This window comes from Streptomyces sp. NPDC042638 (genome assembly GCF_040647235.1).
Taxonomy (GTDB): Bacteria; Actinomycetota; Actinomycetes; order Streptomycetales; family Streptomycetaceae; genus Streptomyces; species Streptomyces rameus.
This window is the reverse complement of the sequence record NZ_JBEZBT010000060.1, coordinates 1-46,982: the sequence shown is the minus strand read 5'-3', so window position 1 is coordinate 46,982 and position 46,982 is coordinate 1. Positions and strand designations below refer to the sequence as shown.

The following is a 46,982-nucleotide window of genomic DNA, read 5'->3' as shown; positions in this document are numbered from 1 at the left end:
GAAGACGCCAGTGGCCAGCAGGTAGACGCCGAAGAGCACGCCGACGACGCGGAGCCGCGAACCGGTGCCCGGGGGCGGCCTCGGGCCGGCGGTCAGGCGGGACGCCGTACAGCGCTGCGGAAGCCGGTGTTGACGGCGGTGAGGCCGCCGTCGACGACCAGGGCGGTCCCGGTGATCCAGGCGGCGTCGCGGGAGGCGAGGAAGGCGACGGCGGCGGCGATGTCGTCCGGTTCACCGACCCGGCCGAGCGGGTAGAGGGCGCGGACGGCGTCGAGATCGTCGTCCCGCCCCTCCCATGCCGAGGTGCGGACCGTGCCCGGCACCACGAGGTTGACGCGGACGCCGCGGGCCGCCGCGTGCCCGGCGAGGGTCCGGGTGAGTGAGCCGAGGCCGGCCTTGGCGGCGCTGTAGGCGTGGTTGCCGAAGTCCTGAAGGCCGTTGACGGAGCCGATGCTGACGATCGCCCCGCGGCCGGAGGCGGCGAGGTGGGGCAGGGCGGCCCGGCAGCAGCGGTGGGCGCCGGTGAGGGTGACGTCCAGGTCGCGCGCCCACCCCTCGTCGGGGTCGTCCTCGAAGAGCGGGACGTCGGGGCTGCAGTGGGCGGCGCTGTTGACCAGCACGTCCAGCGCGCCGAAGGCGGTGACGGCGTGGTCGACGGCCGCCTCGACGGCGGCGCGGTCGGTCACGTCACAGGCGAGGGCCTCGGCGGTGAGGCCGTGTCGGCGCAGGGCGGAGGCGGTCAGCTCGGCCGCCGGCAGGTCCCGGTCGGTCACCAGGACCCGCCCGCCCTCCTCGGCGAGCCGCCGGGCGACGGCGGCGCCGATTCCGCGGGCGGCGCCGGTGACGAGTACCGCGTGTCCTGCGAAGCGCTTGAGATCGGTCATGGGAAGACGGTACGGGGGGCGATCGACATCCTGGGTAACGTGCTTCCATGACGGCGTTCCTGCAGCAACTCCCGGCACTGATAGGCGTGGTGATCGGCGCGGTCGGCTCGTATCTGGCGGTGGTGCGGAGCGACCGGGCGAGGTTCCGGCGTGAGCAGGCGGCCCGTTGGGAGGAACGGCGGCTGGCCGTCTACTCCGAGTACGCGCGCACGCTGAAGCGGGCGGTGACGCTGACGTACCGGGTCGCCGCCCATCTCGGCAACGACCCGCATCCGCATCCGCTGACGCCCGAGCAGGCCGCACCGCTGCTGGCGCAGGCGGCCCACGACCGGGACCCGGCCGGGGAGGCGCTGCTCCTGCTGGGCAGCACGGCGGTGGTGGAACGGGCCCGTGTCTGGGTCGTGACGCTGATGGACATGGAGCGGTTCCTGCGGGAGGAGACCCGCGATCCGCGGGCGTGGCAGAGCTGCTGGAGCGGCAGCGGAACGGCCGTGCGGGCTATTACACGGCCGTGCGCCAGGACCTGGAGCTGCCGCCGGGCCATCCGGCCCGGTGGCCGCTGCCGTCTTCCGCCGACGGTCAGCGGTAGCCCGTGGTGTCCGCCGGCTTCCCCGCGTCCTGCACCTCGACCAGGTACCGCCAGGCGTCGGGCCGGCTGCCGTCGAGGTCGGTGAAGCCGTACACCGGGGCGAGGCCGCCGCTGGAGAGCGACTGCCCGTTGAACCGGGCCACGTCGGGGTCTGCGGCCAGGGCGGCGACGGCACGGCCGGTGAAGCGCGGGGTCTCGGAGATGGCGAAGTGCGGTTCCCGCACCAGCGCGTCGCGCCAGTCGTCCTCGCGGACGCCGAACGCCTCCAGCATGATCTCCGAGCGCATCCAGCCGGGCGTCAGGGCCACGGCCGTCGCCCCGCGCGGGCCCAGTTCGTGGGCGAGAGCGAAGGCCATGCGCAGCACGGACGCCTTGGCGAGGTCGTAGAAGAAGTTCACGCGGTACGTGTCGCGGTTGTAGTCGGCGGTGCCGTCGGTGACCTCCACGACCAGGCCGCCGGGCCGGCGGAGCAGGAGCGGCAGCGCGTGGTGGCTGGTGACGGCGTGCGTCTCGACGGCGAGGCGGAGGAGCCGGAGTCCGTTGTCGAGGTCGTGCTCCCAGACGGGCGTGTTCCACTCGAAGAGCTTCTCGCCGCCCCAGATGTCGTTGACGAGGACGTCGAGGCGGCCCTGCTCGGCCGCGATCCGGGCCACCAGAGCGCGGACGGCGGACGGGTCCAGGTGGTCGACGGCTACGGCGATGCCCCGGCCGCCGGCCGCGGTGCCGAGGTCGGCGGTGTCCTCGACCGTCTCGGGGCGGTCGTACTCGGAGCGCTGGGCGCGGGTGCTGCGGCCGGTGACGTAGACGGTGGCGCCGGCCGCGCCGAGTTCGACGGCGATGCCCCGGCCGGCGCCCCGTGTCGCCCCGGCGACCAGCGCCACCTTGCCTTCGAGCGGTCCTGCCATGTCCTGCCTCCCGTGGGGTGCGACGGTTCGTCGTCCCCCACTGTCACCGGGAAGCCGGACATCTCCTGTCGGGATTCGCATCCGGCTTCGGGCGCCGGCGTCGTGTTCCCGGTCCCGGTCCGGCGGGCGGAGCGGGGGTCAGTGGCCGCGGTCGATCCACTCCTGCAGATGGGGTGCCTCGGCGCCGATGGTCGTGCTGTCCCCGTGGCCGGTGAGGACCTTCGTCTGCGGTGGGAGGGTGAGGAGCCGGTCGCGGATGGAGTCGATGATCGTCGGGAAGTGGGAGTAGGAGCGTCCCGTGGCGCCCGGGCCGCCCTGGAAGAGGGTGTCGCCCGTGAAGACGGTGGCGAGGCCGGGCTCGTACAGGCAGACGGCGCCCGGGGCGTGTCCGGGGGTGTGCAGGACGGTGAGGTCGGCGCCGGCCGCCTCGATGACCTGGCCGTCCTGGAGGTGCCGGTCCGGCTCGCGGTCGGGGTGGGTCTGCCGCCACAGGGTCAGGTCGTCGGGGTGCAGCCAGATGGTGGCGCCGGTGCGGGCGGCGAGTTCCGGTGCCGCGTTGACGTGGTCGTTGTGGGCGTGCGTGCACACGATCGCGGTGAGGCGCCGGTCGTCGACGGCGCGGAGGATGGCCTCGGCGTCGTGGGCGGCGTCGATCACGATCACCTCCCGCTCGTCGCCGACGATCCACACGTTGTTGTCGACGTCCCAGGTGCCGCCGTCGAGGGTGAACTGACCCGAGGTGACGAGGCGTTCGATGCGTACGGTCATCACAGCACCACCACCGAACGCAGGACGTCGCCCTGGTGCATCCGCTCGAACGCCTGCTCCACCTCGTCGAGTCGGACGGTCTCGGTGACGAACGCGTCGAGCGGCAGGCGGCCCTGGAGATGCAGGTCGATCAGCATGGGGAAGTCCCGGGAGGGCAGACAGTCGCCGTACCAGCTGGACTTCAGGGCGCCACCGCGTCCGAAGACGTCCAGCAGGGGCAGTTCGAGCTTCATCTCGGGGGTGGGGACTCCGACGAGGACGACGGTGCCGGCGAGGTCGCGGGCGTAGAACGCCTGCTGGTAGGTCTCGGGGCGGCCGACGGCATCGATGACGACGTCGGCGCCGAAGCCGCCGGTCAGCTCGCGGACCGCCTCGACCGGGTCGGTCTCCTTGGAGTTGACGGTGTGGGTGGCGCCCAGGCCGCGGGCCTTGTCCAGTTTGCGGTCGTCGATGTCCACCGCGATGATCTTCGCGGCGCCCGCGAGGTTCGCCCCGGCGACGGCCGCGCCGCCGACGCCGCCGCAGCCGATGACGGCGACCGAGTCACCCCGGCCGACGCTGCCGGTGTTGATCGCGGCGCCGAGGCCGGCCATGACCCCGCAGCCGAGGAGGCCCGCGACCGCTGGGGAGACGGCCGGGTCGACCTTGGTGCACTGGCCGGCCGCCACCAGCGTCTTCTCGGCGAAGGCGCCGATGCCGAGGGCCGGCGAGAGCTCCTGCCCGGTGGCGGCGAGGGTCATCTTCTGCCGGGCGTTGTGGGTGTCGAAGCAGTACCAGGGCCGCCCGCGCAGACAGGCCCGGCACTGTCCGCACACCGCACGCCAGTTGAGGACGACGAAGTCACCGGGGACGACGTCGGTGACGCCCTCGCCGACGGACTCCACGACACCGGCGGCCTCGTGGCCGAGCAGGAACGGGAAGTCGTCCGAGATGCCGCCCTGCTTGTAGTGCAGATCGGTATGGCAGACCCCGCAGGCCTGGACGCGTACGACGGCTTCGCCGGGACCGGGGTCCGGTACCACGATCGTCTCGACCCGTACGGGCTCGCCCTTGCCCGGTGCGATCACGCCGCGTACTTCCTGCGCCATGGTCTGGTCCCTTCTTCGGTTGCCTTCGCCGCCGACCCTACGCGCGACCGCTCGCCGGCGGGGACGGACCACGACGGTGATCGTGGATCTTTCCGCCACCCCCGACGGGAGTTGAGGCCGGTCACCGGGCCGCCCGCGAGGGGGCCGACTCCCCCTCCGCCCCCGCACAGCGGTGAGGGCCGCCCCCTGCCGGGACGGCCCTCGGTGCGGCGGACGGTCAGGACTCGACGGCCGGCACCAGGCCCAGGGCGGGCGTCACGAGTCCGGCGACCTGCCACAGTTCGCCCAGCCGGTTCAGCTCGCTGAGCTGGTTCAGCCCCCTCGCCTGCTCGGAGACCCGCGGGACCCCGGCCTTGTACTCGGCCGGGATGTCGCTGACGGTGAGCGAGTCGAGCACGGCCATGGGACTGATCTGCCCGGTGGCCGGTGCGCTCGCGTCGGCCGCGTTCGCCAGCGGCGCGGCAAGACCGGTGACCCCCGCGGCGAGACCGAGGGCGGCGACGATACGTCGTGTTGAGATCATGTCCTCAGCAACGGCCCCGGGCCCCGGCCGGACACGGGCGGCGGGACGCGCTCACCCGTGAGGCGGAGCGCGGCGGCTGCGCTTGCCGAGGCCGCCGCGGCGGAGGAGTCTCGAAGAGGGGCCCGTGCGGCTCGCTCCCGGACGGGCCGCGGGCGCCTGAAGGAGGTCATCATGGGTACCGCGACGGGGTCCGCTTTCGACACCGAGACACTACGCCGGGGCATCGAGGGGAACACCGGCAACACCCTTCTGTCGCTCTACAGCGACGACGCGGAGATCCGCATCGTCGACCGCAACAACCAGCCGAGCCACCCCACCGTTCTGCACGGCCGGGGCCAGATCGCCGAGTTGCTGGACGACATCTACAGCCGTGACATGACGCACAAGCTGGACAGGTGCGTGGTCCAGGGCGACCAGGTCGCCTACAGCGAGTCCTGCGAGTACGGGGACGGCACGCGGGTGCTCGCGGAGTCGATGGTCACCCTGCGGGACGGCAAGATCGCCGATCAGCTCATCATCCAGGCCTGGGACGAGTAGGACACCCGGCACGGCATCGGCGGGAAGGAGCGCGGGTCCAGGTCACCTCACGGCTGACCTGGGCCTTCTCGATGCGGGGCGGCAGGGGCCCAAGAGCGTACGAGCTCTCGGCTACGCTGTACGCGGGCCGTGACTGGCGCTGAGGTGGGGCACCACCGGGGAGCGGCCCGTGGTGTCTGCCGCGCGCCTGGGCGAGGAGAATCGATCCAGCTCAGGAGTGTGCAGCATGACCCAGGCCCGTCTGATGGACGGTACCGCGCTCGCCCGTCGCATCGTCGAGAACACCGCGCGACAGGCCGCCGGTCTCACCGAGCGGACCGGTACGGCACCGTGTCTGGCGACCGTGCTGGTCGGCGAGGACCCGGCGTCCGTGACGTACGTCCGCATGAAGCAGAACCGCTGCCGCAAGGCCGGCGTCGACTCGCGTCACGTGGCTCTGCCCGCGGCCACGACCACCGACGAACTCGTCGGCACACTGCGGGAGTTGTCGGACGATCCGGGTGTGCACGGCATTCTGCTGCAGCACCCGGTGGGCGACCACGTCGACGAGCGGGCCGCGTTCGAGGCGATCACGCCGGAGAAGGACGTGGACGGCGTCACCTTCGCCTCGTTCGCCACGATGAGTTTCGGACTGCCGGGCTTCGTCTCCTGCACGCCGGGCGGCATCCTGCGGCTGCTGGACGAGTACGGCGTCGACCCGGCCGGGAAGCGGGCCGTGGTGGTGGGCCGCAGCGCGATCCTCGGCAAGCCGGTGGGCATGCTGCTGCTGGCCCGGGACGCGACCGTGACGTACTGCCACTCACGCACCCGGGACCTGTCGGCGGCGGTCCGCGAGGCCGACATCGTCGTCGCGGCGGTCGGCCGGCCGGGGCTGATCGGCGGGCAGGACATCAAGCCGGGCGCGGTCGTGATCGACGCGGGCTACAACGCGGGGAACGTCGGCGACGTCGACTTCGACTCCGCCGTGGAGCGGGCCGCGCTGATCACTCCGGTGCCGGGCGGGGTGGGGCCGATGACGATCGCCACGCTGCTGGAACAGACCGTCGAGGCCGCCGCCCGGCAGCTCGGCGCCTAGGGCCTGTCTGACAACCGGCTGCCCGACCGACCCCGCCCCCGGCACGCTCCCCCGCCGCCCAGTCCGGCCCGGCCACGCGGAAGCGGAGTCAGGGGTCAGGGGTCAGGGGTTCCCGGGCCGCCGGGCGTCCGGCCGGAGCATCCCCAGCAGCAGCCGGACCAGCTCGTCCACCACCTCGTCCAGCGTGGCGTCCACCCAGCCGGCGGTCCAGTCGTGCAGCAGACCGTTGACGCTGCCGATGAAGGCCGTGGCGGCGAGGCGGTAGTCGCGCGGTGCCGCCTCGCCGCGCGCCACGGCCGCGTCCGCCTCGGCGCGGATGAGGTCGACCCACCGGGCCCGCCGGGCGAGGCGCTGCTCCTCCAGCCGGGGGCTGACGCCGATGATCTCCACGAAGGCGATGCGGCTGCGGCGCGGGTCGGAGGTGACCTCGCGGGCGTAGGCCCCGAAGAGCACGGTGACGCGGTCGGCCAGCGGCAGGCCGTCCGCGTCGGCCAGCGCGGCCACGACGGCCCGTTCCGCCCAGCCGTTGACCTGGAGGTGGAGCGCGGCGAGGAGGTCCTCCAGGGTACGGAACTCCTCGTAGAACTGGCGCGTGGACAGGCCGGCGGCCTGGCTCAGCGCGGCGACCGTGGTGCACCGGTAGCCGGGGGTGTCGCCGAACAGCTGCAGTGCCGCGTCCAGGAAGCGGCGGCGCCGCTCGGCCTGCCGTTCCGCCGCGGACCGGCCGCCGTAGCGTCCTGTCGGCGCTCTGAGCCTGCCCCCCACGCATCCCCCTCCGTCACCCCACCGGTCACCAATCTTGTCGTGCACACATCTTGCCGAGAAGACCACCTGCTCCTTACTTTTCAGTAAGTTCACTGTGAATGCGCCCGTGTTCAGATTCCCCCCGAGGAAAGAGAGCCGTCATGGCTGTCTCCAGAACCAGGCACCTTTGCTCCGTGGCCGCCGCCCTCGTCCTGACCGCCGCCGGTCCGGCGACCGCCGCCTCAGCGGCGTCCGACGCTTCCGACGGCCTGCGCGAGGTGCTGTTCGTCGGCAACAACTGGGACGGCACCGCCGATGTCATCAGGTCCTCCGGCGACTTCGCGAAGGTCGGCCGGATCAACGTCATCCCGGACAGGGACACGCGGATGGCGGAGATCAACGCGGACCCGATCAGGTGGATCTACTTCCAGGCCATCCGCAACAGCGTCGGCGAGGGCCACGACCAGTTCGCCGACGACATGTACTCGACACCGGACGGCCGGTCGGTGGTGGTGTCCCGGCCGAGCTTCGCCGATGTCGTCTCCATCGACCTGGCCACCGGGAAGCTCAACTGGCGTTTCCCGGTCGCCGGATACCGCGCCGACCACATGGCGGTCTCCCCGGACGGCACCCGCGTGGCGGTCTCCGCCTCGACCGCCAACACCGTGCACGTCCTGGACATCGGCACCGGCAAGCAGCTCGGGTCGTTCGCGACCGGTGACAAGCCGCACGAGAACATCTTCACCAGGGACGGCAAGTACATCTGGAACATGTCCATCGGTGACGTCAACACCGCCCTGGACGACCCCGGCTGGGACTGGACCAAGGGCGACCGGCACATCACCGTCGTGGACGCGACGACGTACAAGCAGGTCAAGGTCGTCGACATGCGGCAGCGGCTGGACGCGTTCGGGCTGAAGGACTTCTCCGACGCGGTCCGCCCGGCGGTGTTCTCCCCGGACGAGTCCAAGCTGTACTTCCAGGTGTCGTTCTTCAACGGCTTCCTGGAGTACGACGTCGCCACCGACAAGATCACCCGGATGAAGACCCTGCCGAAGAACCCGGCGACCAGCGAGGACCGCACGACCTGGGTCAACGACTCGCGCCACCACGGCATTTCGATGAACCCCGAGGGCACCAAGCTCTGCGTCGCGGGCACCATGGACGACTACGCGACCGTGGTCGACCGCGCCTCGCTCCAGGAGGGACCGCTGGTCACGGCGTCCAAGCCGTACTGGGCGACGGTCAGCGGGGACGGCAAGGACTGCATCATCTCCGAGAGCGGCGCCGACCAGGTGACCGCCATCGACTTCGCCACGGGCCGGAAGGTGGCGTCGGTCCCCGTCGGCGACCACCCGCAGCGCGTCCGGCTGGGACACGTGCGGGACGGCTGGACCGGCCCGAGCGGCGGTTGAGGGACCCCCGAGTCGTGGTCTCCGGGGTGCCCCCACTCGCTCCGGAGGCCACATAGCGGTCAGCACCGCGCCACCGCCCACGCCGCCGGTTCGGCCTTCGCCGGGGTCGGCAGGAGGCGTCGATCGCCTCAAGAGGCGTCGAGCCGCGAGCACCAGGTACGACGAACCGGCGGCCCGCCACGAGGCTACCGTCGCCGTTGCGGCGATCGGCGTGCGGTCGCGACGTACTGGTCCGACGACAACGCGAACACCCGTACTCGCCGACCGCAGGTGGGATTGACGGTCTCACGGACCGGATGCATGCCCAGTTTGCCCGTGATCCGCTCGGAGGCGTCGTTGCCCACCTGAACGACGCTGACGAGCCGCTCCAGTCCTCGCTCCTCGAACCCGAACCGTACAGCGGCCGCAGCGGCCTCGGTGGCCAAGCCCTGCCCCCAGTGAGAACGTCCCAGCCGCCAGCCGACCTCGACCGCCGGCAGTACCTCCGGCAAGAAGTGGGGCACCGAAAGGCCGGTGAACCCGGCCAGCTCGCCAGTGGACCGGATCTCCACGGCGAACAGGCCGAAGCCCTCCGACTCCCACTCGCTCTCCCACGCCTGCACCCCGCAGCGAGTCTGCTGTTCGTCACGGACGCTGCCGTCACGGATCCACCGCATGACCTCGGGGTCGGCATTGACGGCAGCCATGGGGGCGACGTCTTCCTCGCGCCAGCGACGCAGGATCAAACGGGGAGTCTCAAGTGTGACCATCCCATCATTGTGGATCACACGCCCCGGCGTATTCACGTCCCGGCCGGCGCGCGCTACTGCTGCCAGGCCGCGGCGCTCTGGTCGAAGTCCTCCTTGTAGGCGCGGCGCTGGGTGAGGTGGGACTCGGTCAGCCGCGGGTGTACCGGCGGCTGCCGGGCGGCGGCCCAGAGTTGGATCAGGTGGCGTTCGCCGCGGTCGCCGACGCCGGGCTCCGGGTCAGGGGTGTGGCAGTACAGGCGCATCCGGACCGACGCCGGCAAGTGGTCGACGGGCAGTTGGAGCGGACCGTCTTCGGGTTCGGCCTCTTCGAAGTCTCCGCTGCCCAGGATGTGGATGACGGGGGCGCCCTCGGTGGCGCGCAGGCTCATCTCCTCCGCGGATCCCCAGGCCGGGTCGGTCCAGGGTGGGGGCGGCTCGTCGTGGATCTGGAGGGTGATGGTGATGGTGCCCGTGTCGGTGTCGGTGAGGATGTGCACCGTGTCCGTGCCGATGGGTCCGCACCGCCAGCCGTACGGCCACTCGGGCGGCCATGGGCAGTCCTCGCCGAGTGTGAGGAGGTAGCCGTATGCGCCGGTCTCCGGCGTCAGGGTGGTCTCAGCGATGATCATCCTGGTCTCCTCGCACGGGAGGGGCGCCCCCCGGCTCGCGGGATGCCCCATGTCGTCGTTCCTGCTGACGTCCGATCAGGTTGCCGGAGCGGTCGGCCCCCGCGTGTGGCGGAGGTGTGTTGACTCCCGATTGAGGTTCCGTTCCCTGAGCGTTCAACCGGTGAGTCCTGTCAGTGTCGTGTGTGCTTCCTAGGGTCCATGAGGCTTTCCGAAAGAAGGGGCTCATGGACTCACACCTGGCGATCCGGGCTCGCGGCATCACCAAGTGCTTCGGCGACGTCGTCGCGCTCGACGGCGTCGACCTGGATGTGGCACAGGGACAGATCCACGGTCTGGTCGGTCCGAACGGCGCCGGCAAGACGACGCTGCTCGGCCTCCTCCTCGGCCTGGCCGTGGCCGACAGCGGAACCCTGGAGGTCTTCGGCACGCCGGTGCGCAGGGCGTTCGAAGCGCCCGGCGGTGTCGCCGGGTTCGTGGACGGTCCGGGGCTGTACCCCTCGCTCACCGCGCGGCAGAACCTCGCCGCGCTGGCGGCTCTGCGGGGCGACGACACGCGGTCGGCCGGGATCGACGACGCACTCGGACAGGTGGGGCTCACCGACGTCGCCGACGACCGCACCCGCGGCTTCTCCCTGGGCATGCGCCAACGGCTCGGCCTCGCCGCGGCCCTGCTCGGCAAGCCGCGGCTGCTCGTCCTGGACGAGCCCTCCAACGGCCTGGACCCGGCCGGGAAGAAGCACGTCCACGGTGTTCTCACCCGGCTCGCGCGGGAGGGAACGAGCGTCGTGCTCTCCAGCCACCGCATGGACGACCTGGAGGCCCTGTGTTCCGAGGTCACCATCCTCGCGACGGGGCGGATCGTCTTCTCCGGGCCGCTGGGCAAGCTGGCCACCGACAACCGTGAACTCGACTACCGGCTCCTGACGTCCGACCCGGAGCGCGCACGCCGGCTGGCCGCCGACGCGCCGGGAATCCGCCTGGCCGACGACACCGCGGGACGCCAGGGCGGGGAGGTGCTCGTGGTGCGCGCGCTGGTGGCCGCCCTCGACGACTTGGTGGCGCGGCTCGTCCACGAGGGCATCGCACTGCGCGAACTCTCCCCGCTCGTCTCCCCGTTGGAGGCGGCGTTCCTGGCCCTGACCGAGCAGCGGATGACCGACGCCCGGCAGCAGATGACCGACGCCCAGCAGCAGATGACCGACGCCCAGCAGCAGGAGACCGGTCGATGACCGCAACCGCGAGCCCCACGCCGACCGCCGTACCGCGGGGACAAGCGCACACCACCGCACACGGCCCTGTCACAGTTGCCCGGAGCTACCGCTTCGAAGTCGTCAAGCTGCTCTCCCAGTGGCGGATCCGCCTCCTGCTCCTCGCCTGCTGGATCGCGCCGGCGCTCTTCGTGGCCGGGGTGAGCGCGCAGAGCACGCTGCCCACGGACACCCTCTTCGGCCGCTGGATGCACGCCACCGGGTGGGCGGGGCCGCTGGTGACGCTGGGTTTCGCCGGCACCTGGGCGCTGCCGCTGCTCACCTCCGTCGTCGCCGGCGACGTGTTCGCCTCCGAGGACCGGCTCGGCACCTGGCGCCACCTCCTCGTCGCCGTCCGCTCACCCCGGCGGATCTTCGCGGCGAAGGCACTGGCCGGTCTCACCGTCATCCTGCTGCTCGTGGCCGGCCTGGCCGTCTCCAGCACGGCCGGAGGGCTGGTGACCGTCGGGAACCACCCGCTGGCCGGCCTCGACGGCCACCCGCTCGCGCCGGGGGACGCCGCCGGCACGGTCCTGCTCGCCTGGGCGTGTGTGCTCGCCCCGACCCTGGCCCTCGCCGGAATCGGGCTCCTCGGGTCGGTCGTGCTCGGGCGCTCCCCGATGGGTCTGCTGCTGCCCGCGGTCGTCGCGCCGGCGATGCAGCTCGCCCAGATGCTGCCGCTCCCCGTCGCCGTACGCCTCGCCCTGCCCGGCGGCGCCTTCCTCACCTGGGACGGCCTGTTCACCAGCCCGGCGCAGCTCGCTCCGCTCCTCATCGGCATCGTCGTCAGTCTCCTGTGGGCCGTGACGGCGACGGCGCTGGCCTGTGTCCTCTTCCTGCGGCGCGACTTCACCAACCCCACCGACGACGGCTCCTCACGCCACGCGGTCGTCACGGCCGCCCTGCCGCTGGCGGGACTGCTCGGTGTGACGGTCGCGGTCGTGGCGGCGACGACCACGGCCACCGGCTCCGGGATCGAGCAGGCCAAGGTGCAGCACGCGCTCGCCACCGAGTTCGCCCACCTGTACCGCACACAGACCGCCCAGCTCCGCCGGCCCGCCGTCACCGAAGGCCAGTTGAAGACCGCGGCGGCGTGCACCAAGGCCGGTGTCCGGGACGGCGCCCACGGCGCCGGCAACGACTGGCGGTGCGTCGTCTCCTGGCATCTGCCGGGCGTCGCGGCCACCGGGTCGGCCGTCTACCAGCTCGACATCACGCCGGACGGACGGTTCGTCGCCGACGGCGACGGACCGAAGGAAGTGAACGGCTACTTCCTGGTGCGGACTTCGACCGGAGACGCACCGAACCCGCTGTGGCAGTTCGACGGCAACGTCGACCTGCTCGCCGCCTCACCGGACTCCCCGGACTCCCCGACTCCCTGAACTCCTTCTCTCCGGCCACCCCCCGAAGTCCCCGAATTCCCGAAGGGAATGACGTCATGCAGATAGCACGCCGCCGCAGGCAGGCCGAGACGAAGTACTACGACCTGCTGGGCAGACGTGTCAGCCGCCGGGCCGCGCTCATCACGGCATGCATCACCACGGCCGCCCTGGCCACCGGCACCGCCGTCGCCGAGACCCGCCAGTTCGGCACCGACCAGGTCGGCCAGGTCACCGACAGGGGGCAGGTCGTCTCCGCCGACCAGTACATCGCCCCGTACGGCGACCGCCTCGTCATCGACGACGGCAAGATCATGTCGTCGACGGTCAGCCCGGACGGCGGCCACCTCGCCGCCGCGGTCACCGACGGCGACGCCGCGCTGGTCGTCGTGGACCTCGCGACCGGGCGGATCAAGCAGCGCGTCGGCACCAACGCCGCCGACGACCTGCGCATCGGCAGCGGCTCCGTCGGCCAGGAAGGCCCGGCGTACTCCCCCGACGGCAAGCAGCTGTGGCTGGGCCAGGCCGACGGCTACACCAAGTTCACCGTGAACGCGGACGGCACGCTCGCCAGCCCGGCGACCGTCAAGATACCGGCCGACGGCGGCAAGCACGCCCTGGTCGCCGCGGCGGTGTTCTCCGCCGACGGCTCCACCGTGTACGCCGCGGTCAACGGCCAGAACCGGGTGGTGGCGATCGACGCGGCGACCGGGACGGTCACACGGAGCTGGGCGGTGGGCAACGCCCCGCGCGGCATGGCCCGGGCCGGCGACAAGCTCTACGTCAGCAACGAGGGCGGGCGCCCCGCGAAGGCCGGGGACTCCACGCTCAACTCCTACGGCACCCAGGTGCCGGCCGACCCGAGGACCGGCGCCACCACCACCGGCACGGTCAGTGTCATCGACCTGGCCGACGCGTCCGCCGCGGTCGGCACCATCGAGGTCGGACTGCACCCGACCGCCGTGTACGCCCAGCGCGGCGCGGTGTTCGTCACCAACACCGCCGACAACAACGTGTCGGTCATCGACACCGCCGACGACCACGTCGTACAGACCATCTCCACCCAGCCGTGGCCGGAGTCCTCGGTCGGGTACGAGCCCGACGCCGTGACCCTCACCGATGACGGCCACCTCCTGGTGACGCTCGGCCGGGCCAACGCCGTCGCCGTCTACCGTTACGTCTCCCCGCAGGAGCCGGTCAGCTACGTCGGCCTCCTCCCGACGGACTACTTCCCCGCCGAGATCACCACCGTGGGCAAGAAGGTCGTCGTCTCCAACACCCGCGGCATCGACGCGCGCCGCCCCGACAGCGCCGGCCACGCCACCCACGACACGACCTCCAGCCTGACGCAGTTCACCCTGCCCAGCGACCGTGTCATCCGCTCCCAGACCGCCAAGGTCTTCCGGCAGAACGGCTGGAGCGCCGGCTCCGTCGCGCTCGCCAAGGGCCACCGCCATGCCAAGCCGCAGCCGGTCCCGGCGCGGATCGGCGACCCGTCGACGATCAAGCACGTCTTCCTGATCGTCAAGGAGAACCGCACCTACGACCAGGTCCTCGGTGACGTCCCCGAGGGCGACGGCGACCCGTCGCTGACGCAGTTCGGCGCGAACGTGACGCCGAACCAGCACGCGCTGGCCGAGCAGTTCGGGCTGTACGACAACACCTACGACATCGGCACCAACTCCGCCGAGGGCCACAACTGGCTCATGCAGGCCGACAACCCCGAGTACACCGAGTCCTCGGCCGGCGAGTACGCGCGCAGCTACGACACCGAGGACGACGCCCTCGGCCACCAGAAGACCGGCTTCCTGTGGACGGGCGCACAGGCGGCCGGCAAGAGCGTGCGGGACTTCGGCGAGTTCCAGCAGTTCCTGACCAAGCCGTCGGGCGCCAGCTGGCAGAACCTGTACTGCGACGCCAAGAACATGGACGCGACCGGCCAGGCCACCGCCTACCCCCTGAACTCCTCCTCACCGATCCCGTCGCTCAACAGCGTGTCGGTGCCGGGGTTCCCGAAGTTCGACACCAGCGTCCCGGACCTGTACCGGTACGAGATCTGGAACCAGGACTTCGAGAAGAACGGCCCGGCGAACCTGAACATGTTCTGGCTCTCCAGCGACCACACCGGTGGCCCGGCCGGCCCGGCCGCCCAGGTCGCCGACAACGACCTCGCCACCGGCAAGATCATCGACAAGATCTCGCACAGCAAGTACTGGAAGGACTCGGCGGTCTTCGTCGTCGAGGACGACTCCCAGGCCGGCCTGGACCACGTCGACGGCCACCGCGCCCCGGTCCAGATCATCAGCCCCTGGTCCCAGCACGGCACCGTCGACAGCCACTACTACTCGCAGATCACGATGATCCGCACCATCGAGCAGATCCTCGGGATCCACCCGATGAACCAGAAGGACAGCGCGGCCACCCCCATGCGGGGCGCGTTCACCCGGCACCCCGACTACACGCCGTTCACCGCGCTGCCCAACCGCACCTCGCTGACCGACGGCCTGAAGACCCCGCCGGCCTGCGGCGTGGACACCCCCGCCGCCCAGGACCCCAAGGCGGCGGCCGTCCCGTCGGCGAAGGTACCGGCGGACAAGGCGCCGCTCGCCGCCGCCTGGGACGCCTGGAAGTCCAAGCAGCACCTGACCGGCCCCCACGCCGTCCCCGACTACGCCAACCCGGCCCAGATGAACCACCTCACCTGGTACCAGACCCACGACTGGACGCGTCCCTACCCCGGTGAGAAGAAGATCTACGCACCGAACGACGTACCCGGCGCCTACATCCCGTCGCCGGAGTCCGACGGCTGACCCGTCACCGTGGTCCGCCGGCTGACAGCCCCCGGACCGGGACGGACCCCTGCCAGGCCGGCCGCCTGCCAGGGGTCCGTCCCGGTCCGGTTCCCGCCCAGGCGGATCCGGATGCCCACCGCCGGCGGCATACGGTCGGCCCCGAACCCGCTGGCGCCGCCACCGCCCCTGCTCGCCGTGCTGCCGACGGGCGTGGATCCCTCAGCACTCGCCGCCGCCGAAGGGCGGACTTAGAGTGACGTACATCACGCCACCCTGGCTGATTCCCGCTCCTGCCTCGCGCGGCCTGGAGGGCGCATGACCCACATCAAGGTGAACGTGGACGGCACGACGTACGAGGACGATGTGGAACCCCGTCTCCTCCTCGCCCACTACCTGCGCGACCGCCTCGGCCTCACCGGCACCCCCATCGGCTGCGACACCTCGAACTGCGGGGCGTGCACCGTCGACCTGGACGGGGCGACCGTCAAGAGCTGCTCGGTGCTGGCCGTGCAGGCGGACGGCGGCGAGGTGACCACGGTCCAGGGGCTGGCTCGCGACGGCGAGTGGACACCGCTGCAACGCGCCTTCCACGAACAGCACGGCCTGCAGTGCGGCTACTGCACCCCCGGGATGATCATGGCGGCGCGTGATCTGCTCCGGGAGAACCCGCACCCCACCTCCGAGGAGGTGCGGCAGGCGCTGGAGGGCAACCTCTGCCGCTGCACCGGCTACCAGAACATCGTCCGCGCGGTACTCGCCGCGGCCGGGCAGGAGACCGGCTCCGGGCACCAGGTCGGCGAGGAGGCCACGGCATGACCGACCAGGCCGTAGCACACGAGATCGGCCGCTCCCGGCTGCGCAAGGAGGACGCGCGGCTGATCACCGGCCAGACCAACTGGACCGACAACATCCAGGTCGCGGGCCTGCTGCACCTGGCCGTCCTGCGCAGCCCCATGGCCCACGCCCGCATCACCCGCGTCGACGTCTCCCCCGCCCTGGAACGGCCCGGGGTCGTCGCCGCGTTCAGTGGCGCCGACCTCGCCGAGGGGCTCGGTTCGCTGCCCTGCGCCTGGCCGGTGACCGAGGACATGGTGCTGCCCGACCACCCGCCGGTCGCCGTGGACGAGGTGCGCCACGCCGGTGACCCGGTCGCCGTCGTGGTGGCCCGCGACCGGTACGCGGCGGCCGACGCGCTGGAAGCGGTCGAGGTCGACTACGACCCGCTGCCCCCGGTCCTCGACCTGGAGGCCGCACTCGCCGAGGGCGCCCCGCTGGTCCACGCCGACAAGGGCACCAACCGCTGCTACACCTGGCCCCTGGCCACCGGCGAGAGCTTCGAGTCGGTCCGGGACCGCGCCGAGGTGACGCTGAAGCGCCGCTACCACCAGCAGCGGCTGATCCCCAACGCCATGGAACCGCGCGCGGTCGTCGTCACGCCGATCGCCGCCTCCGGCGAGTACACGGTCTACTCCGCGACGCAGATCCCGCACATCCTGCGGATCATGCTCGCGACCGTCACCGGCATCCCCGAGCACAAGCTCCGGGTGGTCGCCCCCGACGTGGGCGGCGGCTTCGGCTCCAAGCTCCAGGTGTACGGCGAGGAGGCCGTCGCGCTCGCGGTCGCCCGCAGGCTGGGCCGCCCCGTGAAGTGGACCGAGTCCCGCTCCGAGGGCTACCTCGCGACCCACCACGGCCGCGGCATGATCCAGGACATCGAGGTCGCCGCCACCCGCGAGGGCAGGCTGCTCGGCCTGAAGGTGGACCTCGTCGCCGACATGGGTGCCTATCTGATGCTCGTCACCCCGGGCATCCCGCTCCTCGGCGCCTTCATGTACCCGGCGATCTACAAGATGGACGCCTACGACTTCACCTGCACGGGCGTGTTCACCACCCGCACCCCCACCGACGCCTACCGCGGCGCCGGCCGCCCCGAGGCCACGTACGCCATCGAGCGGATCATGGACGAGCTGGCCGTGGAACTCGGACTCGACCCGGTGGAGTTGCGGCGCCGGAACTGGATCCGGCACGAGGAGTTCCCCTACACCACGATCGCCGGGCTGACCTACGACAGCGGCAACTACGAGGCCGCGACCGACAAGGCGCTGGCCCTGTTCGGCTACGACGGCCTGCGCGCCGAGCAGCGCGAACGCAACGAGCGCGGCGACACCGTGCGCCTCGGCATCGGCGTGTCGACCTTCACGGAGATGTGCGGCCTCGCGCCGAGCCGGGTGCTGCGCGACCTCAGGTACGGGGCCGGCGGCTGGGAGGCGGCGGGCATCCGCATGCTGCCGACCGGCAAGGTCGAGGTCGTCACCGGCACCAGCCCGCACGGGCAGGGCCACGAGACCTGCTGGAGCCAGATCGCCGCCGACGTGCTGGGCGTGCCGTTCGACGACGTCGAGGTGGTGCACGGCGACACCCGGACGGCCCCGCAGGGCATGGACACCTACGGCTCGCGGTCGCTGGCGGTCGGCGGCGAGGCCGTGCACCGGGCGGCGGTGAAGGTGGTGGAGAAGGCGCGCAAGGTCGCCGCGCACCTGCTGGAAGCGAGCGAACAGGACCTGGAGTTCAGTGCCGGGGTGTTCTCGGTGAAGGGCTCCCCGGAGGCGCGCAGGACCATCCAGGAGGTCGCCTTCGAGACGTTCACCTCGCACGACCTGCCCGAGGGTGTCGAGCCCTCCATCAACGCCGAGACGGTGCTCGACCCGGAGAACTTCTCCTTCCCGCACGGCACCCACCTGTGCGCGGTCGAGGTCGACACGGAGACCGGCAAGATCCGGATCCGCTCGTACGTCTGCGTGGACGACGTGGGTACGGTCGTCAACCCGATGATCGTCGAGGGGCAGGTGCACGGCGGGCTCGCCCAGGGCATCGCCCAGGCGCTGTTCGAGGAGGCCGTCTACGACGACCAGGGCAACCTCGTCTCCGGCACCATGGCCGACTATCTCGTGCCGTCGGCGGCGGACCTGCCGGACTTCGTCACCGACCGGACCCAGACCCCGGCGGTCGACAATGCCATGGGCGTCAAGGGCGTCGGCGAGGCGGGGACGATCGCCTCGACACCCGCCGTCGTGAACGCCGTGGTGGACGCCCTGCGGCCGCTGGGCGTGCGGGACGTGCGGATGCCGTGCTCCCCGCACCGCGTGTGGCAGGCCCTCCAGGCGGCGCGGTCCGGTGGCGCCGGCCCGGCGGACGGGACCGGCGGGACGGGGCCCGCGCAGTCCGGCCAGTCCGGGCAGGCGGCCCAGTCCGGTGACATCGGCCAGTACGACCCGTCCGGGAAGGAGGGTCCGGCATGATTCCTCCCGCGTTCGAGTACACCCGTCCGGGCAGCGTGGACGAGGCGGTACGCGCGCTCGCCGACGCCGGCGAGGAGGGCAAGGTGCTGGCCGGCGGCCAGAGCCTGCTGCCGCTGCTGCGCCTGCGGCTGGCCTTCCCCGAGCTCGTCGTGGACGTCGGCCGGATCCCCGAGCTGCGCGGCGTCCGCGAGGACGGCGACACGCTCGTCATCGGCGCCATGACCACGCACCACGAGGTGGTCCACGACCCGCTGGTACGCCGGCACGCCGGCCTGCTCGCCGAGACGACGGCCACGGTCGCCGACCCCGCCGTACGGCACCGGGGCACCCTCGGCGGCTCCCTGGCACACGCCGACCCGGCCGGCGACCTGCCCGCCGTCGCCCTCGCCCTGGACGCGGAACTCGTCGTCGCCGGACCGGGCGGCCGGCGTACGGCCGCGGTGCGGGACTTCTTCGTCGACTACCTGCAACCGGCCCTCGCACCCGACGAACTGCTGCTGGAAGTGCGGATCCCGAAGACGGACGGCTGGAGCTACCACTACGAGAAGTTCCACCCGGTCGCCCAGTCCTGGGCCATCGTCGGCGTCGCCGCACTGGTGCGGCGCGACGACGGGCACATCGCCGAGGCGCGCATCGGTCTGACCAACATGGGCTCGACCCCGCTGCGCGCCCCGGCGGCCGAGGAGGCGCTGTCCGGCGCCGACGGCCCCGATGCCGTGGCACGGGCGGCGCAGGCGGCGGCCGAGGGCACCCGGCCGGCCCAGGACCTGTCCGCCTCGCCCGAGTACCGCCGGCACCTGGCGCGCGTGCTGACCCGGCGGGCGGTGCTGACCGCCACGGGCTGGGGGTGAGCGCCGATCACCGCCATGGACGACCCGGAGCGGGTGCGGGCCCGCCTGGAGGAGACGGGGTATCTCGTCGACGAGGGCCTGGCGATCACCTGCTTCCTGGCCCTGAGGCTGCACCGGCCGCTGTTCTGCGAGGGCGACGCGGGCGTGGGCAAGACCGCGCTCGCCACCGCCCTCGCCGAGGCGCTCGGCGCGCCGTTGATCCGGCTGCAGTGCCACGAGGGCATCGACGCCTCCCAGGCCCTGTACGACTGGGACTTCCCACGCCAGCTGCTGCACCTGCGGGCCGCCGAGGCGGCCGGGGTGACGGACGCCGACCGTCTGGAGGGCGAGCTGTACGGCCGGCGGTTCCTCATCGCCCGGCCGCTCCTGCGAGCCCTGCAGACCCAGCCGTCGGTACTGCTGGTGGACGAGATCGACCGGGCCGACGACGAGTTCGAGGCGTTCCTGCTGGAGCTGCTCTCGGAGTACTCCGTCACCATCCCGGAACTGGGCACGCTGCGGGCCGAGGAGCCGCCGGTGGTCGTGCTGACCTCGAACCGGACCCGGGAGGTGCACGACGCGCTGAAACGCCGGTGCCTCTACCACTGGTTCGACCATCCCTCCTTCGCCCGCGAACTGGCCATCGTGCGGCGCCGGCTGCCCCGGGTCTCGGCTCGGCTGGCCGAGCAGGTCACCGCGCTGGTTCAGGCGCTGCGGGGCGCGGACCTGCTCAAACCGCCCGGTGTGGCCGAGACGATCGACTGGGCCGAGGCCCTGGACGCGCTCGGGGCGAGCGAGGTGGACGCGGAGCTGGCCACGGCGACGCTGGGATCGGTGCTGAAGTACCGGGAGGACGCCGACCGCGCCCGGGGCCTCGATCTCGCCGCGGTCCTGGCACCCCGGGGGGCGTGACGGCTGTGGGTACACCGGGCGGCGCGGCGGACCGGGGGCCGGGAGCGGATGCGGTACGGCCCGGGCCGCCCGGCGTGCCGGGGAGCGTGCCGCTCGCGGCGGACGCCGTGCTGCTGGGCTTCGTGCGGGCCTTGCGGGCGGCCGGTCTGGACGCCGGCAGCGAGCGGCTGCACGCGTTCCTGCGTGCCGTGGAGGCGCTGCGGCCCGGGACGCGCGGCGACGTGTACTGGGCCGGGCGGGCGACGCTGTGCGGAGGGCACGACGACCTGGAGCGCTACGAGCGGGTGTTCGCCGCCTACTTCGGTGTGCCCGGCGCGTCCGCTCGACGCCCGGCGCGCGCCGCTCCCCCGCCGCGGCCCCGGCTCGTCGCACGAGCGGCCGCCGCCGCTCCCCGCGGGCCCGGGGAGGGCCGGCCCACCGGTCCGCCGACGGCCGCCCTCGCCAGTTCCGCCGAGGTGCTGCGGCACCGCGACGTCGCCGCGCTGGACGCCGCCGAGCGCGCCCAGGTGCGCCGCCTGCTCGCCGCGTTCACGCTGCGCGGGCAGGCCCGCCGCTCGGCGCGCCGGCGGCCCGCCCGGCGCGGGCAGGTCGACCCGCGCCGCACCGTACGCGAGTTGCTGCGGCGCGGCGGGGAACCGGCCCGGCTGCGGCGCCACGCGCGCGTGCAACGGCCCCGACGGGTCGTGCTGCTGGTCGACGTGAGCGGGTCGATGGCGCCGTACGCCGACGCGCTGCTGCGGTTCGCGCACGCGGCGGTGCGCGCAGGCCGCACGGAGGTGTTCACCATCGGCACCCGGCTGACCCGGGCCACCCGCGAGCTCTCGCACCGCGACCCGGACCTGGCCATGGCCGCCCTCGCCGCCGCCGTACCGGACTGGCGCGGCGGCACGCGGCTCGGCGAGCTGCTGCGCGAGTTCCTGAACCGCTGGGGGCAGCGCGGGATGGCGCGCGGCGCGGTGGTCGTCCTGCTCTCGGACGGCTGGGAGCGCGGTGATCCGGAGCTGCTGGGCGCCCAGATGCGCCGTCTGCACGGCCTGGCCCATCAGGTGATCTGGGCGAACCCGCGCAAGGCGCGCCCCGGTTACGCGCCGCTGGCCGCCGGGATGGCGGCGGCCCTGCCCAGTGTGGACGCCTTCGTCGAGGGGCACAGTCTCGCGGCGCTGGAGCGGCTGGCGGCGGTGGTGCGCGGTGCATCGGCCGGAGAAGCGGTGGGGAGAGGAGCCGAAGGTGCGTGAGATCCTGCCGGCGCTGGAGCGCTGGTACGCGGCCCGGATCCCGTTCGGGCTCGCCACGGTCGTCGCGGTCAGCCGCAGTGCGCCGCGCGGGCCCGGCGCCGCCATGGCGGTGGGGCCCGACGACGAGGTCCTGGGCAGCGTCTCCGGGGGCTGTGTGGAAGGGGCGGTGTTCGAGCTGGCTCAGGAGGTGGTGGCGAGCGGAGCGGCCCGGCTCGCGACCTTCGGCTACAGCGACGAGGACGCCTTCGCGGTCGGGCTGACCTGCGGCGGCGAGATCACCGTGCTGGTCCGGCCGGTCACCTCCGGGTCGGACCCGGCGTTCGGGGCGGTCGCCGCGTCGGTCGCCGCGGGTGAGCCGGTGACCGTGGCGACGGTGGTCGACGGGCCCGCCCCGCGCGGGGCCTGCCTCGCGGTCTGGCCGGACACCGTGGCGGGCACGCTCGGCACGGTGGGGCTCGATGCCGCGGTCACCGCCGACGCGCGCGGCGAACTCGCCCTCGGCGCCTCGCTCCTCAGGCACTACGGCCCGCACGGGGAGCGGCGTGAGGACACCGTCACGCTGTTCCTGCAGTCGTTCGCGCCGCCGCCGCGGATGCTGGTCTTCGGCGCGATCGACTACGCGGCCGCGGTGGCCCGCATCGGCGGCTTCCTCGGCTACCGGGTCACCGTCTGCGACGCCCGCCCGGTCTTCGCGACACCCAAGCGCTTCCCGGGGGCGGTCGAGGTCGTGGTGGACTGGCCGCACCGCTATCTCCGGCACACCGGCACCGACGAGCGCACGGTGATCTGCGTCCTGACCCACGACCCGAAGTTCGACGTGCCGCTGCTGGAGGAGGCGTTGCGCCGGCCGGCCGCCTACATCGGAGCCATGGGCAGCCGCCGTACGCACGACGAGCGGCGCGAGAGGCTCACCGAGGCCGGTCTGACCGAGGCCGAGCTGGCCCGGCTGCGGTCACCGCTCGGGCTCGATCTGGGTGCCCGCACGCCGGAGGAGGTCGCCGTGTCCGTCGCCGCCGAGATCGTCGCCCTGCGCTGGGGCGGCAGCGGGGCACCGCTCACCGCGACCGCGGGTGCCATCCACCCGCCCGCCGCGGCCCCGTGAGTGCGAGGAGGAAGCCATGGAACTGGAGCACGAGTTCACCGTCCCCGTCCCGGTCGACGACGCCTGGCGGGCGCTGGTCGACATCGACCGGGTCGCCCCGTGCCTGCCCGGCGCGACGGTGGAGGAGTACGACGGCAGGACGGTGACCGGCTCGGTGAAGGTCAAGGTGGGCCCGGTCACGGTGACCTACCGGGGCACCGCCGTCTTCGAGCAGCAGGACGAGGCGGCGCACCGGATGGTGCTCGTGGCGAGCGGCCGGGAGACCCGGGGGCAGGGCACGGCCAGGGCGACCGTCACCGGCACGCTCACCGAGGGCGACGGCGGTACGGCGGTGACGGTGCGGACCGATCTGACGGTGACGGGACGCCCCGCGCAGTTCGGGCGCGGAGTGCTGGCGGAGGTGGGCGACCGGCTGGTGGGACAGTTCGCGGCCTGTCTGGCGGAACGGCTGGGCGAACGGCCGCCGCGGCCCTCCGGTGAGGACCCGGCACCGTCCGTCCGGCAGGAGCCCTCCGGCGCCCGGGAGGAGCCGGAGCCGCTGGACCTGCTGCGTGCGGCCGGACTTCCGGTGGCCAAGCGGGCCGCCGGCGCGGTGGCGGCGGCCGCGGTACTCGCGCTGCTGGCCACGCGCGTACGGCACCGCGTACGAACCCGGCCGGCCCGGACCCGGGGCCGCCGGCGGACCTGCCGGACGGCCCGCCGCCGCTAGGGCCTGCTGGACAATTCCCCTCGTCGCCCGGAGGGCGGCCTCGCGGCGTCAGGTGCGTGCTCCCGGCGCGCCGGGCGTAGGCCCTCGTAGTGGGCGTACTCGGATCTGCGCCCGGGAGTGCCCTCGGCGGCGCTACTCGGGGTCTCCGGCGACGCGCGCGTGCACGTGCAGGTCGTGCCAGCCGTCGGCGTGCAGCAGGGCGCCGCGCCGGGTGCCCTCGGCGGTGAATCCGGCCTTCTCCGCCACCCGGCAGGAGGCGGGGTTGGCCGTCGAGTGGCAGAGGGCCAGCCGGTGCAGGCCCAGGTCGTCCAGGGCCCAACGACTGAGGCGCCGGGTCGCCGCGACCGCGATGCCGCCGCCGCGTGCCTCGGGCAGCACCCAGTAGACGACCTCGGCGGTGCCGCCCGCCAGATCGACGTCGTTGAGACCGGCGAGCCCGAGGGCCGCCCCGCCGATCGGGGCGACGGCCCAGATCACCCCCGTCTCGGCCCGCCGGCGCGCGTGCAGGCGCTCGATCCGGGCACGGGCCTCGTCACGGCCGGCGACGGAGAACAGGTTCCAGTGGCTGATCGCCGGGTCCTGCCCGGCGGTGTGCAGGGCGTCGGCGTCGGCGTCGTCGAGGCGCCAGGGCCGCAGTTCCAGGCCGCCGGGCAGCGGGAGCACGGGCTGCGCGCCGGCGGCGAGACGGCCGGCGGGTACGACGGCGGGTATGCCGGAGCTGTTGATCATCCGGGGATGATGCCACGGCCCGCTACCGCCGCGGCAGGCGGTGCAGGGTGACGTCGGTCAGCGCTCCGTCGGCGACCGTCGCCGTGAGGTAGGTGCAGTGGGGCTGGCGGCGCCGGTCGGTCGGGGAGCCGGGGTTCAGCAGGCGCAGGCCACCGGGGGCGGTGGTGTCCCAGGGGATGTGGCTGTGCCCGAAGACCAGCACGTCGAGGTCGGGGAAGCGGGCGGCGCACCGGGCCTCGCGGCCCTGGGCGGGGCCGGTCTCGTGGACGACGCCGAAGCGCAGGCCGCCCAGTTCGGCCCGGGCCACCTCCGGGAGCCGGGCGCGCAGCTCCGGGCCGTCGTTGTTGCCGTGGACCCCGACCAGCCGGCGGCTGCGGCTCTCCAGCAGGTCGAGGGTGGCGGTGTCGACCCAGTCCCCGGCGTGGAACACGACGTCGGCGTGCGGGAGTTCGGCGAGCAGCTGCTCCGGCAGCCGCTTGGCGCGCTTGGGCAGGTGCGTGTCGGACATGAGCAGGAGGCGCACCCTGTCAGCCTATGCTTTGCGGGCGGTCAGCCGGTTCAGGCCGCGCGCGACGCCGAGTGCCGCGACGCCCGTGCCGAGGGCGGTGGCCACGGGGTGCCGGACAAGGGTCTCCTGCCAGGACCTGGAGTGGGCGCTGTCGTCGAAGACGCCGTGCGCGCCCTGGTCGTCGGCGGGGGTGCGGTCGACCGGTTCGAAGAGGTTGTCGAGCCCGGCCGGCGGGATGCGGTCGGTCTGCTGGGAGTCGAAGCCGGTCCGGGCGAGGTAGCGGTCGAGCAGTGCCGGGACGAGCCGGTTGGCCCAGACGGTGGCCACGGTGGTGGCGCCGACGTAGTACTGCTTACGGCGTGGGTGGTCGGCCGCGTACACCACGCCCCGCGCGGCGACCTCCGGCTGGTAGATCGGCGGTACCGGCATCGGGTGCTTGGCGAGGCGGGAGCGGACCCACTCGAACTGGGGTGTGTTGACCGCGGGCATCTGGGCCACGGTGACGTGCACGTTGCTGCCCCGGTGCAGCAGTTCCGTGCGCAGGGAGGAGGTGAAGCCGTTGATGGCGTGCTTGGCGCCGCAGTACGCCGACTGCAGCGGGATGGACCGCTCGCCCAGCGCCGAGCCGACCTGCACGATCGTGCCGCGGTCGCGGGGAAGCATGCGGGTGAGGGCGGTGCGGGTGCCGTTGACGAAGCCGAGGTAGGTCACCTCGGTGACCCGTTGGAACTCCTCGGCGGTGATCTCCTCGAACGGCGCGAACACGGTGGAGAACGCGCAGTTGATCCAGACGTCGATCGGGCCGAACTCCTTCTCCGCGGCCTCGGCGACGGCTTCCACCCGGGCCGCGTCGGCCATGTCGGCCGCCTGGACGAGCGGGCGCCCGCCGAGGACCGCGACCTCGTCGGCCACCGCCTCCAGGCCGCCCTCGCCGCGCGCGACCAGGACGACGTTCGCGCCGCGCCGGGCGTAGAGGCGGGCGGTGGCGCGGCCGATGCCGGCGCTGGCTCCGGTGATGACGACGGTGGTGGACATGGTCCCCTCTCCTCCTGAACATCCTGAACATCTCGAACGCCTCGAACGCCTCGAACGTCTTGGCCCCTCGGCCCCTCGGCAGCCTGGGCTGTCTCACTCCACCCGGTACGGTGCCGCACGCTCCGCCGCGAGGATCAGCCCCAGGCCCGGTGCCCCGTCGGCGCCCGGTGCGATGCTCCCGCCGCCGGGGTCGAGGACGCCGTCGAACAGGATCCGTTCGATGCGGGCGTGGTCGTGGAACCACTCCAGGTGGCGCAGGTTGGGCACGGCGGCGGCCACGTGGGCGTGGGCGTGGGGTGCGCAGTGCCCGGAGATGTCGAGCCCGCGCGCGTGGGCGAGCGCGGCGGCACGCAGCCAGACGGTGATGCCGCCGCACCGGGTGACGTCGGCCTGGAGGCAGTCGACGGCCCCGGCGCCCAGCATGTGCGCGAAGTACGGCAGGGTGTAGCCGTACTCACCGGCGGTGACGTCGATCGGGGTACGGCCGCGGATGTCCGCGAGGGTCGTGAGGTGGTCGGAGGAGACGGGTTCCTCGAACCAGGTCACGCCGTGGTCGGCGAGGCGGGCCGCGACGCGTAGCGCCTGGCCGCCGGTGTAGGCGCCGTTGGCGTCCACGTACAGTTCGGCCGTGTCGCCGACGGCGGCCCGCGCGCGGGCGACGCGTTCCAGGTCGCGGTCCTCCCGGCCGCCCCACGACTCCCCGATCTTGATCTTGACGCGTGGGATGCCCTGTTCCTCGGCCCAGCCGCGCAGCTGGCGTTCCTGCTGGGCGCTGTCGTAGGTGGTGAAGCCGCCGCTGCCGTAGACGGGCACGTCGTCGCGGGCGGCGCCCAGCAGGTGGACGAGGGGCAGGCCGAGCAGACGTGCCTTCAGGTCCCACAGGGCGATGTCGACGGCGGCGATCGCCTGGGCGGCCACACCGGGCAGTCCGGCGTTGCGCGCGGCCCTGCACATGCGTTCGTTGGCGCGCGGCACGTCGTAGGCGCTCAGGCCGGTGACGGTGCCGGCGAGCAGTTCGCGGACGACGTGGGCGGTGGCGGCGGGCGCGTAGGTGTAGCCGAGCCCGGTGGTGGTGCCGGAGCGGACGGTGACCAGGACGATGGTGGTCCTGTCCCAGGCGAGGGTGCCGTCCGCCTCGGGGGCGTCGGTGGGCACGGTGTACACGGCGGTGTCGACCGCGTCGACACCCGGCTGGTCGCTCATGGTCACCTCCTCAGCCGCCGCAGCCCGCCCACGGCGCCCGCGGCGACGGCGGCCACGGCGGCGGTCGCCGCCCAGCGGGTCGTACGGGACGGCTCCGCCGGCCGGTCGGCCAGGCGTTCCGGGTGGTCGCCGGGCAGGTTGCCGTCGAGGGCGAGGGCCAGGACCTCGGCGAGATGCAGCGCGCGGCGGCCGGTACCGCCCTGTTCGATCTGGGTGCGGCAGCTGAAGCCGTCGGCGAGGACGAGGCTGCCCGGAGCGGCTCCGCGGACGGCGGGCAGGACGCCCTGTTCGGCGACGGCCATGGAGACCTCGTGATGGCCGCGTTCGAAGCCGAAGTTGCCGGCCAGGCCGCAGCAGCCCTCGTCGAGCACCTCGGCGTCGAGCTGCGCGCGGCGCATCAGTTCACGGTCGGCGTCGAACTTCATGACGGCGTGCTGGTGGCAGTGGGTCTGGACGGTCGCCCGGCGGGCGAGCCGCGGCGGCCGCCAGTCGTCGGGGGCGTGGTGGACGAGCTGTTCGGCGAAGGTGCGCGTCTGCGCGGCGAGCCGGGACACGTCCTGGTCGCCGGGCATCAGCTCCGGGGCGTCGGAGCGGAAGACGGCCGTGCAGGAGGGTTCCAGTCCGATGATCGGCGTGCCGGCCTCCAGGTAGGGCCGCAGCACCCCGAGGGTGCGGGTCAGCACCTTCTTGGCGGCGGGGAGCTGCCCGGTGGAGATCCAGGTCAGGCCGCAGCACAGCGGCTCGGTGGGGACGGCGACCCGGAAGCCGGCGTCCTCGAGGACGCGTACGGCCGACTTCGCGATGGCGGGGTGGAAGTAGGTGCTGAAGGTGTCCGGCCACAGCACGACCGTGCGCGGGTCGGCGGGGTCCGGCTGCTCCCGGCCGCGGGCCCGCCACCACTGGACGAAGGACTCCCCGGCGAACACCGGGGCCGAGCGGGCCTCGTCGATGCCGGCGAGCCGCTTGCCGAGTCGGGCCAGACCGGGCGCGTGGAGCGCGGAGTTGACCAGGGCGGGAGCGGCACGCGACAGCCGGGCCCACAGCGGGAGCCAGCCCATGGAGTAGTGGGCCATGGGCCGGATCCGGCCCGCGTAGTGGTGGGACATGAACTCCGCCTTGAGGGTGGCCATGTCGACGCCGGTCGGGCAGTCGGACTTGCAGCCCTTGCAGGCGAGGCAGAGGTCGAGCGCGTCGTGCACCTCGGTGGAGCGCCAGCCGTCCTTGACCGCGGAGTCGGCGTGCCCGTCGAGCATCTCGAACAGCAGCCGGGCCCGGCCGCGGGTGGAGTGCTCCTCCTCCATCGTGGCCCGGTACGAGGGACACATGACGCCGCCGGTGTGGCTGCGGCAGTTGCCGATGCCGACGCAGCGCATCACCGCGCGGTTGAAGGAGTGGTCGTCGTCGGGATAGCCGAAGTGGGTGGAGGGGGTGGCGGGCCGCCAGGCGGGGCCGAGGCGCAGTTGTCCGTCCACGGGGTGGGGGCGGACGATCTTGCCGGGGTTCATCCGGTCGCCGGGATCGAAGAGCGCCTTCAGCTCGCCGAACGCGGTCACGAGCCGTTCTCCGAACATCCGGGTGAGCAGTTCGCCCCGGGCCTGGCCGTCCCCGTGCTCGCCGGACAGGGAGCCGCCGTAGGAGGCGACGAGGTCGGCGGCGCGCTCCAGGAAGCGCCGGAACCCGGCCACGCCCTCGGCGGTCGTCAGGCCGAAGGGGATCCGGGTGTGGACGCAGCCCTGTCCGAAGTGGCCGTACAGGGAGGGGTGGTCGTAGTCGAACTCCTCGAACAGCCGCCTGAGGTCGCGCAGGTAGTCGCCGAGCCGTTCGGGCGGTACGGCGGAGTCCTCCCAGCCCTCCCAGGTCTCGCGGCCGTCCGGCGGGCGGGCGGTCACGCCGAGTCCGGCCTCGCGGGCCTTGAGCATCTTCTGCTCGCGCTCGGGGTCGTCGGAGAAGGCCACGTTCGCGTCCTTCTCCCCGCGGCCGATGGCCCGCAGCAGGGCGTGCGCCTGTGCGTCGACGTCCTCCTGGCTGTCGCCGCTGTACTGCACCATCAGCCAGCTGTCGCCCTCCGGAAGCACGGCGAGCGACTCCAGGAAGGCGCCCTCCTCGCGCATCAGCTGCGCCATGCGCCCGTCCAGGGCCTCCAGCTGGGTGGGCGAGCAGTGTTCCAGCAGGCGGGGGACGTCGTCGGCGGCGGCGCAGATGTCGTCGTAGCCGAGGACGAGCAGGGACTGGTACGGCGGCACGGGCACGAGGTCGAGCTCGGCGCGCAGGACGGTGACCAGGGTGCCCTCGCTGCCGACGAGTGCCTTGGCGACGTCGAAGCCGTTCTCGGGCAGCAGGGAGTCGAGGTTGTAGCCGGAGACGCGGCGCGGGATCTTCGGGTAGCCGCGGCGGATGTCGGCCAGGTACTCGGTGGCGATGCGGTCGAGGCCGGTGTAGATCTCGGCGAGCCGGCCGCCCCCGGCGACGATCCGGTCCCGCTCGTCGGGCGGGGTGGGGCCGACCCACGCGCGCTGCCCGTCGTAGGTGAGGATCTCCAGGCGCCGGACGTTGTCGACGGTCTTGCCGTACGCCTGGGCGGAGGCGCCGCAGGAGTTGTTGCCGATCATGCCGCCGAGCGCGCAGTGGCTGTGGGTGGACGGCTTCGGGCCGAACTGCAGTCTGTGGCGGGCGAGACGGCGGTTGAGTTCGTCCAGGACGATCCCGGGCTCGACCACGCAGGTGCGCCGCTCGGGGTCGACGGAGAGCACGCCGGTGCAGTACTTGCTCCAGTCGATCACCACGGCGGTGTTGGTCGTCTGTCCGGCCAGGCTGGTGCCACCGCCCCGGGAGAGGACGGGGGCGTCGAAGCGCGCGCAGACGGACACCGCCCGCGCGCCCGCCTCCACGGTGCGGGGTACGACGACACCGAGCGGGACCTGCCGGTAGTTCGAACCGTCCGTGGCGTAGGCGCCGCGGCTGCCCGCGTCGAAGCGGACCTCGCCGTCCACCTCGGCCCGCAGGGCCGCCTCCAGGCCGGACCTGTCCGGAGGGGTCATATGGGCTCCCTTGATCTTCACCGACGAGCTGCCCTGTCCGCGGCGGGCGAGTACCCGGCAAATAGTCAGGTAAAACTGAACAGTCTCAACTGGACAGCTGGCGCTGCCGGTCATAGTGTGGCCGCCATGGCCGACATCTCCGACTCCGCCGCCCGTGCCGCGCGTGATCTGCGCGTGGTCTTCAGCAGACTGCGGCGCCGTATCCGGGAGGTGGCGCAGGACGCCGACCTCAGCCCCTCGCAGGAGTCGGCGCTCACCCTCGTCGGCAAGCACGGCGCGGCCACGGCCAGTGCGCTCGCCGCCGCCGAGGGGGTGCGCCCGCAGTCCATGGCCACCACGCTGGCCGCCCTGGAGCAGCACGGGCTGATCCGCCGCGCCCCCGACCCCGACGACGGCCGCCGTCAGCTGGTCACACTGACCGACACCGGCCGGGCCCGCACCGAGGGCAACCGGCAGGTGCGGGAGGAGTGGCTGGCCCGCGCCTTCCAGGACCGCTACACCGAGGAGGAGCGGCAGACGGTCCTCGCGGCGCTGGAGCTGATGGACCGGCTGTCCCGGCCGTGACACCGAGGCTCGCCGCGGGCGCCGGGACCACCGGCGTCTCCTGCCGCCGCCAGGCCCCGCCCGACCGGATCACCCGAGGCGGCGGGACGGCTCCGCTTCTTCGCGCACCCGGCGCGCCGGGTGCGTCCTCCGCCCCCGCGGCGTCGCACCCGCGCCGCGCCGACCGGGCCCGCGCCGACCGCGGGCCGCACGGCCCGGCCCTGTTCCCGCCCGCCGGCTGCGCGCCGTAGCCGGCGGCGCCCCTGCCCGGCCGTTCTCCCGGCCGGCTCACTCTCACCGCCCCGAACCATCCGAAAGGCCTGACCGACCCATGTCGCTCACCACGCTCGACCCCCGTACCGCCCTCGTCGCGATCGACCTGCAGCACGGCATCGTGGCCATGCCGACCCAGCCGTACCCGGGCCCCGAGGTCGTGTCCCGCACGGCGGGGCTCGCGGACGCCTTCCGCTCCCACGGGCTCCCCGTGGTCCTCGTCCGGGTGTCCTTCGCGGCCGACGGGGCGGACGCCGTGCCCGGCCGCACCGAGCGGCAGGCGCGTGGGCTCGCCTTCCCGGAAGGCTGGGACGTCGTCGTCGACGAACTGTCCGGACACCCCGGTGACATCCAGGTCACCAAGCACAACTGGAGCGCCTTCCACGGCACCGACCTGGACGTCCAGCTGCGCCGCCGCGGCATCACCCAGATCGTGCTGACCGGGATCGCCACCAGCATCGGTGTCGAGTCCACCGCGCGCGACGCCTACGCGCACGGCTACCACGTCACCCTCGCCACGGACGCCATGGCCGACGCCGACGCCGACGCGCACGCCAACAGTGTCGAGCGGATCTTCCCGCGGCTCGGCGAGAGCGGCACGAGTGCCGAGATCCTGGAGCTGCTGGCCAAGACGCGCGCCTGACCGGCCGCCCGCCCACCCGCTGGTGCCGCGGCCTGCCGGGGAGCGGACCTGGGCGCCGTGCGCCTGCCGGCCGCCGGCCCCCAGGTCAGTCCTCTCAGTCCTCGCCCCGCACTATGTGGTCGTCGGCCGAGGCGTCCCGCTGTCCGCCGGACGGCCGGTCCAGGACGGCGGGGAGGCAGGTGCGCACACCGCGGCCCTGCCGGCGGTGGGCCTTGGCCCATCCGGTCTCGGCGTAGGGCAGGGCGGGCTTGTCACTGCTGTGCGCGGTCACGTCGTTCAACTTCCTTCTGCGCTGGGTGCCCGCCGGGTCCCCGCCACGGGGCCCCGGCAAACCCGGGCGCGCGACGGCGGTCAGGTCCGGCCGCCGCCACCGCCGCCGAAGGACCCGCTGGAACCCGATGACCAGCGACTCCGGCTCTGGTCGTCGGCGCGCTTGGTGCCGACGTTGCCGAGCTGGTGCGGGGTGAGACGTTCACCGTCGTCGCCGGCCCGGGGCACCTCGTCGGGCTCGCGCACCTCACGCGTCTCACGGACCGGTCCGGACGCAGGCATCCTCGGCTGCTCCTCGGGCCTGGGCGGTCCCGGTTCGCGTCGGCGCACCTTCACCCCAAGCCGGAAGGCATAGATGAGCCCGGCGACGCAGACCACGCCGACGGCCAGAATGGCGATGTAACCGAAGATCTGTGCACCGGAAGCTGCTTCGTACATGGCACTGTCCATGGACGCCGGGTACCCGGAGGGCGGCCTGGAATGCCCGGCGCGGTGACCCTCAGCCGATCGGCCCACCCGGCCGTACCCACCCCCTCGGGCGTGCAGGGCGTGGCGTGAGCGGGGCTCCGGCCGCCGGGAGTAGCGTCACCCGCGATGACCGAATCGCCGCAGATGTCAGAAATCACGGAGATCACCGCCCGGTACGCGGCACCCGCCCCGCGACCCGGCCGGACCCTGCTGCGCTGGGTCTCCACGACCGACCACAAGGTGATCGGCCGCCTCTACATGGTCACGGCGTTCTGCTTCTTCCTGCTGGCCGGGCTGCTCGCGCTCGCCATGCGGGCCGAACTGGCCCACCCCGGCCTGCAGTTCCTGAGCGAACAGGGCTACGACCAGTTCTTCACGATCCACGGCACGATCATGATGCTGCTGTTCGCGACACCGATGTTCGCCGGGTTCGCCAACGCCGTCATGCCGCTGCAGATCGGCGCCCCCGACCTGGCCTTCCCGCGGCTGAACGCGCTGTCGTACTGGATGTACCTGTTCGGCGGCCTGATCGTGGTGTCCGGTTTCCTGGTGCCGGGCGGGGCGGCGGCGTTCGGCTGGTTCGCCTACGCGCCGCTCAACAGCGCCTACTTCTCCCCCGGCGCGGGCGGTGACCTGTGGGCCATGGGACTGGTGGTGTCGGGCGTCTCGACGACGCTGACCGCGGTGAACTTCATCGCCACGATCATGTGCCTGCGCGCGCCCGGCATGACGATGTTCCGGATGCCCATGTTCACCTGGAACGTGCTGTTCACCTCCGTCCTGATCCTGCCCGCGTTCCCGGTGCTGACGGCGGCCCTGCTGGCACTGGAGGCCGACCGGAAGTTCGGTGCGCACGTCTTCGACGCGGCGAACGGCGGGGCACTGCTGTGGCAGCACCTGTTCTGGTTCTTCGGGCACCCCGAGGTGTACATCGTGGCGCTGCCGTTCTTCGGGATCGTCTCGGAGATCATCCCGGTCTTCTCCCGCAAACCGCTGTTCGGCTATCTGCCGATGATCGGGGCGACCACCTCGATCACCATGCTGTCGGCGGTGGTGTGGGCGCACCACATGTTCGCCACCGGCGCGGTGCTGCTGCCGTTCTTCTCGGTCATGTCGTTCCTCATCGCGGTGCCCACGGGCATCAAGTTCTTCGCGTGGATCGGGACCATGGTGCACGGATCGGTCTCGTTCGAGACGCCGATGCTGTGGTCGCTGGGATTCCTGGTGTCGTTCCTGCTCGGCGGGCTGAGCGGAGTGCTGATCGCCTCCCCGCCGCTCGACTTCCACCTCACCGACACCTACTTCATCGTGGCGCACCTGCACTACGTGCTGTTCGGGACGGTGGTGTTCGCGATGTTCGCCGGCTTCTACTTCTGGTGGCCGAAGTTCACCGGGAAGATGCTGGACGAGCGGCTCGGCAAGGTGCACTTCTGGCTGCTGTTCCCGGGGTTCCAGCTGACCTTCCTGGTGCAGCACTGGCTCGGCGAGCAGGGGATGCCCCGCCGGTACGCGGACTATCTGCCCGCGGACGGCTTCACGCTGCTGAACACCCTGTCGTCGGCGGGCGCGTTCGTGCTGGGCGTCTCCACGCTGCCGTTCCTGTACAACGTCTGGCGCACCGCGGCCAAGGGCGAGAAGGTCACCCTGGACGACCCCTGGGGGTGGGGCCGTGGCCTGGAGTGGGCGACGTCCTGCCCGCCGCCCCGGCACAACTTCGTGGCGCTGCCCCGCATCCGGTCGGAGTCGCCCGCCTTCGACCTGCACCATCCGGAGGTCGAGGCCCCGGCCGGGGAGGAGAGGGCGCGATGAAGGTGGAGGCGATGCTGTTCGGCGGCGTGGCGCTGTTCTTCGCCGGTTCCGCCACCCTGTACGGGGTGTGGTCGCGGGACGCGACGGGCACGACCGCGCTGGTCGTCGCGTGCGGGATGGCGGCGCTGGTCGCCTTCTTCTGTCTCGTCCAGTACCGGCGCCGGGGTTCGCGCCCGCAGGACCGCACCGACGCGGAGGTGGCGGACGGGGCCGGTCCGGTGGCCTTCTTCCCGGACGAGAGTGTGTGGCCGCTCGTCACCGCGCTGGGGTTCGCGGTGACGGCCTCCGGTGTCGTCTACGGCCTGTGGCTGTTCCTCATCGGTCTCGGCGTTCTGGCTCGCGGTCTGTCCGGAATGGTGTTCCAGTACGCGCACCGGTGAGCGGCCTGCGGGGTGCGCCGGGCCGGAAGGTCCCGACGGGTCCGTGGTCGCTCTCGTAGCCGCCGGCGACGGTCTGCCGGATCTCGCCGGTGGGCACGCCCTCCACGAGACGTTCACGCTCGGCCGCCGTCAGGGCCCGGCACAGCCACCGGGTGACCAGGAAGGCGAGTACGGGCGCCACCACCAGGGCGATCCGCAGCACCCAGGTGAGGGCGTTGACGGAGACGCGGAAGGTGAAGGCGATGATGTCGTTGCCGCCGGCCAGCAGCAGCACGCCGTAGAAGACGGTGCCCGCGACGCCGAGGGCGGTGCGGACGGGACGCTCGCGCGGCCGGTCGCACAGGTGCTGCTCGTGGTGCCACTCCCCCGTCAGCCGCTGCTCCACGAACGGGTAGGCGTAGAGGACGGCGAACAGCAGGCCGGGCAGGACGACGGCCGGGAGCAGGACGTTCCACATGAACGTGTGCCCGGCGACCTTCGACTCCCACGGCGGTACGAGCCTCAGCGCGCCCTCCAGGAACCCGACGTACCAGTCGGGCTGGGAGCCGGTGGAGACCAGGTCGGGACGGTAGGGGCCGTACTTCCAGACCGGGTTGACCTGGGCGAGGCCGGAGAGCAGGACGAGAACGCCGAAGACGGTCAGGGACAGACCGGTGGAGGTGGCGGTGAACTGCGGGTAGAGGGGTTTGCCGACGACGTTGCGGTTGGTGCGGCCGGGGCCCCGCCACTGGGTGTGCTTGAGATGGAAGACCAGCACCAGATGCACCGTCACCAGCGCGATGAGGGCGCCCGGCAGCAGCAGGATGTGCACCGGGTACAGGCGGGTGATGATGTCGTGGCCCGGGAACTCGCCGCCGAAGACGAAGAAGGCCGCGTACGTGCCCACCAGCGGGATCGACGCCATGATGCCCTGCGCGATGCGCAGCCCGGTCCCGGAGAGCAGGTCGTCGGGGAGCGAGTAGCCGGCGAAGCCCTCGGCGAGCGAGACCACGAACAGGGTGAGCCCGATGACCCAGTTCAGCTCCCGCGGCCGGCGGAAGGCGCCGGTGAAGAAGATCCGCAGCATGTGCAGGCCGATCGCGGCGACGAAGACGAGTGCGGCCCAGTGGTGGACCTGCCGCATCAGCAGGCCGCCGCGCACATCGAAGCTGATGCGCAGGGTGGAGTCGAACGCGGCCGACATGCGCACTCCGCGCAGCGGCGGGTAGGAACCCGCGTGGACGACCTCACGCATCTCCGGCTGGAAGAAGAACGTCAGCCACACGCCGGTCAGGACCAGCACGAGCAGGCTGTACAGGGCGAGTTCGCCGAGGAAGAACGACCAGTGCTCCGGGAACGCCTTGCGCAGCAGCGAGCCGCCCTCCAGGACGGGCAGCCGCGCGTCGGCGGCGTCCACGAGCCGCTCGGCGCGGCGGCCGGCTCGGCTCAGGGGCTCTGCGTCGCGCCGGCCGGTTCGATTCACGGGCTCTCCGTCGCGGCGGCCCGCTCCACCTCGGCCTCCACCTCGGCCCGTGCCCGGCCCGTCTCCCTGGCGTACTCGCTCACCGCCGTCTGCACATCGCGGGCCAGGTCCCGCCAGGCCCGCAGGGCCGTCTCGTAGGTGCCCGACTGCGCCCCGGTCATACGCTGCTCGGCCGGTGGGCCGTAGGTCTGCCGCAGGTCCTCGACCGTGGCGCGGGCCGCTTCGGCCGCGCGCTGCTTCTGCACCAGTTCCTCGAAGTCGTGTGCCACATCAACCGACCCTAGGCACAGGCGCCGGACCGCGCCTCCCCACGCTGCCGAACGGCTCTCTCCCGCACCCGAGTGGCGGCTCAGCCGTCGGCCACGAGGTCCGCCCACACCTGTTTGCCGCCGCTGACCGGGACCGTCCCCCAGGCCTCCGACACGGCCTCCACCAGCAGGATGCCCCGGCCGCCGGTCGCCTCCCAGCCGATGCTGGTGGGCTGTACGGGGCTGCGCGGGCAGGAGTCGGCGACGGCGAGCCGCAGCCGGCGGCCGACCAGGCTCATGTCCAGCCGGACCGGGCCGCCGGTGTGCACGAGGGCGTTGGTGACGAGTTCGGAGACCACCAGCAGGGCCGCGTCGACCGTGTGCTGGGGCACGTCCCAGGCGCGCAGGGTGCGCCGGGTGAAGCGGCGGGCGTGCCGGGCCGCCTCCGGCACCCGCCACACCGTCCAGCTCTCCCGCAACGGCCGTACGGCCATGCCGTCGTAGCGCATCAGCAGCAGGGCCACGTCGTCGCCGCGGTGGGCCCCGGTGAGCAGGGCGTCGGCGACCAGGCCGAGGTGGGCGGGGTCGGCGGCGGCCAGTTCGCGGGCCAGGCGGTCCATCCCGGCGTCGAGGTCGGCGTCGTGGGTCTCCACCAGGCCGTCGGTGGTCAGCGCGAGCACGGTGCCGGGCCGGAGCCGCAGCGGGGTCATCGGGAACTCCGCCTGGGTCAGCACCCCGAGCGGCGGACCGCCCTCGGTGCGCAGGATCTCGGCGGCACCGTCCGGGTGGCGCAGCACCGGCTGCAGATGCCCTGCGCGCACGCACCAGGCGGTGCCCCGCTCCATGTCGACGTCGAGGTAGGCGCAGGTGGCGAAGAGGTCGGTCTCCATGTCCAGCAGCAGCCGGTTGGCGTGGGCGACGACCACGTCCGGGGCGTGGCCCTCGGCGGCGTAGGCGCGCAGCGCGGTGCGCATCTGGCCCATCAGCGTGGCGGCTCCCGCGTTGTGTCCCTGGACGTCGCCGATGACGAGGGCGACGTGGTTGTCGGCGAGCGGGATCACGTCGTACCAGTCCCCGCCGACCTCCAGACCGGCCGTGGTGGGCAGATAGCGGGCGACGGCGACCGCGCCGGGCAGCCGGGGCAGCCGGCGGGGCAGCAGGGTGCGCTGGAGCATGCCGACGAGCTCGTGCTCGGCGTCGAAGGCGTGGGCGCGCAGCAGGGCCTGGCCGGTCAGGGCGGCGCTGGCGGTGAGCAGGGCGCGTTCGTCGGGGGCGAAGTCGTGCGGGCTGTCCCAGCCGATCAGGCAGGCGCCGGCCAGCCGGCCGCCGGCGGGCAGCGGCAGCACGGCGAGGCCGCCGGGGCCGACCTCGCCGAGGGCGGGCTCCAGCACGGAACCGGCGGGCCAGATCCGGGCGCGGCCCTCGCGCAGCGCGGCGGCCAGGGTGGGCATGGCGCGCACCGGCGCGTCGGGCCACTCGGTGCGCCACTCGCTGCGCCACACCTCGGGCCACGCCTCGGGCTCGGGCGGGTCGAGGACGGTGACCACCAGCCGGTCGTTCTCCAGTTCGGCCAGGGCGATCCGGTCGGCGTGCAGCGGTGTGCGCAGGGCGGCGACGACGGCCCGGCCGACGTCCTTGACGGTGCCGGCGGTGGCGAGGGCGGCGGCCAGGCGCTGAACCCGGGCGACGTCGGTGACGTCCGAGCGCAGGGTGGAGGCGTCGGCGACGGTGCCGACGAGCCTGGCGGGCCGGCCCCCGCCGCCGGGCAGCAGCCGGCCCCGCAGCCGCAGCCAGGCGGGCGGCCCGGCGGCCCGCAGGATGCGGAACTCCAGCTCGCGGTCGCCGATGGACATGTGGTCGGGCTCGACCACGGACATCAGCGCGGGCAGGTCGTCGGGCACCGTGCGCCCCAGCAGGGTCTCCACCCGGCCGTCGAAGCTCTCCCGGCCGATCCCGAACAGCCGCAGGATTCCCGCGCCGACCTCGATCCGGCCGGTGTCCATGGCCAGGGTGAAGGCGTCCTCGGGCAGTTCGCCGGTGTCGTGGGCGTCGGCCGGGACGGGTACGGCGACCGCCCGGGCGATCAGCTCCAGGCAGGACCGGTCGTCGGTGCCGAAGCCGCCGGGATGCTCGCCGGCGGCCAGCAGACAGCCGGCGCCCGCCGGGCCGAGCGGCAGGACGGCCACGGAGAACGCGACCGGGGAGGGGGTACGGCGCGCGTCCGGGCCGTCGGCCAGCTCGACGGGGCCGAGCCACAGCGGCTGTCCGGTGCGGTGCACCTCGGCGACCGGGGAGGTACCGGCGGCCGGGTAGCAGTCCCGCAGGCCGTACAGGGTGCGGGGCAGGCCGGCCGACTCGGCGAGGCGGAGCAGCGCGGGGTCGTCGCCGGGCGTGTACACCCCGGCGAAGGCCGCCCCGGCGAACACGAGCGCCTGTTCCAGAACCCGGCGGAGCCGGTCGGGGGTGACCGGCTCGGCCGTCAGCGAGGCGAGGGCGACTTCGGCACGCTCCACCCTGGTTCCGCTGATCGCAGCGCCCTCACTCACCACGTCGCCATTACAGCGCGTGTGAGCCACCTGCGCAGCCCCTGTGCACGTGAGCGGTTCCCGGTGGCGGCCGCAGCGGGGTACGGAGGTCAGGCGGCCGGCGTCCGGATGCCCTTGCTGAGGGTGGCCGTCACCGCGGCGGCGGTGACCAGCAGGGGGAAGACCAGCATCGCCGGTCCCGGGCTCCACCGGGCCAGCAGCGCGCCGGCCAGGACAGGGGCGAGCGCGGCGGCCGAGCCCGCGGCGAGCAGCACACCGCTGACCACACGGCCCTGCAGATGGTCCGGTGTGACGGCGGCCTGACGGCCGAAGAGCGCGGCGTTCGCCGTGGGCCCGAGGAACACGGCGAACGCCAGCGGTACGGCGGCCAGGACGGAACCGGCCAGCAGGGTGCTGACCGCCATCAGCGCGGCGGTCGCCCAGCACAGCAGCGTGATCAGCACGGGCAGCCGCAGCCGCCGCTGGAGCGCCGGGGCCGCGAAGGCGCCGAGGAACCCGCCCAGGGCGAAGACCGTGCCGGCGAGGCCGACCAGGAACGGGGAGACGCCGGCGCGGCGGAGCGCGAGGGTCATCGCGAAGATCATGCCGGTGAAGGCCATGTTCAGCGGGGCGGCGATCACCAGCAGGGCCCGCAGGAACGGATGCCCGAACAGGAAGCGCAGGCCCTGCGCGGCGGAGGCGCCGGCGGAGGGGGCCGCCTCCCGACGGGCCTGCTGGAGAGGGCGCCGGATACGGGAGACGGCCACGAGGGAGAGCAGGAAGCTCAGCGCGTTGCCGAGGAAGGGCAGGGCCCGGCCGAGCCCGAACAGCAGGCCGCCCAGCGGCGGTCCGGCCAGGGAGACGCCGTAGGTCCGTGCCTCGTTGCGGGCCACGGCGGAGGTGAGCTCGCCGGGGCGGACCAGGTTGCGCACCGAGGCGTGCTCGGCGGTGCTGAAGACGGCCGTGGCGGCGGCACCGACGACCACCACCGGGAGGATCACCGGCAGGCTTGCCGTGCCGGCCACGACCGCCCAGCCGAGGAGGGCGTACACGGCGAGCCGCAGCACATCGCAGCCGATCATCAGCCGGCGCCGGTCGAAACGGTCGGCGAGGACGCCGGCCGGCAGCCGGCACAGCAGGGCGGTGACGAGCCCGGCCGTGCCCACGAGTCCGGCCCGTGTCGGGGACCCGGTCCGCTCAAGCACCAGCAGGGGCAGGGCCAGATCCACCATGGCGCCGCCCAGGTCGGACAGGCACTGCCCGGTCCACAGCAGGTTGAAGTCGCGGTTGCGCCACAGCCCCGGCGGCTGCCCGGTCTCCGCCACCGCCTCCGCGGCGCCCTCACCGGCGGGCGGCCTGCTCATACCGGGTCCTCGACGGCCGCCGCCCGGACGCCGCCCTCGGCGCCGGCCGCACCCTCGGCACCCGCCGCTCCGCCCGGGTGCGTGGTCGGGATGACCAGGAGCTTCGTCACCGAACCGTCGTCGCCGACCACGTCCCGGACGTGGCGGAAGCCCAGGCGGCGGCACATGGCCAGGCTGGCGGTGTTCTCGGCGCCCACCATGCCGTACGCCTCGCGGAGACCGAGGTTGTCGGCGGCGTGCCGGAGCAGGCCGCGCACCGCCTCGCCGCCCAGTCCGTGCCCCCAGTACGCGGGGGCGAGCGCGGTGACCAGCTCGTGGCCGTCGACGTTGCCGGTCGGCTTCACCTCGGCGTGGCCGACGTAGGCGCCCGCCAGCCACAGCCCCCACACGTCGAACCGGCGCTGGGGGTAGATGTCGGTGAGGATGGCGCGGAAGACCTCGCGGATCTGTGGTTCGGGTACGAGGTCCTGCCCCATCCAGCGGCACACCTCCTCGTCGCGCAGCAGGGCGACGAAGACGTCCTCGTGTTCAGGCCGGTAGGGGAGGAACTCCAGGCGTTCGGTGCGCAGTGCAGGGGTCATGGCGGGCTCCTCGGGAGTGATGCGGTGCGGTGGGGGCCGAGGGCGGTGGGGCACCGTGACGGCGACGCGTGGGGGGGAGGAGGGGGCGCCGGGCCGGCGCGGGTGCGGCCGGCCCGGCGTGCGGGTGTGAGGTGGGGCCCCGGTCAGGCTCCGGTGCTCTCCATGCGCTCGCGGAGGCTCTTGGGCCGCATGTCGGTCCAGACCTCGTCGACGTAGGCGGAGCACTCGGCCTCGGTGCCCTCCTTGCCGACGGGCTGCCAGCCGGCGGGGACCTCGATGTCGACGGGCCAGAGGGAGTACTGCTCCTCGTCGTTGCGCAGCACCTGGTAGCGGGTGTTCTCGTCCATGTCGTGTTCCTTCGGGAGAGTGGATGGGCGGGAGAAAGGCTGGTCGGGGCGTGGTGGAGGCGGTGGGTGCCGGGTGGGGGCGCGGGGTGCGCGGGGGCCGCGCCGGGCCGTCGGCCGCAGCGGCGCCTCGCGGGGCGGGAGTGTCGTCACCGGCCTCCCCTGGCGTGCCGGGCGAGCTGGCGCAGCGCCTCGGCGAACTCCTCGGCCACCCGGCGCACGGTCGCCGTGTCGTGGACGGCGGGCCGGTGGTGCCAGGTGAAGGCGAGCCGGCCGTGCTGTACCGCGCCCACCACCTCCACCGGATGCGAGCCGGGGTCCCGGGGGTCGTGGTCCTGGCCGAAGGAGCCGTGTTCGGCGCGGACCAGGCCGCCGTCCGCGGTCTCGGGGCGGGCGTCCCACTGGCCGAGGTAGTTGAACACCACCTGGCCGTGGGCGTGGGCGCCGAGGCGCTCGCGGACCTCGGACGGGCCGAAGGTGCGCAGCGCGCCGAAGCCGATGCCGTTGCCGGGTACGGCGCGCAGCTGACGGCGCACCGACTTCACCAGGGACCGCCAGTCCCGGTCCGGACCGAGGTCGCCGGGGTCGGGCACCTGGAGGGCGACCGGGTAGACGGTGGTGAACCAGCCGACGGTGCGGGAGAGGTCGACGCCGTCGAGCAGGTCCTCGCGGCCGTGGCCCTCCAGGTCCAGGCGGACCCGGTCGTGTCCGGTCCAGCGGGCCAGTGCCAGGGCGAGGGCGGCGAGCAGCACGTCGTTGACCCGGGTGCGGTACGCGGTGGGCGCGGAGCGCAGCAGGGCCGCGGTGTCCTCCTCGTCGAGTTCCACACCGACCGTGGCGGCCGGTCCGGCCTCGGGGGGCCGGGCCTCGTCGGCCGGGGCGGGTGCGGTGTCCACCGCCTGCTCCCAGTGGGGCAGTTCGTGGTCGAGGCCGCCCTCGGCGACGTGTGCGGCCAGGCGCCGCGACCACTCCCGGAAGCTGGTGCCGCGCTCCCCCAGGGCGACCCGGCCGCCCCGGAGGGCCTGCCCGTAGGCGGTCTCCAGGTCGTCGCGCAGGATGCGCCAGGAGACGGCGTCCACGACCAGGTGGTGGGCGACGAGCAGGAGGAACGCGGGCCGGTCCGGGTCCCCGGTGAACAGGGCCGCCCGCAGCTGCGGTCCGCGGGCCAGGTCGAAGCCGGCATGCAGTTCGTCGGCGGCCTTGGCCATGGCCGCGTCCGCCTCCTCGGCGGACAGCCCGGTCACGTCGTGCCGGACGAGGATGTCGTGGCCGTCGGCGGGCGGCGGGTTGAACTGCCGCCAGCCGTGCTCGTCCCGGGTGAACCGCATGCGCAGGGCGTCGTGGTGGTCCAGCAGCGCGTCGAGCGCGGCGCGCAGCGCCCCGAGGTCCGGGGTGCCGTCGAGCTCCAGCAGCGCCGACTGGTTGAAGTGGTGGTGGGCGGCGCGGGGGGTGGTGAGGAACCACTCCTGGATCGGGGTGAGCGGCACCTCGCCGGTGACCGGGCCCGTTCCGGACGGCCGGGGCGCGGCGCGGACCACGGTGGCGAGTGCGGCGACGGTCTGGTGGGTGAACAGGTCGCGGGTGGCGACGTGCAGGCCGTCGCGGCGCAGCCGGGAGACGACCTGCATGCTCAGGATCGAGTCGCCGCCGAGCGCGAAGAAGTTGTCGTCGGCCCCGACCTCCTCGACACCCAGCACGTCGGCCCAGATACGGGCGATACGGCGTTCGGTGTCGGTGCGCGGCGCGGTCCGCGGGCCGTCCGCGGCCTGCGCGGGACCGGGTGCGGGCAGGGCCCGCCGGTCGGTCTTGCCGTTCGGGGTGAGCGGCAGCCGGTCCAGCGGGACGAACACCGAGGGCACCATGTGCGGTGGCAGCAGCCCGGCCAGGTGCAGCCGCAGCTCGCCGACGGGCAGCCCGGCGCCGGACGGTCGCGCGGGTACGACGTAGGCGACGAGCCGGGCCGGGGCGGCCGGTGCCTCCTGCATGCCGTCCCGGGCCGGGGCGCCGGGCGTTTCCGTGGCGCGTACGGCCACGACCGCGTCCCGCACCAGGGGGCTGCGGCGCAGGGCGCTCTCTATCTCGCCGGGTTCGATGCGGAACCCGCGCAGCTTGACCTGGTCGTCGGCGCGTCCGGCGAACCGGAGGCGGCCGTCGGCGGTCCAGCGGACCAGGTCCCCGGTGCGGTACATCCGCTCCCCCGGCGCGCCGAACGGGTCGGGCACGAACCGCCCGGCGGTGAGCCCCGGCCGGCCCAGGTAGCCGCGGGCGAGCCCGGGTCCGGCGACGTACAGCTCCCCGGTGACGCCGGGCGGTACGGGGCGCAGGGCGGCGTCGAGCACGTGGACGCGGGTGGCGCCGGAGGGGCGGCCGATGGACGGGGCGCCGGTGCCGGGGGTCAGCGGGCCGGTCCAGGTGGCGACCACGGTGGCCTCGGTGGGCCCGTAGGAGTTGATCATGCGGCGGCCGGGTGCCCAGGTGTCGACCAGGTCGGCCGGGCAGGCCTCGGCGCCGACGATGAGGGTGCGCAGGCAGGGCAGGGCGGCGGCGGTCTCGGGTGGGACGGTGGCCAGTGCCGCCGGGGGGATCAGCGTGTGGCTGACACGCCGTTCGGCGAGCACTTCCGCGAGCCTTTCCCCGACCAGGGGCCCCTCCTCGCCCGTGACCAGCGCGGCGCCGCTGAGCAGGGAGACGCACAGTTCCAGCACGGAGGCGTCGAAGCTCGGCGAGGCGAACTGCAGCACCCGGTCGCCGGGGCCCGCCGCGTACTGTTCGGCGGCCGCCGCGGCGAAGGACGCGAGGCCCCTGTGGGTGACGACGACGCCCTTGGGGGTGCCGGTGGAGCCGGAGGTGTAGATGACGTAGGCGGGGTGTGCGGGGCTGAGCGCGGTGGGCCGGTCGGCGTCCGTGGGTGCCGTCTGCGGGCCGTCGGCGGCCCACACCTCGGCCGGGTCGGCGAGGACCAGCCGGGCACCGGCGTCCCGGATCATGAACTCCCGGCGCTGCGGCGGGTAGTCGGGGTCCACGGGCAGGAAGGCGCCGCCGGTCTTGGCCACGGCGAGCTGGGCCACCACGGTCGCCGCCGAGCGGGGCAGCGCCAGGGCCACCACGCACTCCGGTCCGGCGCCGTCGCCGAGGAGCCGGTGGGCGAGCCGGTTGGCCGCCCGGTCCACCTCGGCGTAGGTCAGTTCCCGGTCTCCGTCGACCAGCGCCACCGCGTCCGGTGTGTCGGCCGCCTGCCGTTCGAACAGGGCGGGCAGGGTCGACTCGGGCACCGGGCGGAAGCTGCCGCGGCCCTGCTCCACCAGGGACTTCAGCTCGTCGTCGGAGGTCAGTGGCAGCGCGCCGAGCGGGCGGCCGGGGTCCTCGGCGACCGCGTGCAGCAGGGTGCCGAGCTGTCCGGCCATCCGTTCGGCCGTGAGCGGGTCGAACAGGTCGGTGTTGTAGGTGAGCAGGCCGTGCAGGGCGCCGGAGCCGGTCTCGGCGAACTCCAGGGTCAGGTCGAACGCGGCCTGGTCGGTGTCCGGTTCGACGTCGGTGACGTCGAGGCCGGGCAGGTCGAGACCGGCGGCCGGGGCGTTCTGGAGGACGACCATGACCTGGAAGAGCGGGCTGCGACTGGTGTCGCGGACGGGCTGGACCTCGTCCACGACCCGCTCGAACGGCACGTCCTGGTGGGCGAAGGCGTCGAGCACGGTCTGCCGTACCGCGCCGAGGAACCCGGTGAACGGCTGCTCCGCCGCGGCCCGGGAGCGCAGCACCAGGGTGTTGACGAAGAACCCGACGAGGGCCTGGGTCTCGGGCCGGTCGCGGCCGGAGGTGACGGTGCCGACGGCGATGTCCTCGGCGCCGGACAGCCGGGCGAGATAGGCCTGGGCGGCGGCGACGAGCGTGGTGAACAGGGTGGTGCCGTGGTCCCGGGCGAGCCGGGTGAGCCGCCGTACGGTAAGGGCGGGCACCACCAGCCGGGTGGTGGCGCCGGAGCTGGTGCGCACCGGCGGCCGGGGCCGGTCGGTGGGCAGGTCCAGCGGTGCGCTGCCGGCCAGCTGCTCCTTCCAGTAGGCGAGGTGCTCGTCGGCGCCGGTGTCCCCGGCGGTGCGCTGCCAGTGCGCGTAGTCGGCGTACTGGACCGGCAGTGGCGTCAACTCGTCTTCGGACGAACCGAGTTCGGCGCGGTAGAGGTGGGCGAGGTCGCCGAGCAGGACGGAGGTGGACCACCCGTCGGTGACGATGTGGTGCAGGGCCAGGCCGAGCACGTGGTCGTCCTCGGCGAGCCGCACCAGGCCGGCGCGCAGCAGCGGGCCCTCGCGCAGGTCGAAGGGGCGGGCACGCTCTTCGGCGAGCAGGCGGCGCAGTGCCGCCTCCCGCTCGGCGTCCGGGACCCGGGACAGGTCGCGCTCGTTCAGCGGCACGTCCTGGGGCGGGTGGACGATCTGGATGCCGTGCCCGTCGATGCTGTCGAAGGTGGTGCGCAGCGACTCGTGCCGGGCCACGACGGCGCCGAGGGCCGCGCGGAGGGCGCGGGTGTCCAGGGTGCCGCGCAGGCGGAGGGCGAGCGCGGTGACGTACTCGGCGCCGCCGGGCTCGAACTCCTGGAGGAACCACAGGCGTTGCTGTGCGTGGGACATGGGTGCGACGGCGTCGCGGGCGACGGGGACGAGCTGCGGGCGGCCGGAGCCCTGCCGGTCGCCGAGCAGGCGGGCGAGCGCGGCCGGTGTGGAGTGGGTGAACACCGCGCGGGGTGTGAGGTCGGTGTCGAAGGTCTCGGCGAGGCGGGAGGCGAGCCGGATGCTGAGGATCGAGTCGCCGCCGAGCTGGAAGAAGTCGTCCTCCACCCCGGGCGGTTCGCTGCCCAGCACCTCCCCGAAGACGGCCGCCGTGCGGCGTTCGGTCTCGGTACGGGGCTCGACCCGCGGGCGCCGGGACTCGGCGTCCGGTGCGGGCAGGGCGGCCCGGTCGACCTTGCCGTTGCGGCTGAGCGGGAGGGCGGCGAGCGGGACGAAGGCGGTCGGGACGAGGTAGTCGGGCAGCGTGCGGGCGGCGAAGGCCCGCAGCTCCTCGGCGTCCTCTGCGGCGGGTCCGACGACGTAGGCCACGAGCCGCTTGGCGCCCGGCCGGTCCTCGCGGGCCAGTACGGCGACGTCCGCGACGTCCGGGTGGGCGGCGAGCGCGGCCTCGACCTCGCCGGGCTCGACCCTGAAGCCCCGGATCTTGACCTGGTCGTCGGCGCGGCCCAGGAACTCGACGGTGCCGTCCGGGCGGCGGCGCGCCAGGTCGCCCGTGCGGTACATGCGGGTTCCGGGCGGCCCGAGGGGGTCGGCGAGGAAGCGGGCGGCGGTGTCGCCGGGGCGGCCGAGATAGCCGCGGGCGACGCCCTCGCCGGCCAGGTACAGCTCGCCGGGGCAGCCCGGCGGTACGGGCCGCAGCCGGGCGTCGAGGACGTGCACCCGCATGTCGTCGAGCGGGCGGCCGATGGGGACGGTACCGGGCACCGCCGCCGGGTCGGTGAGGGCGTGGCAGGTCGCGAAGGTGGTGGTCTCGGTGGGCCCGTACCCGTCCACGACGGTCAGACCGGGGCAGGCGGCCAGCACCCGGCGTACGGCGGGGGCAGGGACGACGTCACCGCCGGTCCACACCTGCGCCAGACCCCGGAAGCAGTCGGGCGAGTCCTGGGCGAGCAGCCGGAACAGGCCCGCGGTGAGCCACAGCGCGGTCAGCCCGCCGTCGCCGGCCAGCCGACGCAGCAGGGCGGCGTCGACGTTCCCGTCCGGGGCCACGACCACGCAGCCGCCGTTCAGGAGCGGCGCCCACACCTCGAACGTGGCGGCGTCGAAGGCCACCGGCGAATGCAGCAGCACCCGTTCGCACACCCCGCCGGCGAACCGGCTGTCGGTGGCCAGCGCCGCGACGTCCCGGTGCCGTACCGCGACCGCCTTGGGCAGGCCGGTGGAGCCGGAGGTGAACATCACGTAGGCCAGCCGGTCGGGACCGGCGGACGGAGTCCGCCCCCCGGTGCCGGTTCCGGTGCCGTCCGGCGACGGGCCGGGCCGGGCGGGTGGTACCTGCTGCCCCGCGGCGCCGGTGCGCTGGGCCGGGAGGCCGGGCCGCTCGGTGGTAGCCGCGGTCACCGCGGTGCTGGGCGCCGCGGTGGTCGTCGTACGGCGCCGGGCCC

Annotated in this window: 39 protein-coding genes, 1 pseudogene and 1 riboswitch; of the genes and pseudogenes, 18 read left to right on the top strand and 22 right to left on the bottom strand. The window is 73.6% G+C overall.

Translation table 11 applies throughout. The annotated features are described in order from the left end of the window. Window positions 1–92: 92 nt before the first annotated feature. Entirely contained in the window at window positions 93–884 is a 792-nt protein-coding gene (locus AB0B40_RS32720) for an SDR family NAD(P)-dependent oxidoreductase (RefSeq protein ID WP_345048416.1), read from the bottom strand. Between the two features lie 47 nt (window positions 885–931). On the opposite strand from AB0B40_RS32720, the pseudogene AB0B40_RS32715 reads away from it, so the two are divergent. After that, a pseudogene (locus AB0B40_RS32715) lies at window positions 932–1,473 on the top strand (hypothetical protein). Here the strand turns inward: AB0B40_RS32715 and AB0B40_RS32710 are convergent. The 4 genes from AB0B40_RS32710 to AB0B40_RS32695 form a co-directional block, all read right to left on the bottom strand. Continuing rightward, window positions 1,464–2,378, bottom strand: a complete 915-nt coding sequence (locus tag AB0B40_RS32710) for an SDR family oxidoreductase (RefSeq protein WP_362267139.1) — start codon at window positions 2,376–2,378, stop codon at window positions 1,464–1,466. The pseudogene AB0B40_RS32715 and the gene AB0B40_RS32710 sit on opposite strands and share 10 nt — an antisense overlap. 138 nt (window positions 2,379–2,516) lie before the next feature. Further along, on the bottom strand, window positions 2,517–3,146 hold the full coding sequence (locus AB0B40_RS32705) for an MBL fold metallo-hydrolase (protein ID WP_345048413.1): 630 nt from the start codon (window positions 3,144–3,146) through the stop codon (window positions 2,517–2,519). Further along, window positions 3,146–4,234 carry an S-(hydroxymethyl)mycothiol dehydrogenase gene (locus AB0B40_RS32700; RefSeq protein WP_362267137.1) on the bottom strand — a complete coding sequence of 363 codons (1,089 nt, stop codon included), beginning with the start codon at window positions 4,232–4,234 and terminating at the stop codon, window positions 3,146–3,148. The genes AB0B40_RS32705 and AB0B40_RS32700 overlap by 1 nt, the downstream gene beginning before the upstream one ends. 217 nt (window positions 4,235–4,451) lie before the next feature. After that, on the bottom strand, window positions 4,452–4,757 hold the full coding sequence (locus AB0B40_RS32695) for a hypothetical protein (RefSeq protein WP_345048410.1): 306 nt from the start codon (window positions 4,755–4,757) through the stop codon (window positions 4,452–4,454). Window positions 4,758–4,928: 171 nt separating this feature from the next. On the opposite strand from AB0B40_RS32695, the gene AB0B40_RS32690 reads away from it, so the two are divergent. Further along, entirely contained in the window at window positions 4,929–5,294 is a 366-nt protein-coding gene (locus tag AB0B40_RS32690; RefSeq protein WP_345048408.1) for a nuclear transport factor 2 family protein, read from the top strand. Window positions 5,295–5,413: 119 nt separating this feature from the next. Then, window positions 5,414–5,494: riboswitch (ZMP/ZTP riboswitch) on the top strand. A gap of 26 nt (window positions 5,495–5,520) precedes the next feature. Next, window positions 5,521–6,369 (top strand): bifunctional 5,10-methylenetetrahydrofolate dehydrogenase/5,10-methenyltetrahydrofolate cyclohydrolase, encoded by an 849-nt coding sequence (locus AB0B40_RS32685; protein ID WP_345048407.1) that lies wholly within the window; start codon window positions 5,521–5,523, stop codon window positions 6,367–6,369. Between the two features lie 102 nt (window positions 6,370–6,471). Here AB0B40_RS32685 and AB0B40_RS32680 read toward each other — a convergent pair whose 3' ends face one another. Next, window positions 6,472–7,134: a TetR/AcrR family transcriptional regulator gene (locus AB0B40_RS32680; protein ID WP_345048405.1), complete on the bottom strand. Its 663-nt coding sequence runs from the start codon at window positions 7,132–7,134 to the stop codon at window positions 6,472–6,474. A 140-nt stretch (window positions 7,135–7,274) separates the two neighbouring features. Between AB0B40_RS32680 and AB0B40_RS32675 the strand changes: the two genes are divergently transcribed. Next, window positions 7,275–8,528 (top strand): YncE family protein, encoded by a 1,254-nt coding sequence (locus AB0B40_RS32675; RefSeq protein ID WP_362267134.1) that lies wholly within the window; start codon window positions 7,275–7,277, stop codon window positions 8,526–8,528. A gap of 185 nt (window positions 8,529–8,713) precedes the next feature. Here AB0B40_RS32675 and AB0B40_RS32670 read toward each other — a convergent pair whose 3' ends face one another. Together AB0B40_RS32670 and AB0B40_RS32665 are read right to left on the bottom strand one after the other, a co-directional pair. Beyond that, window positions 8,714–9,277 carry a GNAT family N-acetyltransferase gene (locus AB0B40_RS32670; RefSeq protein ID WP_345048403.1) on the bottom strand — a complete coding sequence of 188 codons (564 nt, stop codon included), beginning with the start codon at window positions 9,275–9,277 and terminating at the stop codon, window positions 8,714–8,716. Window positions 9,278–9,330: 53 nt separating this feature from the next. After that, on the bottom strand, window positions 9,331–9,885 hold the full coding sequence (locus AB0B40_RS32665; RefSeq protein ID WP_362267131.1) for a hypothetical protein: 555 nt from the start codon (window positions 9,883–9,885) through the stop codon (window positions 9,331–9,333). Window positions 9,886–10,109: 224 nt separating this feature from the next. Between AB0B40_RS32665 and AB0B40_RS32660 the strand changes: the two genes are divergently transcribed. From AB0B40_RS32660 to AB0B40_RS32615, 10 genes are all read left to right on the top strand, one after another. Beyond that, the gene (locus AB0B40_RS32660; protein ID WP_362267130.1) at window positions 10,110–11,114 is read left to right on the top strand and encodes an ABC transporter ATP-binding protein; all 1,005 of its coding nucleotides are present in this window, start codon (window positions 10,110–10,112) and stop codon (window positions 11,112–11,114) included. After that, entirely contained in the window at window positions 11,111–12,514 is a 1,404-nt protein-coding gene (locus tag AB0B40_RS32655) for an ABC transporter permease (protein WP_362267127.1), read from the top strand. Before AB0B40_RS32660 ends, AB0B40_RS32655 begins: the two co-directional genes overlap by 4 nt. A 56-nt stretch (window positions 12,515–12,570) precedes the next feature. After that, on the top strand, window positions 12,571–15,321 hold the full coding sequence (locus AB0B40_RS32650; protein ID WP_362267125.1) for an alkaline phosphatase family protein: 2,751 nt from the start codon (window positions 12,571–12,573) through the stop codon (window positions 15,319–15,321). Window positions 15,322–15,618: 297 nt separating this feature from the next. Next, window positions 15,619–16,119 (top strand): (2Fe-2S)-binding protein, encoded by a 501-nt coding sequence (locus tag AB0B40_RS32645; protein WP_345048394.1) that lies wholly within the window; start codon window positions 15,619–15,621, stop codon window positions 16,117–16,119. Further along, a complete protein-coding gene (locus AB0B40_RS32640; RefSeq protein WP_345048393.1) occupies window positions 16,116–18,602 on the top strand; it encodes a molybdopterin cofactor-binding domain-containing protein in 2,487 nt (828 codons plus the stop codon). Before AB0B40_RS32645 ends, AB0B40_RS32640 begins: the two co-directional genes overlap by 4 nt. After that, the gene (locus AB0B40_RS32635) at window positions 18,599–19,453 is read left to right on the top strand and encodes a xanthine dehydrogenase family protein subunit M (protein ID WP_345048391.1); all 855 of its coding nucleotides are present in this window, start codon (window positions 18,599–18,601) and stop codon (window positions 19,451–19,453) included. The genes AB0B40_RS32640 and AB0B40_RS32635 overlap by 4 nt, the downstream gene beginning before the upstream one ends. 15 nt (window positions 19,454–19,468) lie before the next feature. After that, a complete protein-coding gene (locus AB0B40_RS32630; RefSeq protein WP_345048390.1) occupies window positions 19,469–20,344 on the top strand; it encodes a MoxR family ATPase in 876 nt (291 codons plus the stop codon). 74 nt (window positions 20,345–20,418) lie between these two features. Continuing rightward, window positions 20,419–21,579 carry a VWA domain-containing protein gene (locus tag AB0B40_RS32625; RefSeq protein WP_362267141.1) on the top strand — a complete coding sequence of 387 codons (1,161 nt, stop codon included), beginning with the start codon at window positions 20,419–20,421 and terminating at the stop codon, window positions 21,577–21,579. After that, window positions 21,572–22,681, top strand: coding sequence for an XdhC/CoxI family protein (locus AB0B40_RS32620; protein WP_362267122.1), 1,110 nt, complete (start codon window positions 21,572–21,574; stop codon window positions 22,679–22,681). The genes AB0B40_RS32625 and AB0B40_RS32620 overlap by 8 nt, the downstream gene beginning before the upstream one ends. A 16-nt stretch (window positions 22,682–22,697) precedes the next feature. Continuing rightward, window positions 22,698–23,390, top strand: a complete 693-nt coding sequence (locus AB0B40_RS32615) for an SRPBCC family protein (RefSeq protein ID WP_362267119.1) — start codon at window positions 22,698–22,700, stop codon at window positions 23,388–23,390. A 132-nt stretch (window positions 23,391–23,522) separates the two neighbouring features. Here AB0B40_RS32615 and AB0B40_RS32610 read toward each other — a convergent pair whose 3' ends face one another. The 5 genes from AB0B40_RS32610 to AB0B40_RS32590 form a co-directional block, all read right to left on the bottom strand. Continuing rightward, the gene (locus AB0B40_RS32610; RefSeq protein WP_345060145.1) at window positions 23,523–24,119 is read right to left on the bottom strand and encodes a GNAT family N-acetyltransferase; all 597 of its coding nucleotides are present in this window, start codon (window positions 24,117–24,119) and stop codon (window positions 23,523–23,525) included. A 22-nt stretch (window positions 24,120–24,141) separates the two neighbouring features. Beyond that, window positions 24,142–24,642, bottom strand: coding sequence for a metallophosphoesterase (locus AB0B40_RS32605; protein ID WP_345060143.1), 501 nt, complete (start codon window positions 24,640–24,642; stop codon window positions 24,142–24,144). Between the two features lie 9 nt (window positions 24,643–24,651). Next, on the bottom strand, window positions 24,652–25,662 hold the full coding sequence (locus AB0B40_RS32600; protein ID WP_345060141.1) for an SDR family oxidoreductase: 1,011 nt from the start codon (window positions 25,660–25,662) through the stop codon (window positions 24,652–24,654). A 93-nt stretch (window positions 25,663–25,755) separates the two neighbouring features. After that, a complete protein-coding gene (locus tag AB0B40_RS32595; RefSeq protein WP_345060139.1) occupies window positions 25,756–26,865 on the bottom strand; it encodes an enolase C-terminal domain-like protein in 1,110 nt (369 codons plus the stop codon). Between the two features lie 2 nt (window positions 26,866–26,867). Beyond that, complete coding sequence (locus tag AB0B40_RS32590; RefSeq protein ID WP_345060137.1) at window positions 26,868–29,903, bottom strand: FAD-linked oxidase C-terminal domain-containing protein; 3,036 nt, start codon at window positions 29,901–29,903, stop codon at window positions 26,868–26,870. 126 nt (window positions 29,904–30,029) lie between these two features. Between AB0B40_RS32590 and AB0B40_RS32585 the strand changes: the two genes are divergently transcribed. Both AB0B40_RS32585 and AB0B40_RS32580 read left to right on the top strand, forming a co-directional pair. Beyond that, window positions 30,030–30,467, top strand: coding sequence for a MarR family transcriptional regulator (locus AB0B40_RS32585; protein WP_345060135.1), 438 nt, complete (start codon window positions 30,030–30,032; stop codon window positions 30,465–30,467). A gap of 310 nt (window positions 30,468–30,777) precedes the next feature. After that, complete coding sequence (locus tag AB0B40_RS32580; RefSeq protein ID WP_345060486.1) at window positions 30,778–31,362, top strand: hydrolase; 585 nt, start codon at window positions 30,778–30,780, stop codon at window positions 31,360–31,362. A gap of 94 nt (window positions 31,363–31,456) precedes the next feature. Here the strand turns inward: AB0B40_RS32580 and AB0B40_RS32575 are convergent, their stop codons facing one another. Next, entirely contained in the window at window positions 31,457–31,633 is a 177-nt protein-coding gene (locus tag AB0B40_RS32575) for a hypothetical protein (RefSeq protein ID WP_345060484.1), read from the bottom strand. A gap of 80 nt (window positions 31,634–31,713) precedes the next feature. Further along, on the bottom strand, window positions 31,714–32,070 hold the full coding sequence (locus AB0B40_RS32570; RefSeq protein WP_345060481.1) for a DUF6479 family protein: 357 nt from the start codon (window positions 32,068–32,070) through the stop codon (window positions 31,714–31,716). A gap of 174 nt (window positions 32,071–32,244) precedes the next feature. Here AB0B40_RS32570 and ctaD point away from each other — a divergent pair, with 174 nt between their 5' ends. Together ctaD and AB0B40_RS32560 are read left to right on the top strand one after the other, a co-directional pair. Further along, window positions 32,245–33,909: a cytochrome c oxidase subunit I gene (ctaD, locus tag AB0B40_RS32565; RefSeq protein WP_362267115.1), complete on the top strand. Its 1,665-nt coding sequence runs from the start codon at window positions 32,245–32,247 to the stop codon at window positions 33,907–33,909. After that, window positions 33,906–34,289 carry a cytochrome c oxidase subunit 4 gene (locus AB0B40_RS32560; protein WP_345060477.1) on the top strand — a complete coding sequence of 128 codons (384 nt, stop codon included), beginning with the start codon at window positions 33,906–33,908 and terminating at the stop codon, window positions 34,287–34,289. Before ctaD ends, AB0B40_RS32560 begins: the two co-directional genes overlap by 4 nt. On the opposite strand, the gene AB0B40_RS32555 is transcribed toward AB0B40_RS32560, so the two are convergent. The 7 genes from AB0B40_RS32555 to AB0B40_RS32525 form a co-directional block, all read right to left on the bottom strand. After that, the gene (locus AB0B40_RS32555) at window positions 34,225–35,751 is read right to left on the bottom strand and encodes a ubiquinol-cytochrome c reductase cytochrome b subunit (RefSeq protein ID WP_362267113.1); all 1,527 of its coding nucleotides are present in this window, start codon (window positions 35,749–35,751) and stop codon (window positions 34,225–34,227) included. The genes AB0B40_RS32560 and AB0B40_RS32555 overlap by 65 nt on opposite strands. Beyond that, window positions 35,748–36,020 (bottom strand): hypothetical protein, encoded by a 273-nt coding sequence (locus tag AB0B40_RS32550; protein WP_345060474.1) that lies wholly within the window; start codon window positions 36,018–36,020, stop codon window positions 35,748–35,750. The genes AB0B40_RS32555 and AB0B40_RS32550 overlap by 4 nt, the downstream gene beginning before the upstream one ends. 80 nt (window positions 36,021–36,100) lie before the next feature. Continuing rightward, window positions 36,101–38,575: a SpoIIE family protein phosphatase gene (locus AB0B40_RS32545; protein ID WP_362267110.1), complete on the bottom strand. Its 2,475-nt coding sequence runs from the start codon at window positions 38,573–38,575 to the stop codon at window positions 36,101–36,103. A 59-nt stretch (window positions 38,576–38,634) separates the two neighbouring features. Continuing rightward, window positions 38,635–39,888: an MFS transporter gene (locus AB0B40_RS32540; RefSeq protein WP_345060471.1), complete on the bottom strand. Its 1,254-nt coding sequence runs from the start codon at window positions 39,886–39,888 to the stop codon at window positions 38,635–38,637. Next, window positions 39,885–40,469 carry a GNAT family N-acetyltransferase gene (locus tag AB0B40_RS32535; RefSeq protein WP_345060469.1) on the bottom strand — a complete coding sequence of 195 codons (585 nt, stop codon included), beginning with the start codon at window positions 40,467–40,469 and terminating at the stop codon, window positions 39,885–39,887. The genes AB0B40_RS32540 and AB0B40_RS32535 overlap by 4 nt, the downstream gene beginning before the upstream one ends. A 143-nt stretch (window positions 40,470–40,612) precedes the next feature. Then, a complete protein-coding gene (locus AB0B40_RS32530) occupies window positions 40,613–40,816 on the bottom strand; it encodes an MbtH family NRPS accessory protein (RefSeq protein WP_345060467.1) in 204 nt (67 codons plus the stop codon). 146 nt (window positions 40,817–40,962) lie between these two features. Continuing rightward, the gene (locus tag AB0B40_RS32525; protein WP_362267107.1) at window positions 40,963–46,938 is read right to left on the bottom strand and encodes an amino acid adenylation domain-containing protein; all 5,976 of its coding nucleotides are present in this window, start codon (window positions 46,936–46,938) and stop codon (window positions 40,963–40,965) included. Window positions 46,939–46,982: the final 44 nt, after the last annotated feature.

Coding starts and splice junctions, on each gene's coding strand:
- AB0B40_RS32720 (WP_345048416.1), bottom strand. CDS start 884: ATGACCGATCTCAAGCGCTTCGCAGGACACGCGGTACTCGTCACCGGC.
- AB0B40_RS32710 (WP_362267139.1), bottom strand. CDS start 2,378: ATGGCAGGACCGCTCGAAGGCAAGGTGGCGCTGGTCGCCGGGGCGACA.
- AB0B40_RS32705 (WP_345048413.1), bottom strand. CDS start 3,146: ATGACCGTACGCATCGAACGCCTCGTCACCTCGGGTCAGTTCACCCTC.
- AB0B40_RS32700 (WP_362267137.1), bottom strand. CDS start 4,234: ATGGCGCAGGAAGTACGCGGCGTGATCGCACCGGGCAAGGGCGAGCCC.
- AB0B40_RS32695 (WP_345048410.1), bottom strand. CDS start 4,757: ATGATCTCAACACGACGTATCGTCGCCGCCCTCGGTCTCGCCGCGGGG.
- AB0B40_RS32690 (WP_345048408.1), top strand. CDS start 4,929: ATGGGTACCGCGACGGGGTCCGCTTTCGACACCGAGACACTACGCCGG.
- AB0B40_RS32685 (WP_345048407.1), top strand. CDS start 5,521: ATGACCCAGGCCCGTCTGATGGACGGTACCGCGCTCGCCCGTCGCATC.
- AB0B40_RS32675 (WP_362267134.1), top strand. CDS start 7,275: ATGGCTGTCTCCAGAACCAGGCACCTTTGCTCCGTGGCCGCCGCCCTC.
- AB0B40_RS32670 (WP_345048403.1), bottom strand. CDS start 9,277: ATGGTCACACTTGAGACTCCCCGTTTGATCCTGCGTCGCTGGCGCGAG.
- AB0B40_RS32665 (WP_362267131.1), bottom strand. CDS start 9,885: ATGATCATCGCTGAGACCACCCTGACGCCGGAGACCGGCGCATACGGC.
- AB0B40_RS32660 (WP_362267130.1), top strand. CDS start 10,110: ATGGACTCACACCTGGCGATCCGGGCTCGCGGCATCACCAAGTGCTTC.
- AB0B40_RS32655 (WP_362267127.1), top strand. CDS start 11,111: ATGACCGCAACCGCGAGCCCCACGCCGACCGCCGTACCGCGGGGACAA.
- AB0B40_RS32650 (WP_362267125.1), top strand. CDS start 12,571: ATGCAGATAGCACGCCGCCGCAGGCAGGCCGAGACGAAGTACTACGAC.
- AB0B40_RS32645 (WP_345048394.1), top strand. CDS start 15,619: ATGACCCACATCAAGGTGAACGTGGACGGCACGACGTACGAGGACGAT.
- AB0B40_RS32640 (WP_345048393.1), top strand. CDS start 16,116: ATGACCGACCAGGCCGTAGCACACGAGATCGGCCGCTCCCGGCTGCGC.
- AB0B40_RS32635 (WP_345048391.1), top strand. CDS start 18,599: ATGATTCCTCCCGCGTTCGAGTACACCCGTCCGGGCAGCGTGGACGAG.
- AB0B40_RS32630 (WP_345048390.1), top strand. CDS start 19,469: ATGGACGACCCGGAGCGGGTGCGGGCCCGCCTGGAGGAGACGGGGTAT.
- AB0B40_RS32615 (WP_362267119.1), top strand. CDS start 22,698: ATGGAACTGGAGCACGAGTTCACCGTCCCCGTCCCGGTCGACGACGCC.
- AB0B40_RS32610 (WP_345060145.1), bottom strand. CDS start 24,119: ATGATCAACAGCTCCGGCATACCCGCCGTCGTACCCGCCGGCCGTCTC.
- AB0B40_RS32600 (WP_345060141.1), bottom strand. CDS start 25,662: ATGTCCACCACCGTCGTCATCACCGGAGCCAGCGCCGGCATCGGCCGC.
- AB0B40_RS32595 (WP_345060139.1), bottom strand. CDS start 26,865: ATGAGCGACCAGCCGGGTGTCGACGCGGTCGACACCGCCGTGTACACC.
- AB0B40_RS32590 (WP_345060137.1), bottom strand. CDS start 29,903: ATGACCCCTCCGGACAGGTCCGGCCTGGAGGCGGCCCTGCGGGCCGAG.
- AB0B40_RS32585 (WP_345060135.1), top strand. CDS start 30,030: ATGGCCGACATCTCCGACTCCGCCGCCCGTGCCGCGCGTGATCTGCGC.
- AB0B40_RS32580 (WP_345060486.1), top strand. CDS start 30,778: ATGTCGCTCACCACGCTCGACCCCCGTACCGCCCTCGTCGCGATCGAC.
- AB0B40_RS32570 (WP_345060481.1), bottom strand. CDS start 32,070: ATGTACGAAGCAGCTTCCGGTGCACAGATCTTCGGTTACATCGCCATT.
- ctaD (WP_362267115.1), top strand. CDS start 32,245: ATGTCAGAAATCACGGAGATCACCGCCCGGTACGCGGCACCCGCCCCG.
- AB0B40_RS32560 (WP_345060477.1), top strand. CDS start 33,906: ATGAAGGTGGAGGCGATGCTGTTCGGCGGCGTGGCGCTGTTCTTCGCC.
- AB0B40_RS32540 (WP_345060471.1), bottom strand. CDS start 39,888: ATGAGCAGGCCGCCCGCCGGTGAGGGCGCCGCGGAGGCGGTGGCGGAG.
- AB0B40_RS32535 (WP_345060469.1), bottom strand. CDS start 40,469: ATGACCCCTGCACTGCGCACCGAACGCCTGGAGTTCCTCCCCTACCGG.
- AB0B40_RS32530 (WP_345060467.1), bottom strand. CDS start 40,816: ATGGACGAGAACACCCGCTACCAGGTGCTGCGCAACGACGAGGAGCAG.